This is a genomic window from Mycobacterium neumannii (assembly GCF_048452905.1).
Classification (GTDB): Bacteria; Actinomycetota; Actinomycetes; order Mycobacteriales; family Mycobacteriaceae; genus Mycobacterium; species Mycobacterium neumannii_B.
This window is the reverse complement of the sequence record NZ_JBCGVF010000006.1, coordinates 5,399-60,999: the sequence shown is the minus strand read 5'-3', so window position 1 is coordinate 60,999 and position 55,601 is coordinate 5,399. Positions and strand designations below refer to the sequence as shown.

Sequence of the window (55,601 nt, the reverse complement as noted above, 5' to 3'; positions counted from 1 at the left end):
CATCGCGACCCGCCGTTCCGGTGCCACCGCGAACACGACGTGGTGCAACTGCAGTGGTTCGGACGTCATTTCCGGACCAGTCCACGCGGGCGGACGAGGCCGAGGTCCAGGTGGGTCAGCCAACCGGGCGGGCCGTCGCAGACGTCGGGAATGGCGTTGATGGCACCCATCGCGGTCCACGTGTAGCCCGGGTGTGTCATGGTCCCGTCCGCTGCCACCAAACCGTGCATCGTGAGTTCGGTGGGTGGGTCACCCTCGATGACGATGCGATAGCGGGTCCTTCCCCAATCCCACGCGGGGTCGAGTTGATCGGGGCCGGCGGTCAGGTAGATGGCGTGGTACACGATCAACGGGTTGCCATCGACCCAGGCGGTCCACTCGTGGTGTTGTGCGGCAACCGTTCCCCGCGGGATCGCGCCTTCGTCGTGCGCGATGTCCTCGGTGGCGACGGCGGCCTTCACGTCCGCGGCGGTCACGTCGTCGATGGTCACCCCGAGGCCGTCGGCGACCATGTGCATCGACTGCGCGAAGAACGGCACACCCAGACCGAGAATCGTTGGCTCCGAGAGGAACTGGCCCTTGTCCTTGCCGAACCCCATCCAGTCGATGTGGTCCATGGGGGCATCGGTCAGCACATTGACGACTTCCCACACCTCGATCCTGTCGACCCTGCTGGCGACGCGGGCAAGCGTGAGCGGAAGTATGTCGCCCGCGTAACCGGGATGGATGCCACCGGCGTGGAACGATGTCCCGCCGTCCTGACATGCCGCCCGGATCCTGTCGCCGCCCTCGCGAAACCGTTCGGTCGGATGGAAGAAGCCACTGGTGGTGACGACGTTCTTGCCCGAGCGCAGGAGCCGGCACACGGTGTCGACGTCCATGATGATCGGCGTGTAGAACACACAGTCGGCGTCGAGTGCGACCATCGCCTCCACATCGTCGGTCGTGGCCACTCCGGTCGGTCCGATGCCTGCGATCTCACCGGCGTCCTTGCCGACTTTGTCCTTGCTGTGCACCAACACGCCGACGAGGTCGAATATCGGGCACTGCGTGAAATGTCGCACTCCGACTTGACCGACGTCGCCCGTCATCCACTGAATGACCCGGTACGTTTTGTCAGACATTGAGCACTCCCCTCGGAAGCAGAAGCGGCAGATCGTTGTACGTGGCGATGCCGGGAGGTGCGGCCACGACGGCAGGTATCGCGGTGATCGCCGGCATCGCGACAATCGACAGGCCCAGCATGATGTAGTCGTCCAACGTCTCGCCGACGAATCCCTCGGGTGGAAGGAAGCTCAGGGTGGTCTTGATCGTCGGCGTGCCCTGAACCTCCACGGTGTAGCCCATGTCGAGTTCCCAATCCGGTTGCAGGGTCTGCCCCTTGCGCCACCGACCGCGGATCTCGACGACCTCCTTGTCGCCGATGATGCCTTTCCAGGCGACGTCCACCCCGGCGACACAGCCTTTCGCGATCAGCCAGTCCCCGGGCAGGTGTAGGTCTTCGGTGGTCTGGGCGTAGGCGACGTCGCACCGGACCTCGTCGAGTTCGACGCCGAGCGCGTCGGCCACGAGAAGAACTCCGTCGCGGAAGATCGCCGAGCCCTTTTCGGTGATCGACTTCAGTTCCGGCAGATCGATGGGATACCCGAAGCCCATGAGCTTTTCGGTGGCGGGCGAGTTGTAGATGGTGGTGTCGATGGCCTCCACGACCGAAACCTTGTCCACACGTTCCGACAGCCCGGCCGAGATGACGGCGAACAGTTGGATGAACCCCGGGTTGATGCCGCTGCCGAAGATGGTCGAGCCGCCATCCCGACAGGCCCCGACGATGCGGTCGCGGTCATCGCCGAAGAAATGTCCGGTGATGAACTCGGACGTGGAGACGATGTTGATGCCGGCGCTCAGTATTCGCATCATGTCGTCGACATCGGCGAACATCGGGTTGTAGACAACGCAATCCGGCTCCAGCGCCAGCAGTGCATCGATGTCATCGGTCGCGGACACGCCGAGCGCGTCGATGCCGCACAGCTCCCCCACATCGCGGCCGACCTTGTCCTTCGACCACGCGTAGCACCCGACCAGCTCCAGGTGCGGGTTCAGTGCGACAGCGCGGACGGATCGCTTGCCGACATTTCCCGTCGTCCACTGAACGATCCGATACGTCATGCCGCGGACCGTTCGGCGGGGCTGAAGACGACGGGCACCGAACGAAACCCGCGCGTGACCGAACTTCCGTGAAAGTGTGGCGAAGCATCCGGGTCGATGGCGAGATCCGGCATCCGCGCCAGCACCTGCTCGATACCGACCTGCAACTCCAAGCGCGCGAGATTCGAGCCGAGGCATCGATGGACACCCGCACCGAATCCGAGATGGCGGTTCTCGCGACGATCGAGGATGCACCGGCCGGCGTCTCGGAACTCACGCTCGTCCCGGTTAGCGGAGGCGTAGTTGACGATGACCGACTCGCCGGGGCGGAACGTATGCCCTCCCAGCTCAACCTCTTTCGCGACCGTGCGGGGAATTCCGTGTATCGATCCCCCGAACCGGATGAACTCCTCGACGGCGCGGGGCAGCATCTCGCGGTCCCCGGCCAACTGGTCGCGTTCCGCCGGGTGAGTGGCCAGGTGATGAAAGGCGAATGACATTGCATTGGCGGTGGTCTCGAGGCCCGCTTGCACCAGTAACATCGCGTTGGAGACGACATCGGCGAACGGCAGCTTCTCACCGTCGATCTCGGCCGACAGCAGCACATCGATCATGTCATCGTGCTCCGGCTCGGTGCTGCGCGCTGCGACCGCGTCGTGGATGTGTTGATAGAGCCCGCCCCATGCCGCCATGCGCGAGTCCTCGGTCGCCCCGTTGAGAGCGGTGTCGGTCAGCTCGATGCACAGCGGGACATCGTCGATCGGCATGCCGAGTAGGTACTTGAAGAACACGACGCCGGGCTGCCGCCAAGCCACCTCGGCCAGATCTCCTGCGCCTTGCTCGATGAAGCCGTCGATGAGCCGGTCCGTCTCCTCACGTATCTGAGGTCGAAGCGCCTTCATCCGAGCCGGCGAGAAGTACGGGTTGAGCACCTTGCGGAACTTCTGCTGCCGCGGGGGATCCAACGTGATGACCAGGTCGCCGGCGAGGTGCTCGGAGGCCTCCGGTGTCGGATTGCTGGAGAAGTGCTGCCAATCCTGCAGGATCTTGTAGCACTGCTCGTAGCGCACCGCGACCCATGCGCCGCCGGGCGTCGCGCTCAGGAACGGCGAATCGGTATGGGCGAAGGGCGCGTTTCGGCGCATCACCGCGTACACGTCGTAGAGGAGCTCCTCATCGTTGAAGTCCTCGTGGCGCAGATCCCAGTTCTCCGCGTGCTGCTCCGGCGACCTTCGACTCACGGGGCCGAATCCTGCTGCTGTTGCGCCGCTTTGCGGGCTTCGCTCTCCTCGTGAATGCGCACCAGTTCGCGGAATCCGATCCGGTCGTACTTGGGAACCGGTTGGATGCCCCACTCGTCGCGCGCGGTGTCCTTGCCTTCGGCGCCTTCCGGGGGCCCGAGCATCGGGTACGGGACCTTGCACTCGAGCGTGTCGTCGGAATAGCGGACCTTGAGCAAACCGCTGCAGATCTCGGTCAAGCTCAGGGTCGGGTAGCCGTACCACACCGCCATGAACGGCAGTGTGAACGCTCCCTCGATGACAAGGGCGATGAGGCAGACGAGCACCGCGCGCTTGATGTACTTGTGCATGCGCGCGTAGTAGGGCGTGGTGCCCGGGGGCAGATCCTCTGCGGGGTCTTTTTCGTCGGTGGACGAGGACGGTGAAGGCGTCATGGTGTGCTCCTGGCGTTCAGTCGGAGAAGATTTCGCGGTTGACCGTGTGCAGATACGGGATCGCGAGGAACGGGGTGATGTAGAAGATGTCGTAGATCCACCAGCCGATGACGGGGAACAGCACACCGGCGTAGCGGGCGTCGGCGTACATCGTCATGTTGAACACGTAGGCACACCAGATCACCACGCCCATCCAGCAGGTGATGATCATCCACTGGTGACCCCACCGCTTCATCTGCAGAAAGCCGATCGCCGCCGCGCACCGCATGGCGAAGACGGTGAGGATCAGGCCCGCGACATACGCCTTCTCGCCGGGCACCGCGGATCCGCCGACCCAGGGTTCGTTGTAGTGCCAGAAGTACGCGGCGTCGAACATGTGGCCCCAGCCGATCATCAGCACGCGGTTGATCAGCGTGTGGTTGGCCACCAGATCCAGCGCCCAGCCCAGGCTGTTGAGCATGCCGTCGATCAACACCAGGTAGCCGATGAGGGTGACGATCATCGGCCGCACCGACAGTCCGGCGCGCGCGGCCTGGCGTTGCAGCCAGACTCCGCGCATGAAGATCGGGAACCCGATGAGGCCGGGCGCCCACATGCCCATCAGTGCGGCACCGATGATCATCCACTTGTCGGCCCGGCGTTGCGCGAGCCGGGATTCTTCGTGGTGGTCCTCGAGACTGACTGTCGCCGTGGTGGTCACAGCGACCACCATCCACGGTCGAAGGACATATAGAGCTGGATCAGGAACATCGCCAGCAGATAGCCGTAGATGACGATCTGCAGGATGATGAGCGCCTTCTTGCGCTGCTTCTCCTTCGGGTCCACGCGGGACTCCTTCCTAGCGTGTGGAATTCGGGTTGTCAGTCGTGGTCAGGCTGGCCACTGCCACTTCACGTAAGCCGTCGGTGACCGCGCCGTCGCTGGAGAGCGGCGCAAGGATGCACGCTTCGGCGGCATCCAATTCCGTTGCGCCGGCGGCGACCAACTGCGCGGCGGTGACGAGGACACGCGTTGACGGCGGCTCGAAGTGGAACGCCTCATCGGCGGTGCGGATCGCGGTGGCGCAGGCGACCAGTCGTCGAGCGGTCGCCAACTCGATGCCCGCCTCCGCGACGATCACCTCGGCCTCACGGTCCGCTGGAAGGTAGGTCATCGGAAGCGTGACAAAGCGCTGGCGGAACGACGGTTTGAGCTCTTTGAGCGAACTGCGGTAGGCCGGGTTGTAGGAGCACACCAGCATGAAGGTGTCGGGCGCTCGGACCACCTCGCCGGCGCGGTCGAGATAGAGGGCGCGGCGATGATCGGTCAGAGAGTGCAGGATGGCCAGCGAGTCGTGGCGGGCCTCCACCACCTCGTCGAGATAGCAGATCGCGCCGGCCTTCACACCCCTGGTGAGCGGCCCGTCGGTCCACACGACGTCGCCTCCGGTCACCATGAACCGGCCGACGAGGTCCGAGCTGGTCAGGTCGTCATGGCAGCTGATGGTGACGACGGGCCTGCGCAGCAGCGCCCCCATGTGTTCGACCAAGCGCGTCTTACCGCACCCGGTCGGACCGGTCAGCATCACCGGCAGCCGCTGGTGGAATGCCTGCTCGAACAGCTGAACCTCGTTGCCGTTCGAGTAGTAGGTGTCGGTTGTCACGATGGATGCAGCTCCTTCGGGTGGTGATGGTTCATGCGGCGACCAGTTCGCGGTGCACGTGTGCAAGGACGCGCGGGAGGTCCTCGACCCGTCGTATGCGTTGGGATCGCCGCGGTCCGAAGACCTCTGGCAGCGGGTCCACCCGGGTGGGCCCGACGCCGACGTAGTAGATGGACACTCCGGCTTCGGCGGCTTCTTCGACCGCGTGGGCGGCGTCGGCCCATGCGTAGCGGCCTTCGTAGCCCTCGTCGGAGATCAGGCCATCTCCTATGACGATGAGCAGTCGCCGCTCGGAGGGCTGCGCGAGCAACCGGCTCGTGAGGTGCCTCAGGGGTGCGCCGAGCCTGGTGTAGCCGCCGGCGGACAGTCCCAGCCGGCTCGGCGGCACGAACCGCCGGTCCTCGAAGTCCTTGAGGCAGTTCACCTCGACACGGTGGCGGGTGTTGCCGGTGAACATGAAGATGCCGTGACGCTCCCGCGCATGCGTCATCGCCCGCGACAGCGCGTCAGCACATGCCAGCTCCAGCTTGAAGACCCGGCCCCCGCGCACACCGAGCGACGAACTGCCGTCCAGCAGAAGCGCGGTCGTGACGTCGCGGCTGCTGGGCAGCAGTTCGCGGAAGATACGCGGTTCGACGGCCTCACCGGTGGTCAGGTCGATGTAGTGGCGCACGTACTGTTCGACGTCCAGATCGGAACCGTCCTCGAGACGGTTCGTCATCGCGCGATGGGTGTGCTCGGTGAACCACTTCCGCAGGTCCGCCGACGCCGCGCCCGGCTGGCGGTCCCGGCTGGGATGGGGGCGTTCCAGGACCGCCACGTGGTCTCGCATGAAGCTCTTGGTCCATGCGTTCCACTCTGGATACGGAATGCCGGGCCGGTGCTCGGGAGTGACGTCCATATCGTTGTCCTGCGGCCGACTCGGCGGGGGCAGGTTCGGGTTGCGCACACCGCCGTCGCCGCCGACGGGAACGGAGTACGGGCGCGGCAGGCGTTTCTGCGTCGTGGTCCACGGCATCCGGCCGAAGGTGCGTCGCATCTTGTCGGACAGGCTCTGCGGCACCGTGTAGGCCGACGGCAACCTGCCGACCACCGACGGCACCGACAGCGGATCACTCGTGCGCGCCAACGAGATTGCGCGGTTGAGCATGGACTCGACGGTGGTGTCCTGCGGCAGCGCTTCAACATTGGGCAACAGGCGCCGCATCTCTGCCAGCAGCCCCGGCCAGTTGGCGCCAACCCACCCGAGCGCGACGCCGGCCTCGACGAGCGTCAGTGCCCGGAGCTCGCGTGCGGACAATTCGTTGATCCGGAACTCGACGACCCGATCCTTGGACGGCGAACATTGCAGAGCCACACCGCAGGTCAGTGTTCTGCGCGTCCAGTCGCGGCCCAGTGACGGGTACGGCACCTGCACGTAGTCCAACGATCCGCTCAGGCTGAACTGGCGGTGCTCGCCGGTCACCAGGCGCACACCCTCGCGACGTTTGTCGCTCAGCGCGACGGCGGTCACGGCGCAGCTGCGTTCGATCGCCATCGCGTGCGCGTCGGACAGTTCGGTCATCGTGGCCCTAGAACGTGCCCAGACTCGAGAACATCCAGTACCAGAACCAGATGACAAGGGCGGCTCCGCCCCAGGCGCCGACGTATCGCAATATCTCCCAGATCCAGGCCCACACTGTGCACTCCTCTGTCGTGTCGTCGTTTGTGCGATCGGGTCATCGCACCTCCAGCCCATGAACGGCGGTCGCCACGAGCTTGGTGAGCATCGTGTCGCGCGTACCGGGGTTGTCCGTGGTGGTGAGCACCCCGTAGATGCCGAGCAGGAAGAACGTTGCGCTGTAGAACGCGTCGACCTCTAGATGCACCTCACCATCGCCGCGCGCCCGCTCCAGCTCGCGGACGAGCAAGACGATGACCGGGTGGTCGGTCCACTCGTCCTTGTGTGGACGGGTAGGTGAGAAGTGCAGCGCCAGTATCTCTTTGAACAGTATCGGGCCGAACCGCTGCTCCAGGCCGGTGACCAGATCCACCAGCTCGGTCAGGGTGGCGGCCAGATCATGACGCTGCTGCAGGAAACCGGCGAACTCGTCCGCGATCCGCGATTCCTCACGGCGCTCCAACTCCAGGAGCACATGTTCCTTGCTCGGGAAATGGAAGAAGAACGTCCCGTGTGCGACCTCTGCGACCCTCGCGATCGAGTTGACGTCCGCCCCGGCCATACCGGCACGCGTGAACTCGGTGATCGCCGCGGCGAGGATGCGCTCCCGCGTCTGCAGCCGCCGCGCTTCACGCGTCGACACGTTCGCCTGCGCCGTCATGATTCGCTATTTGTAACCTAGTTACTGACCTAAGTCAATGAGTGAAGTCAGTCGAGACGTCAATCGGAGAAGATCTCGCGGTTGACCGAGTGCAAGTAGGGAATGGCCAGGAATGGCGTGATGTAGAAGATGTCGTAGATCCACCAGCCGACCACCGGCAGGATCACCCCGGCGTAACGCACGTCGGCGTACATGGTCATGTTGAACACGTACACGCACCAGATCACCACACCCATCCAGCAGGTGATGATCATCCACTGGTGCCCCCACCGCTTCATCTGCAGGAAGCCGATCGCCGCGGCGATCCGCATGCAGAAGACGGTGAGGATGAGACCGACCTCGAGCGCCTTTTCGCCGGGACCCGCCGCACCGCCGAGCCACAGTTCGTTGTAGTGCCAGAAATACCCGGCGTCGAACATCGCGCCCCAGCCGTTCAACAGGACTCGGGCCAACAACGTGTGGTGGGCTACCAGATCCAGCGCCCATCCGAAGACGTTGATCGCGGCGTCGACGATGACGCAGTAGCCGAGCAGCGTCACCAACATCGGCCGAACGGTCAGGCCCTCCCGTGCCGCGTTACGCAGAATCCACACACCGCGTAAGAAGAGCGGCAGGCCGAACACGCCGAGTGCGGCCGTGCCGATGAGAATGCTGCCCGCGATCAGCCATTTGTCGGCCTGTCGTTGCACCTGGCGCGATCGCTCCATGTGCTCGTCGAGGCCGCTTGTGGTCCCGGCATTCACGGGCATGGTCAAAGGCCACCTCCTGCATCGCTCAGCGCATGAGCTTTGCAGTGTGGCTGACTTTAGTCAACCATCATCGGGCTTCGATGCCGCGCAACGTCCTTGCCACATAGTCGTCGAGCATCGAGCCCTGCGTCGGCCACTCATGCGTGGTGGTCAACAGCGCATAGAGACCGAGCAGGAAGAACACCGCGCTGTTCATCGGGCTGACGTCAGGTGCGACCCGACCCGCTTTCTGCGCACGTTCGATCTCCTGAGCGACCCTGACGATGACCGGGTGCTCATCGCTCTCGTCAGTGGGTCGCGTCTGGGAAAAATGCAGCGCCAAAAAGTCTTTGAACAGCGTCGCGCCCAGACGGCGCTCGAGTCCCAGCACCAGTCGGACGGCCTCCTGGAGCACAGCGGACAGGCTGCGAGCGGAATCGGCATACCGACCGAGCTGCTTGGCGATGCGCTCTTCTTCCCTGCGCTCCAACTCGAGCAGTACGTGCTGTTTGGTGGGAAAGTGGAAGAAGAAGGTGCCGTGCGCGACCCCGGCGGCGGCCACGATCGCTCCCACGCCGGCCTCGGCCATCCCCGACCGCTTGAACTCGGCGATGGCGGCTCCCATCAGCCGCTCGCGGGTTTGCAGGCGTTTCGCCTCGCGCGCTGAGGGTTTGTCCACCACGGCCATGACCCGACGATAGCAATACCGGTCGGGTATTGACATGTGTGATTGACTGCAGTCAATTTCGGAAGGAGTCTGCGATGGCGCTGGAACAGTTCAACCTCGCCGGGCAGGTCGCGATCGTCACCGGAGCCGGCAAGGGAGTCGGCGAGGGTATCGCGAGGGTGCTCGCGGAAGCGGGCGCCACGGTCGTCGGCACGGCACGTACCGAATCAGACATCGTGGAAACAATCAAGGGCATCGAGGATTCGGGTGGCAAGGGGCTGGCCCTGGTGGCCGACGCGATGAGCCGACCGGACGGTGAGCGCGTGGTGAACACGGCAATGAAAGAGTTCGGGCGCATCGACATCCTCATCAACAATGTGGGCGGTTCGACGTTCGGGTCGTTTCTCGACATCACCGACGAGGACTTCCGGCACACCTTCGACTGGTGTGTCACGTCAGCGTTCATCATGAGTCAACTCGCCGCCCGTCACATGATCGAGGCCGGCCACGGCAACATTGTCAACATCTCCTCGGGCTCAGCACGTTTCGGCATCCGCGCGCTTACCGCGTACTGCGTCGCGAAGGGTGGGCTCGAAGCGCTCACCCGGGCGATGGCCCAGGAGTTGGCGCCGAAGATCCGCGTCAATGCCATCGCACTCGGCTCGTTCGCCACCGAGGGACTGCAATCCGGCCTCGATATGATGCCGGGGGCATTGGACACGATGCTCTCGCTCACGCCGCTGCATCGACTCGGCGACGTCGAGGATCTCGGTCGGCTCTGTGTCTACCTATCGACCAAGGACTGCTACGCGACCAACGCCATCTTCCACGTCGACGGCGGAATCGACTCGAACAACCTGCCACTGCCCATACCCGACTACTGATAGAAACGGACGCGAGATGCGCAGAGTGGTCCAATTTTCCACCGGCAACGTCGGGCAGCACTCGTTGCGGGCGCTCATCGGGCGGCCCGATCTCGAGCTTGTCGGGGTGCACGCCGCCAACCCGGACAAGATCGGCCGCGACGCCGCCGAGTTGTGCGGACTGAGCGATCCCACCGGCGTCACCGCGACCGACGATATCGACGCGTTGATCGCGCTGAAGCCGGATTGCGTCGTCTACACCGCTTTGGGCGAGACGCGGCCGATGGAGGCGATCGAGGAGATGTCGCGCTTCCTGGCCGCCGGGATCAACGTGGTCGGCACATCGATGGTATGGCTGGTGACACCTCGGCAGATCGACGACTGGCTGCGGGTGCCACTGGAAGAGGCTTGCGCGGCGGGCAATTCGTCGCTCTACGTCAACGGCATCGATCCGGGATACTCCGGTGACACCGCGGTACTGGCCGCGTTGAGCCTGGTGACCCGCGCCGAATCGGTCACGGTGCAGGAAGTCTTCGACTACGGGAACTACGACGACTACGAGTACACCGGTACCGCAATGGGATTCGGCACCAGTGCCGACGACGAGCTCGCGATGGCATTCCAGCCCGGGGTCATCACCACGATGTTCGGTGGGCTGGTGCGCAATATCGCCCACCACTTCGGTGTCGAACTCGACGATGTCACGCAGCGATTCGAGCCCTGGTACGCCGACCGGCGCATCGAATGCAAGATGATGACCGTCGAACCCGGGGGGCTCGCCGGGGTGCGGTTCGCCGCCGAGGGAATCCGCGGCGGCGCGCCCCTGATCACCGTCGAGCACACCACCCGGCTCACACCAGCGGCCGCGCCGGACTGGGAGTACCCACCCGAGGGTCACTCCGGCGTCCACAAGGTGATCGTGGAAGGCGAGCCGCGCATCGAAGTGAATACGCTGCTGTCTCATCCGGTACTCGATGTCACCGAGGCCGGATGCGTCTCAACCGCGGCCCGCGTCGTCAACGTCATCGACTGGGTGTGCCGCGCCCCGCAGGGCATCATCGCCGTCGAGGACATCCCGCCGGCCGAAATGGTCCGCGGACTGGTGTGGTGAGCGCAGGGTCGCAGCCACCAGTGATGAACAGTCTCGTTCCGACCACCGTCCGCCAGGCCCGCTGGCTGATCCTCGGCGGAGTCGTCGCCATCGCGCTCGGCATCGTGCGCGGCTACACCTTCTTCGCGCACGGCGGCCTGATTTTCCTCGTGCTGGGTGTGCTTTTCCTGAGCATCGGCGTGGCATCGATTCTTGCCTCGGTGCAACGACTCCGGCTCGGAGACCCACCGCGTGGCGACGCGGCCGGCCGCCCCTGAGTGCGCGTCAGCCAACGACGCGCACGTCAGGTCTCACGCCCTGGCGAGCTGCTTTTGCTCGTAGAGCCGCGCCCACTCCTTGCGCGGCCGGATCGAGACGTCGACGTCGGTTGCCTTGGCGCGCAATGCACCCGCGGTCGCCTGCTCCTTGGGGGTGAGTTTGAACGGGTCCCAACTGAAGAACCGGCAGGAGTTCTCCCAGGTGATCTTGTTGATGTCGGAATCCGATGCCCCCACGGCGTCGAGCTCGGCCAGCACCTGCTCGGGCGCGTCGGGCCAGAAGCAGTCTGAGTGCGGGTAATCGCACTCCCACGCGATGATGTCGATACCGATCTCGTGACGCAGCTTCAGCGAGGTCTTGTCGGTGACGTAGCAGGCCAGCGAGTGCTCGCGGAACACGTCGGACGGCAGCTTGTCCCCGAAGTCGCGTCGCAGCCACTTCTGGTTGGTGTAGTGGCGGTCGCTGCGGTCCAGGTAGAACGGGATCCAGCCGATACCGCCTTCGGAGAAGGCGAATTTGAGGTCCGGGTAGTTGCGCATCGCCGGACCCCACAACAGGTCCTGTGCGCACATCGCCGAGACCTGGGTGGCCAGGATGATCAGGTTGTCGATCGGGGCGTTGGGCGCCATGCTGATCGCGCCGAAGCCGGTCCCGATGTGCAGGCACATCACCACGTTCTCTTCGGAGAGCGTGCGGAACACCGGGCCCCAGTACTCTTCGTCGTGATAGCTCGGAAGGCCTTCGAGGTGGGGCAGTTCCGGCATGGTCACCGCTCGACACCCCTTGGCCGCGACCCTGCGGATCTCGTTGCACATCCCCTCCGGCGTCCACGTCGGCAGGATCGCGATCGGGATGAAGCGGTCCGGATAGGACCCGGCCCACTCGTCGATGTGCCAGTCGTTGTAGGCCGACACCATCACCAGGGTGACGTCTTCGCGGGTCATGTTGAGATGGCGTGCGGAAAACCCGGTGAACGTCGGGAAGCACATCGAGGCCAGGATGCCGTTGCGGTTCATGTCGCGGACCCGCTCGTGCACGTCGTAGACACCCGGCCGCATCTCGGCGAACCCGGCCGGATCCCGGCCCCACTCCTCGGCCGGCCACGACACCACCGCGTTCAGCCCGCTGACACCCTGCGGGCGGCCCTGATACATCCACTGATCGACGCCCTTGTCGTCGGTCACCACGATCGGCGCCTCGTCCTTGTACTTCGCCGGCACATGTCGCAGGAACATGTCGGGCGGTTCCACGACGTGGTCATCGATGCTCACCAGGATCAGGTCGTCAACGTTCATACCCCAGTAGTACCGTCTAGCCCCATGACCGTCTCTGCGCTATCGGACAGAGGTTTTGCCCAACCGGCCAACATGGCAGCCGGCGCGAACCGACGCGTCATCGACCTGCGACGAGGCGGTCGAGCGCTGGGCGGCAGCTATCTATATGAGGGCGATGCGCTGATCACCGGTTGGCACTCGCACGACGTGCACCAGATCGAGTACGCGCTCGGCGGGGTCGTCGAGGTGGAAACCGACTCGGCGCACTACCTGCTGCCGCCGCAGCAGGCCGCATGGATTCCCGTCGGTCTCGACCATCAGGCGACCATGAACCCCGACGTCCGGACCGTCGCGGTGATGTTCGACCCGCAGTTGATCCCGCATGCCGGCGACCGGGCGCGCATCCTGGCGGTGTCCCCACTGATCCGCGAAATGATGATCTACGCGCTGCGCTGGCCCATCGACCGCGCCGAAGGCGACGAGATCTCCGACGCGTTCTTCCGCACGCTGGCCAATCTCGTGACCGAGGCACTCGACCACGAGGCGCCGTTGAGCCTGCCCACGTCCGAGCACCCGATCGTCGCCGCCGCCATGGCCTACACCAAGGAGCATCTCGACGGTGTCACCGCCGAAGAGGTGAGCCGGGCCGTTTCGGTGTCCGAACGCACGCTCCGGCGGCTGTTCCAGGATTCGGTCGGGTTGTCCTGGCGCACATACCTTCTGCACGCCCGCATGCTGAAGGCCATGGCATTGCTGGCCGCGCCGGGTCAGTCGGTGCAGGAGACGTCGTCGGCGGTCGGCTTCGACAGCCTCAGTTCCTTCACCCGGGCCTTCACTCAGTTCTGCGGGGAGACGCCGACGAGCTACCGCAAGCGGGTGGGCGGCACATCGCTGTAAAAGGGAGCGTCACGACTCGTCGCGCATCTGGCCACCGCGAAGCAGCGCGTTCACCGCGCTCCCCCATCGCTGAAGTTGGGCGGGGGTGTCGAACGGTTCGGTGAGGTGACGCTCGATGTGGTCGCGCAGGATCCAGGCGCCCAGGGCCAACACCAGCGGGTTGAGTGCACCCCACGTCGGGTCGAGGTCGGGGCGGGTCAGCCCGGCTTCCCTGCGCGCCTGCCAGCGCTGAGCGCCGACGGCGGCGAGCGAGTCGAACACCTGCGTGCCGAGCGAACTCCCGTCGGTCAGCGCCCGTACGACATATGCGACCACATCGGGTTCGTCGGCCACCAGGGACGTCACGCGGTCCCCCACGTCGGTGATGGAGTCCACCGTTGATTCGGGCATGCGCTGCATGAGTGCGGTATTCATCACCCCGAGCACGTGGTCGTCGACGGCCTTGATCAGGTTGGCTTTCGTTTCGAAGTGGTGCTGGACCAACCCCAGCGAGACGCCGGCTTCCGCCGCGACTGCGCGAAGCGACGTCGCCGACGTGCCGCGAGCCGCAAAGCACTGAAGCGCCGCATCGCGAATCCGTTCGACGCTCGAGCGCTGATGTTTCTCGGAGGCGTGTTGCCCCGTCGACGCCGCCGTCATCGATACCCGCAGGTCTGAGTGCTCACCCCCACACAGTAGCCAATACGCGTGTATTGTCGGAAACCGATACGCGTGTATTGTCACCCTCGTGGCGGAGGACCGTCCCGACCGAAAGGAAACGCAGATGCCCGTCGACGAGCGGCTGAATGGCCGGACGACGCGCCCCGTTGCGGTCAACGCGCCCCAGGACACGGCGCTCGGCGCCTGCACTCAGGACCCCGACCGGTGGGCCCTCGGGGCCGACGAGGGCGCCAAGGAGCTGTGCCGGACATGTCCTCGCCGTTGGCTCTGCGCCCAGGAGGCGTGTCAGACACCCGGAGCGGTCGGGGTGTGGGCCGGCATCTACATTCCGGACACCGGCCGGGCACGCCAGTTCGCGTTGCGGCAACTACAGTCGCTGGCCGAACGCAATGGATTCACCGTCCGAAAGGCGGGCTGAACCGCACTTTCAGGCCGCGGGTTTCACTGGCGTTGCCAGCGGGCAACCTCAGCGCAACCGATTCCGTGAGCCACCAGGAGACCCCGATGCGCGAGCGCGCTCTCGCCCCCGCCGACAACCCGACCGCCGAGGCGATCGCCACGACAGGCCTCTTTCTCATCTTCACCGCGATCATCGCGGTCGCGGTGAGCCTGTCGAGCTGGGGCGCCTCCGACGCACCGCTGGCCGCCGTCGCGGGAGCGGTCGCCGCAATCAGCTTCACCGCCAGCCTGGTCTGCTTCGGCAAGCAGAGCGCAGACGACTGACGCGCGCCGGTACAAGCCTGCGATGATGGCCAGTTATGGCCCGCTGGTATCCGCTGCTGTCCGCCGACGCTGACTTTCTGGTCTCGGCGCCTCATGTCTTCCGCTACGAGAAGCGCTACGCCGCGACGCCGGAGCAGGTATGGCAGTCGCTGACGTCGGACGAGTCGCTGGCGGCGTGGGGCCCGGCGGTCAAGAACGTCACCTGGACCTCACCGCGCCCGTTCGGAGTCGGGACCACCCGCGAAGTGACCGCTCCCGGCGGCGCCATCCTGCGCGAGCGCTTCTTCCGTTGGGATGAGGGCCATCAAAAGTCCTTCTACGTCTACGAGTCGACGCTGCCGCTGTTCAAACGCTTCGCCGAGGATTACATCGTCGACGCCGACGGCGGTCAGACACGGTTCACGTGGGTGGTCGCCGTTGAACCGAAGAACGCGATGAGCCTGCCGGTCGCGATCCTCGCGCCGCTGCTGAAAGCCGGATTCGGGCGCATACCGAGCGGCGGACAGAAGTACTTCGCCACGACGTGAGTTGGTGCGGGCGGTGGGACTCGAACCCACACGTTCTCTCGAACACCGGCACCTAAAGCCGGCGCGTCAGCCAATTGCGCCACGCCCGCGACGCGTGTCGATGCTACCCGCCGCCGGTCGGCCCGCCTCGATGAGTTCGTCGGGCCGAAGGACGTCGCGGTACCGTTGGAAGGTGTCCACTACGCAACGTAGGAGGCCGGCGCTCATCGCCTTGGTGATCGTCGGCGCCGTCGGCTGCCTTGCGCTGGCGTGGTGGCAGTGGACCCGTTTCGAGTCGGCCTCGGGCAGCTTCCAGAATCTCGGCTACGCGATGCAGTGGCCGCTGTTCGCCGGCTTCGTCGTGTACGCCTACTACAAGTTCGTGCGCTACGAGGAAGCACCACCCGAGCCGGCCAGAAGCGACATCACCGAGATCCCCGAGGACCTGCTTCCGCGAAAGCCCTCAGCCACAACCCCATCCGACGATGACGTCGACGACCCCGCACTGCGCGAGTACAACGCCTACCTGGCCGAGCTCGCCGAGAAGGACAAGGAACACCCGGCCACATGACCGAACCGCCGATCACCTCCGCCGACAACGTCCGCAAGGCACTTCTGGGCTACCGGGTGCTGGCCTGGACGACGGGCATCTGGCTCATCGCGCTCTGCTACGAGATGGTGATGAAGTACGTCTACCACGTCGAGGGCCTGAACTGGATCGCGGTCGTCCACGGCTGGGTGTATTTCGTGTACCTGCTCTTCACCGCCAACCTCGCGGTCAAGGTGCGCTGGCCGATCGGGAAGACGATCGGCGTACTGCTGGCAGGGACCATCCCGCTCGTCGGCATCATCGTCGAGCAGGTCCAGACCAGGGAGATCAAGGACCGCTACGGCCTGTAGTCAGCACCAGATCGGGTGCTGACTCGTTCACCGCGCCGACCTTCGGAATGGCCAGCGCGGTGAGCGCGGCGACGACGGCCGCACCTGCCGCAATGAGCAGCGCGACCCGCAAACCGGCCAACGACGGCACGTCGTGCCCAGCCACCGTCGTCGTCATCACCGTGAGCACCGCACCGATCACCGCGCTGGAAATCGATGTACCCAGCGAGCGCGCGAGCGCGTTGATTCCGTTGGCAGCGGCCGTTTCCGAGACCGGGACGGCCGCGTTGATCAACGCGGGTAACGACGAGAACGCGAAACCGACGCCGATGCTGACCATCACGTTGAACACGCACAGTTGCCACGCGCTGTTCATCAGGACCAGTCCCGACAGATAGCCGGCGGCCACCACCGTCGACCCGACGAACAGGGTGAACCGCGGACCGCGCACATCGGCGATCCGCGCCGCCACCGGAGACGTCAACATCATCGCCAGTCCGCCGGGCGCCATCCACAGACCCGTCTGCAACAGCGACTGGCCGAGGCCGTAACCCGAGCCGGCAGGCAGCTCGAGGATCTGCGGCGCGATCAACGACATCGCGAACAACGAGAAGCCCACCGCGATCGACGCCAGATTCGTCGTCAGCACCGGCCGTTTCAGTGTCGTGCGCAGATCGACGATGGGGGCGACGGTCCTGAACTGCCACAGCGCGAACAACCCGAAGATCACCAGCGAGGAGGTAAACATCGTCACGGTGATCGCACTGGACCAGCCCCAGCTTCCGCCCTTGGAGATGCCCAGCAAAAGCGTGACGAGCCCGCCCGCGAGACCGACTGCGCCCAGCGCGTCGAAGCGGTCGGCGGAAACCGTGGGCAACCGCGGTACCAGCGCCGCGAACGACACCGCCGACATCACCCCGAGTGCGGCGCCGAACCAGAACAACGCATGCCAGTCGAAGCGATCGGCGATGATCGCCGACAGTGGAAGCCCAAGCGCCCCACCGACACCCAGCGATGCGCTCATCAAACCCATCGCGGTGCCGACCCGATGGGCCGGCACCGATGCGCGCATCACGCTGATGCCCAGCGGGATGATCGGCATTCCGAAGCCCTGCAGCCCGCGGCCCACGATCACCGGGACCAGCGATGTCGTCGTCGCCGCGATCAACGATCCCACCGTGAGCAGTACGGCGCAGATGATCAGGATGGGCTTGGGCCCGTACATGTCGCCGAGCCTGCCGAACATCGGGGTCGCCACAGCCGCGGTGAGCAACGTCGCGGTGATCACCCACGATGCGTTGGACGCGCTGGTGTCCAGCAGTGTGGGAAGTTCGGGGATGAGCGGGATGACGAGCGTCTGCATCAGCGACACGCTGATGCCCGCCGCCGCGAGCACCGCCACGACGATCGCCGGGTGCCGCGTCCTACCGACGTCGGCTTGGGCGGAGGGGCGGCGCACCCCGGGGATGCTACCGCTTAGTTGAGCTATACAAAATTTCCTTGCCCAGCGTGAGCTTGTGATCGCAGGGCCGAATCTCGCGCACAAGATCAGGTTCGGGCGGCCAACTCCCGCAGCGCGGGCAGCAGTGCCCTCAGGGCACGGCCCCGGTGCGAGGCCGCATCCTTCTCGGCGGCGTCGAGTTCGGCCGCGGTCCGCGTCGACCCGGCGGGCAGGAACACCGGGTCGTAGCCGAACCCGCCGTCCCCGCGTGGGGCACGCACGATGCTGCCCGGCCATTCCCCACGCACCACGGTCTCGCCGGCCTCGTGCACCAAAGCGCAGGCCGACACGAACGCCCCGCTGCGCCGCTCGTCGGGTACGTCCGAAAGCTGCGCCAACAGCAGCGCCGTGTTTGCGGCATCGTCCCCATGCCGGCCCGCCCATCGCGCCGAGAGCACTCCGGGCATTCCGTTCAATGCCGCGACTTCCAGCCCGGAATCGTCGGCGACCGTCGCAAGACCCGTCGCACGGTGAGCATCGCGCGCTTTGGCCAACGCGTTCTCTTCGAATGTCGTCCCGGTTTCGGGGGCCTCGTCGAAGGTGGGCACGTCGTCGAGCGAGAGCAGCGTCAGCCCCGACACCCCCGCCGCCGCGAGCACCCGGTGCAACTCGGCCAGCTTCTTCGGGTTGCGGCTGGCCACCAGCAGCTCGGTCAGCTTCCGAACGCCTTCTTGGGCGGGTCCTTCGGTTCGGGCAGCACACCGGGATAGGGCAACTCCAACGCCTCACGCTGGATCTCGAAGATCTGCTCACACGCCGTCATCGCCGCGTCGAGCATCTTGTCCAGCGTGGAGCGCGGGAACGTCGCGCCCTCGCCGGTGCCCTGGATCTCGACGAGGGTGCCGGTGTCGGTGGCCACGACGTTCATGTCGACCTCGGCGCGCGAGTCCTCGGTGTACGGCAGGTCGACGCGGATGCGCCCGTCGACGACGCCGACGCTGACCGCGGCGATCGCGCACGACAGCGGCCGCGGATCGGAGAGCTTGCCCGCCGCCGACAGATAGGTCACCGCGTCGGCGAGCGCGACGTAGGCCCCGGTGATCGCGGCCGTTCGCGTGCCGCCGTCGGCCTGCAGCACGTCGCAGTCGATCGCGATCGTGTTCTCGCCCAGCGCGGCGAGGTCGATGCACGCCCGCAACGACCGGCCGACCAGCCTGCTGATCTCCTGGGTGCGGCCACCGACGCGGCCCTTGACCGACTCGCGATCGGACCGATCGTGCGTTGCGGCGGGCAGCATCGCGTATTCGGCTGTCAGCCAGCCTTTTCCGGAGCCCTTTCGCCAGCGCGGCACACCCTCGGTGACGCTCGCCGTGCACATGACGCGCGTCTCGCCGAACTCCACCAGCACAGAACCGGCGGGATGGGTGGTGAAACCGCGGGTGATGCGAACCGGCCTCAGCTCGTCGTCAAGCCGGCCGTCTTCTCTTCGGGACACGAGCCAACCCTATCGGCTGACTCCGACCCATCGCTTGAGACCATCAGGCCGCCGAGCGCTCGATGTCGAACGTCTCGTTGCAGACGACCGCGTGCACCGGACCGTCGAACTCGGCCTTGGCCTCGCTGATGACGTCCTCGCGGGACGTCCACGGCGGAATGTGGGTCAGCAGCAACTCGCCGACGCCCGCCTCGGCGGCGGCGCGGCCCGCTTCCGTGCCCGACAGATGCAGTCTCGGCGGCCGGTCCGGCGAGTGCGTCCAGGACGCCTCGCACAGGAACACGTCGGCGCCGCGGGCGAGGTCGATGAGTTGCTCGCAGTAGCCGGTGTCGCCGCTGTAGACGAGCGTCGCACCGTCCGGGTCGGTGATGCGCATGCCGTAGGACTCGGTCGGGTGGCAAACCAATTTCGGCGTCACGTTCAGCGAGCCGATGGTGACCGTTTCGTTGTCGACCCAGTGGCGGATCTCGAACACATCGGAGAAATCGTCGATCTCCCCGCCCTCGGGCGACGACGCCGCACCGAGCCGGGCCCAGGTGTTGGCCGGGCCGTACATGATTCCGCGTTCCTGCGCCGGCGACGGGTGGTAGCGCCGCCACACGAACAGGCCCGGCAGATCGAGGCAGTGGTCGGCATGCAGATGCGACAACAGCACGTGCACGTCGTTGGGATCGGCGTGGCGTTGCAGCGCACCGAGCACGCCACCGCCGAAGTCGAGCACCAACGGCGGGGTGTCGGGTGCGGTGACGAGATATCCGGACGCCGGCGAATCAGGCCCGACAACACTGCCGGAGCAACCGAGTACGGTGATTCGCACAGTCACTAGCTTGCCATGCCCGGCCCACGCGTGACGAAAACATGGCCGGTTTGAGCGACCGAAATCATCTCTGCACGCTGACGTGACGTTGAACAGGTCGAACGCCGTCGAGCGTCGGGCCGAGAAACCGTGCGGCAAGGGCGGTGAAGGCATCCGGGTCGCCCGTCGCCTCGAAGATCCGCTGCGGCGGCGCGGAGTCGTGCGGCCGCAGCAAATCGAGTTCGGTGAGCACCCTCAGCAAGTCCTTGGCGGTCTCCTCGGCGCTCGACACCAACGTGACGTTCTCGCCCATCGCCAACTGGATCAGTCCCGACAGCATCGGGTAATGGGTGCAGCCCAGCACGAGCGTGTCCACCTGGGCGCGCTGAAGCGGTTCGAGGTATCCCTCGGCGAGCCCGAGCACTTGGCGTCCACTGGTCACACCCCGCTCGACGAAGTCGACGAACCGCGGGCAGGCCACACCGATCACCTCGGTGTCGCGGGCCGCCGCGAACGCGTCCTGGTACGCACCGGACGCGATCGTCGCAACGGTGCCGATGACACCGATACGACCGTTGCGGGTGGTCGCGACCGCGCGGCGCACCGCGGGCAGGATCACCTCGATCACAGGCACCGGTGCATAGCGTTCGCGGGCGTCGCGCAGGCAGGCCGACGACGCCGTGTTGCAGGCGATGACAAGTGCCTTGATCCCGCGCGAGACGAGATCGTCGCCGATCGCCAGGGCGTGTGCACGCACCTGCGGGATGGACAGCGGCCCATACGGCCCGTTGGCGGTATCACCGACGTAGACGATGTTCTCGCCGGGCAACTGGTCGATGATCGCGCGGGCGACCGTGAGCCCACCGACGCCCGAGTCGAAGATGCCGACGGGTGCCTCGGCGGGCACGGCCGGGTTCACGACGGCAGGTACGGGTTCGACGCCACGCCTTTGCGCTTCTCGCGGGCCTTGCGCTCCGGACCGGACAGCAGATACGCCGCGATGATGCCCGCGACCGCCCCACTGAGGTGGCCCTGCCAGGACACCCCCGGGGTGCCGGGCAATACGCCGAGTAGAACGCTGCCGTAGACCAGCAGCACGATCACGCCGACGATGATCTCCCAAGCTTTGCGGGTGAAGAACCCGAACACGATCAGGAACGCCAGCCAACCGAAGATCAGCCCCGAAGCGCCGATGTGGTTGGCCTCGCACCGCACCCCCACGTAAGGGCAGTGCATGCCGACGTTGCCGATCAGCCACGTGCCCACACCGCCGAGGATCCACACGATCGCGGTCGCGAAGATGAATCGCGACATCCCCGCCAGCGTCATCAGGAAGCCCAGCACCAGGGCCGGAACGGTGTTGGCGATGAGGTGGTCCCAGTTCGAGTGCAGCAGCGGAGCGAACAGGATGCCCACCAGCCCGTCGGACTCCAGAGGCCGGATGCCGTTGTCGTCGAGGCGATGGTTCGACAACGAGTCGAACAGTTCGATGACCCACAGCAGCACGACGAAGCTGAAGACGGTGACGGCGCCGATCACCCAGGCGGGCCGCTTGCGCGGTTGCGACGGTGTGGTCCCCGGATACCCGGTCATGCCCATAGCTGCCCTTCAAGCGCGTCTTCGGCGTCATCAAGGCTACCGGCGTACGCACCGGTCGACAGATACTTCCAACCCGCGTCGGCGACGACGAACGCGATGTCGGCCTGCTCGCCGGCCTTGACCGCCTTGGCCGCCATGCCCAACGCCGCATGCAGCACCGCGCCGGTGGAGATGCCCGCGAAGATCCCCTCCACCTGAACCAGATCGCGGGTGCGCCTGATCGCGTCGTAGGAACCGACGGAGTACCGCGTGGTGAGCACGTCCGGGTCGTACAACTCGGGGATGAACCCCTCGTCGATGTTGCGCAGCGCGTAGACGCCCTCGCCGTAGCGCGGTTCGGCGGCGACGATCTTGACGTCGGGTTTGCGCTCGCGCAGGAACCGCCCGGTCCCCATCAGGGTGCCGGTGGTGCCGAGGCCCGCGACGAAATGGGTGATCTCCGGCAGGTCTGCGAGCAACTCGGGGCCGGTGCCCTCGTAGTGCGACAGCGAGTTGGCCTCGTTGCCGTACTGGTAGAGCATCACCCACGAAGGATTCTGCAGCGCAAGCTCTTTCGCATGGGCGACGGCGGTGTTCGAGCCGCCCTCGGCGGGCGAGTAGATGATCCGCGCACCGTACAACTCGAGCAGCTGACGGCGTTCGATCGAGGTGTTCTCCGGCATCACACAGATCATCTGGTAGCCCTTGAGCAGGGCCGCCATCGCCAGCGAGATGCCGGTGTTCCCGCTCGTCGGCTCCAGGATCGTCGCGCCGGGTTGCAGCAGGCCCTGCCGTTCGGCCTCCTCGATCATCCGCAGCGCCGGCCGGTCCTTGATGGAGCCCGTGGGGTTGCGGTCCTCGAGCTTGGCCCACAGCCGCACATGGGGCGCCTCGTCCCAGCGCGGTGAGAGCCGGCGCAGGCCCACCAACGGTGTACCGCCTAGCGCTTCGAGCAGCGAGTCGTATCGCGCCATCAGACGCCCGTTACCCTCCAGCCACTGCGGGCAGGATCGTCACCGAGTCGCCGTCGGCGACCGTGGTGTCGAGCCCACCCGAGAACCGCACGTCCTCGTCGTTGACGTAGATGTTGACGAACCGGTTCAGCTTCCCGGGGTTCTCCTTGTCCATCAGGCGCTCGGAGATGCCGGAGTAGTTGACCTCCAGGTCGCTGATCACGGCCGCGACGGTGTCGCCCGACGCGGTGACGCGCTTCTCCCCTCCGGTGTGGGTGCGCAGGATGGTCGGGATGGAAACGTTGACTGCCATTGGTGAAGCCTTCCTAGTACTGCTCGACGATCTTGACGGGTTCCTCGGTGACGACGCCATCGGCGATGCGGTAGCTCCGCAGTTCGTGCTCCTCGAGGTTGCGGGTCGACACCAGCACGTAGTGGGCCTCGGGTTCTTGGGCCAGTGCGATGTCAGTGCGGCTGGGATAGGCCTCGGTCCCGGTGTGCGAGTGGTAGATCACGACCGGGACCTCGTCGGCGTCGTCCATCTCCCGCCACACCCGCAGTTGCTCCATCGAATCGAACCGGTAGAACGTCGGCGACCGCTCGGCGTTGGTCATCGCGATGAAGCGCTCCGGACGGTCCGAGCCCTCGGGTCCCGCGATCACCCCGCAGGCCTCGTCGGGATGGTCGGCGCGGGCGTGGGCGACCATGGCGTCGACCAGATCCGCTCGGATCACCAACACAGCAGCTACCCCTTTCTGCACGAAACTGTATTCCAGCAGCGAAAAATCGAGTAAACGGCTGCTGGAGTGCAGTTTCGCGATTACCCGAACGCCCCAGGCAACATGTCCCGGTACGCCGGTATTCCGGCCACCGACTCGGCGGCCAATACCCCGATCATCACCGCGCGGGCCAGACAGTCCGCCGCGGCGGCGCCCACCTGCGTGATCAGCGGCATCTCAGGCGTCATCGACGCCGGGGTCGTGGGGTCCAGCGGCACCTCGACGGCACCGGTGGCCAGCGCGAACACCGTGTCCCCGTCATGCGGCGTGTGGCACGGCCGGATGGTGCGCGCCAAGCCGTCGTGTGCGGCGACGGCCACTCGTCGGCAGGCCGCGGGGCTCATCGCCGCGTCGGTGGCCACCACGGCGATCGTGGTGTTGAGCGGGCTGAACTCCTGGTGCCGGTCGGCGTAGGCGGCGATCTGGTCGGCGGGCGGCGGGACCAGCCCGAACTCTTCGATCTGGTACGCCAGCCAGGGCAGGCCGGTCGCTGTGTCGAAGACCTCGCCTGCGGAGTTGACGATCACCAGCGCGCCGACCGTGACGCCGCAATCCAGTTGCATCGACGCCGTGCCCACACCGCCCTTGAGCACACCGGCGCGCGCTCCCGTGCCCGCGCCCACGGTGCCGGTCGCCACCTCGGTGCCCGCGCTTGCGGCCGCTTGGTAGCCGAACTCCGCGGTCGGCCTGCATTGCCAACCGCCGACCGGGAGGTCGAACACCACCGCGGCGGGCACGATCGGGACCACGCCGCCGTCCAGCGCGACGCCGCGACCCTGCTCCTCGAGGTACCGCATCACCCCGTCGGCGGCCGCCAGCCCGTAGGCGCTGCCGCCGCTCAGGACCACGGCGTCGACGTGCTGAACGGAATTGATCGGGTCGAGCAGGTCGGTCTCTCGGGTGCCGGGCGCCCCTCCCCTGCCGTCGACGCCTCCCACGGTTCCGGGCGGCGTCAGCACGACGGAGGTGCCGCTGGCCCAACCCGAACCCAACGTCACGTCCGGATCGAGGCGATGATGTTGCCCCACCCGGATACCGGCCACGTCGGTGATCGAGCTCATCTCGACTTCCCCATCAGTCCCAGCACCAGATACTCCTGCAGCACGGTCAGCCACTGGTAGACGTCGAGGTGCCCGGCCATCGGATGGTCGGGTGGCAGTTCGTCGGGCCCCTCCGGTGAGATCGCGAGCATGGTGCCCAGCGCCAAGCGCATGTCGTTGACGGCGGCGGCCCACGCGTGCGCGTCGTCCTCGCTCAACTCGAACTTGCCGCCCTGCGCCGGCATGGTGTCCAGAAGTGTCTGCGCCGCTTCGCGTTTCGCATCGATGATATCGGGCTCATGCAAGCCGCGCAGTGCGCTGTTGAGGCTCTCGGCGGCAGTGGAACCGGCGGGGTGCTCGGTCTGCGGCCGGTAGAAGTCCGGCAGCAACCGTTTCATCGTTTCGTCTTCGGGTGGCGTCGAATTGCCGGTACGCATGCCCGTGATCGCTTCGAGTTCGTCTGCGGGCGCAGATGATTCGCGCTCCTCCAGCATGCCCACTACCGAGGTGGCCAGGCTTCGCAACAGGGCGGCCTCGTGCGGTGCGATGGCCGACCGGAAACGCGCTCCATCGGCAGTGTCCACCCGCTTCCACTTACGCACGTGTCTGTCAGCGGTCCTGCTGCATGGTGGCCCACAGCCCGGCGGCGTGGAGCTTGGTCACGTCGATCTCCATCGCCTCGCGGCTGCCCGCCGAGACCACGGCCTTGCCTTCGTTGTGCACCTGGAGCATCAACTTGGTCGCGTGCGCCTCGGGGTAGCCGAACAGCTTCTGCAAGACGTAGGTCACGTAGGTCATCAGGTTCACCGGGTCGTCCCACACGATGGTCACCCAGGGCGTGTCGACGGCGGCGTCTTCAGTCGCGACGGACTTGACGTTCCGCTCTTCGCGAGTCCCCGGTCGAGCCTTCGCCGGCGTAACCATGTCGTTCAGGATAGCCAACGTATATCCGGCACTTCGAGCTACTACGGTGACGGTGTGACCGCCGCATCCCCGGCCCTGCTCACCGACAAGTATGAGCTGACGATGCTCGCGGCCGCGTTGCGCGACGGCACCGCGCACCGACGCACCACCTTCGAGATCTTCGCGCGCCGACTGCCCGAAGGCCGCCGCTACGGCGTGGTGGCAGGCACCGCACGGTTCGTGGATGCCTTGGCGCAGTTCGAATTCGACGATGCGGCGCTGGCTTCGCTCGCGGACTTTCTCGACGCCGAGACGCTCGCGTACCTGGCCGAGTACCGATTCGGAGGCGATGTCGACGGATACGCCGAAGGCGAGCTCTACTTCCCGGGTTCACCGGTGCTCTCGGTGCACGGCACGTTCGGCGAATGTGTCGTCCTGGAGACATTGGCGTTGTCGATCTTCAACCACGACACCGCGATCGCATCCGCCGCGGCCCGCATGGTCAGCGCCGCCGAGGGCCGCCACCTGATCGAGATGGGCTCGCGGCGCACCCACGAGCACGCCGCCGTCGCCGCCGCTCGTGCGGCGTACCTGGCCGGCTTCTCCGGATCGTCCAATCTGCAGGCCCAGCGCGACTACGGGGTCCCGACGCTCGGCACCAGCGCGCACGCGTTCACACTGCTGTACACGACCGGTGACGGCCCCGACGAGCGTGCGGCGTTCCAGGCGCAGGTCGAGGCGCTCGGTGTGGACACGACGCTGCTGGTGGACACCTACGACATCACCGCGGGGGTGGCGACGGCCGTCGAGGTCGCCGGTCCGGAACTCGGTGCGGTGCGCATCGATTCCGGAGACCTCGGCGTGCTCGCGCGCCAGGTGCGCGCTCAGCTCGACGACCTCGGCGCCACCGAGACGAAGATCGTCGTCTCCGGCGATCTCGACGAATTCGCGATCGCGGCGTTGCGCGCCGAACCGGTCGACACCTACGGCGTCGGCACGTCGCTGGTCACCGGTTCCGGCGCCCCGACGGCCGGAATGGTCTACAAGCTGACCGAGGTGGACGGCCTTCCGGTGGAGAAGCGCAGCAGCCACAAGCAGTCTCACGGCGGGCGTAAACAGGCGATGCGGATGGCCAAGGCGACCGGCACGATCGTCGAAGAGGTCGTCTTCCCCTACGAGCGCCCGCCGGCTGACCCCGACGGCCTCACCGCGCGGGTTCTGACCGTTCCACTGATACGGCATGGCGAACCGATCGCCGATCTGGGCCTCGGCGCGGCCCGCGCCCGGGTCAGAGACGGCCTGACGAGCCTGCCGTGGGACGGGTTGAAACTGTCCCGCGGCGAACCCGCCGTGCCGACGCGGCTGATCCCTCCCGGCGCGTAGGTGGGCACCACGTCGGACATCACCCAGTTGCTGGCCACCGCCGTCGCAGCCCTCGGTGGACGCGAACGCGCGGGCCAGGTCGAGATGGCGAAGGCCGTCACCAATGCCTTCGACACCGGTGAGCACCTTGCCGTCCAGGCCGGGACGGGCACCGGGAAGTCGCTGGCCTACCTCGTGCCCGCGCTTGCACGTGCCGTCGACGCCGACGACCCCGTCGTGGTGTCCACGGCGACCATCGCGCTGCAACGTCAACTCGTCGACCGCGACCTTCCGCGGCTGGCGGAATCGTTGGCCGACATGCTGCCGCGCGCCCCCGAGTTCGCCCTGCTCAAGGGCCGCGGGAATTACCTGTGCCTGAACAAGATTCACAACGGAAGCTCGGCCGGCGGTGTCACCGAGCCCGAGGACCGGTCCCAGGAAGATCTGTTCGAACCGGTGGCGACCAGTGCCCTGGGTCGAGATGTGAAGCGGCTCATCGCCTGGTCGTCGGACACCGACACCGGCGACCGCGACGAGCTGACCCCGGGCGTTCCGGACCGGTCCTGGTCACAGGTCAGCGTGTCGGCGCGCGAATGCATCGGAGTGGCCCGGTGCCCGTTCGGCACCGACTGTTTCGCAGAAAAGGCACGGGAGAAAGCCGGCCGTGCCGATGTCGTCGTCACCAACCACGCTCTACTGGCCATCGACGCGATCTCCGATGCCGCCGTACTCCCCGAACACCACCTGCTCGTCGTCGATGAGGCGCACGAGTTGGTCGACCGCGTGACGTCGGTGGCCACCGGTGAGCTGTCCGCAACCTCGCTCGGCATCGCCCACCGCCGGGCCGCGCGCCTGGTCGACCAGGAACTGGCACAACGGCTGGAGGCGGCGACGGCGACGCTATCGTCGGCCATCCACGACACCGAGCCGGGCCGCATCGACGTCCTCGACGACGAATTGGCGACCTACCTGACCGCGGTGCGCGACGCCGCGTACCGGGCCCGGTCGACGATCGACACCGCGCCAAGCGACCCGGCGGCCGCGTCCGCGCGCACCGAAGCCGTCACGGCGTTGACCGATATCGGCGACACCGCCTCCCGCGTCCTCGACTCCTTCCTGCCCGCCATCCCCGACCGCACGGACGTGGTGTGGATCGAACGCGAGGACACGCGCGCAACGGTGCGGACCATACTGCGCGTCGCCCCGCTTTCGGTGTCGGGTCTGTTGCGCACCAGGCTCTTTGAGAACACCACGACCGTTCTGACATCGGCGACGCTGACGATCGGCGGCACGTTCGACGCGATGGCATCGGCGTGGGGGCTGACGGGCGCGGAGACCGAGTGGAAGGGCATCGACGTCGGATCCCCGTTCGAGCACGCGAAGTCCGGCATCCTCTACGTTGCAGCACATCTGCCGCCGCCGGGACGTGACGGCACCGGGTCCGCAGAACAACTCGACGAAATCGCCGCGCTGATCACCGCGGCGGGCGGCCGCACCCTCGGTCTGTTCTCCTCGATGCGTGCGGCCAAGGCGGCAGCCGAGATCATGCGGGAGCGACTGGACACTCCGGTGCTGTGCCAGGGCGAGGACACCACGTCGGCGTTGGTCAAGCGGTTCGCCGACGATCCCGAGACGTCGCTGTTCGGCACGCTGTCGCTGTGGCAGGGCGTCGACGTGCCCGGCCCGTCACTGTCGCTGGTGCTCATCGACCGGATCCCGTTCCCGCGCCCCGACGATCCGCTACTGACCGCGCGGCAACGGGCGGTGGCTGCCCGAGGGGGCAACGGTTTCATGGCCGTTGCCGCCAGCCACGCCGCGCTGCTGTTGGCCCAAGGTGCGGGTCGGCTGTTGCGCACCGTCGACGACCGCGGCGTGGTCGCCGTGCTGGACTCGCGGATGGCCACCGCCCGCTACGGCGGATTCCTGCGAGCCTCTCTGCCACCGTTCTGGGCGACGACCGACTCGAACCGCGTGCGTCAGGCGCTCGAACGTCTCCGCGCGCGGTGATTGTTTTCTATTCTGACAACGGTTCAGTGCGCGCCCTGCGGCCGCCTCGACGTGAAAGGCGGCGTCCATGAATCGACGACACGTGCGGGGCGCCGTGACCGCGATGTCGGCGGTGCTCGTCATCACCGGATGCACCACAACGCTTCGCGGCGAACCCGTGTCGGTGTTCAACGATCCGTTCCGTGTCGCGGGCATGCCTGCGACCGACGGCCCCACCGGTTTACGGCCGGACGCGCGCGATCCGACGCGAGTGGTGGTGGGCACCAACGGGAGTGACTCCGACGAGCTGGCCCGCCAGGCGATCAGCGACATCGAAGAGTTCTGGGAAGGCGCCTACGGCGCGGCGTTCGACGGCCGGTTCGAGCCGGTCGACCGCGTCTATTCCTGGGACGCCAACGGATTCGACAGCACCGGGTTCTGCGACACCGACACCTACGCCTTGGTCAACGCCGGCTACTGCACCACCGACAACACCATCGGATGGGATCGCGGCGAGCTCCTGCCCAGTCTGCGGCAGGAGTTCGGCGACATGGGAGTGACGATGGTGCTCGCCCACGAATACGGCCACGCCGTGCAGAGGCAGGCGGGCCTGGTCGACGACGACACCCCGACGCTGGTGTCCGAACAGCAGGCCGACTGTCTGGCGGGCGCCTACATGCGCTGGGTCGCAGAAGACGACTCGCCGCGATTCACGCTGTCGACCGGCGAAGGGCTCAACAACGTGTTGGCGTCCGTCATCGCGTTCCGGGATCCGTTGTTGAGCGAGTACGACCCCGAAGTCGGGGTCGACGAACACGGTTCGGCGTTCGAACGCCTGTCGGCCTTCCAGTTCGGCTTCACCGACGGCCCGTCGGCCTGCGCGGCCATCGACATGCGCGAGATCGGCCAACGCCGAGGCGATCTGCCGGTGCTCCTGCAAGAGGACGAGACCGGCGAATGGCCCGTCTCCGAAGAGTCGGTAGGGGCCGTCATGGACGCGATGGACATCCTCTTCACACCCGCCAACCCGCCGCAGCGCAGCTTCGACCCCCCGGCCTGCACGAACGCGCGACCGAGTCCGCCGGCGTCCTACTGCCCGGCGACCAACACCATCGCCGTCGACCTCGACGAGCTGGCGGTGATGGGCGCCCAGCCCGACATCGAGGACCCGGTCAGCTTGGCCACCGGCGACAACACCGCCTACTCGGTACTGGTGTCGCGGTACATGCAGGCGATCCAGAACGAGCACGGCGGCGTCGCACTGGACAACGCCGAGGCCGCGCTGCGCACGGCGTGCCTGACCGGTGTCGCCACCACCAAACTCTCGAAGAGCGTGACCACCCCCGACGGCAACACCGTCGCGCTGACCGCAGGCGACGTCGACGAGGCCGTGTCGGGCATCCTGATGAACGGCCTGGTGGCCAGCGACGTCAACGGCGAATCGGTGCCCTCGGGCTTCTCCCGCATCGACGCCTTCCGCGTCGGCGTCCTCGGGGACACCGAACGCTGCTTCAAGCGCTTCGGCTGATCAGATCTTTTTCGTCACGCCGTACCAGGCGACGATCGCCTCGGACTGGTCGGTGGAATGGCTGAGGTACGCATACGAGCGGATGAAGGACTCGCCGACGCAGCCGTCGATCTTGACCCGGAAATTGCTCACCATCACCCACGGCTCCGCGCCGGTGAACTTCTTCTTCGTCACCGGCACCACGTTGACCAGACCCGGTTTGAGGCCCACGGTGATACCGCCGCCGACATTGCCGCCGAGGCTCGGCAGGATTCCGAAGTCCTCGCCACCACCGACCACGGTGAGCCCCAGCAGCCCGATGGACGGGTTGATGCCTGCGGTGCCGGTCAGGGAGACGCCGTTCGAGGTGCTCATGTCGATGCCGCAGCCGATCTCGTAACCGACTTCAAGGCTGCCCTCCGGCGCTTCGCCTCCCCCCGGGCCGATCAGCCGACCCTTATAGGTGCCGCCGACGACGTATTCGCGCGACGACAGTGCGGTCGTCAGCGGAGGTGTCGGTGCCTGGGTCTCTTTCTCGGCGCTCATTTCCAGGCGCCAACCGTCGGGAGTCTCGGTCACCGCGGGCGGGGTGGATTCGACGGCGCCGTCCGGAGGCGGAGGGGGCGCCCCCTCGGCGGGCACTTCGGCCACGACAGGCTCGGCCTCCGGATCGGCCGACGCGGATGCGGCGCCCAAACTGCCGAGCACCCCCGCGACCGTGATCACGGTGAGGCCTCGCCGCAGCACAATCCCAATCGTCACTGGCCACCCTCCGTCGTTAGCAACGCTTGGGAACCTACCGCGCCCGATGTGCGACGCGTGCGGATGCTCCCAGAATCGTTCCGATTGCCCGGTCAGGTCGGCATTCGCAGGACGTGACCGGCTTCCAGTGCGACCCAGACGGCGCCATCGCGGTCCACCGCGAGCCCGTGCGGTTCACTGCCCGGCGGCAGGTCGATCGTGACGATGTCACCGTCGCCGCCGACGCGGGCGAGCTGGCTGGACCCCCACAGCGTCACCCACACGCCGTCGCTGGGATCGGCGATCACCGCATGCGGCTTGCCGGGCAGGTCGATTTCCTGGATGGCATCGTCGATCGGTATCCGGCCGAGGCGTTCGGCGACGATCTCGGTGAACCACAGCGCGTCGTCGTGGGTTGCCGCGATGCCGACGGGACCCGAGGCGGCCGTGGGTGTCTCGCGGATGGAAAGGTCACCGCCGAGGGTGAGGCGGCCGACGGCGCTGGCCTGATTCAGCGTGAACCACAGCGCGCCGTCGGGACCGGTGACGATCATCGCCGGCGCTCCGCCGACACGGTGAGCCTCCGAAACCTCACCGTCCGTCGACATCCGAGCGACCATTCCGGAGCCCATCGCCGTGAACCACACCGCCCCGTCGGGGCCCGTCGTGATGCCGTATGGAGCGCTTCCCGCAGGGAGTTCGAACGCGCCCACTTCGCCGGCGGTGGTGATGCGGCCGATGTGGTCGTCGCCGTTGCGGGTGAACCACAGCGCTCCGTCGGGGCCCGCGGTGATGATCGACGGCCGACAGCCCGGCGCTACGGGATACGTCGCGACCTCGCCGCTGTCGGTGACCCGCGCGATCGCGCCGTCGTGCACCAGCGTCACCCAGAGCGCCCCGTCCGGACCTGCCGCGATCCCGTAGGGCCCGCCGTCGAGCGCGACCTTGATCGCGTGTGTCACGCGAGCGTGACGAGGCCGAGCTCGTTGTCGCCCGCCAGCAGCGGGTGGTGCGGCAGGACGCGCACGGTGTAACCCACCGGCCCGGCGACGGGCAACGGAGCGGTCGCGGAGAACACTTCCCTGCCGGCGTCGGCGCTCCCTGTGTGCGCCATCGGCACCGTCACCGGTTCGACGAGTTGATCGCTCGCGTCGACGCGACCCAGCACCGCTTGCACGGCAACCTCTTCGGGGCGCAGGCCCGCCAGGTACACGGTGGCGGTCAACGTGAGCTCTGAACCCAGCAGCGGGGTGTCCGGCAGACCGTAGCTGTCGACGTCGGTGATCTGGATCTTGGGCCACGATTCCTGGGCACGCAGCCGGTAGCCGGCCAGATCCCTTGCGGCGCCGAATGGTTCACCATCATTGCCGGGTTCGACGGTCCGTCGCAGCGACTGCGCCGCCGGCGCGTAGTACTTCTCGGTGTAGTCGCGCACCATCCGCGACGCCAGCACCTTGGGACCCAACACGATCAGCGTGTGCCGCACCATCTCGACCCACCGCGCCGGGACGCCACGCTCGTCGCGGTCGTAGAACTTCGGCGCCACCGTCGTCTCCAGCAGGTCATACAGAGCGGCCGCCTCGAGGTCGTCACGCCGGTTCTCGTCGGCCAGACCGTCGGCGGTGGGGATTTCCCACCCGTTCTCGCCGTCGTACCACTCGTCCCACCACCCGTCGCGGATGGACAGGTTCAGCCCGCCGTTGAGCGCGCTCTTCATGCCCGACGTGCCGCACGCCTCCAACGGCCGCAGCGGATTGTTGAGCCACACGTCGCATCCCCAGTACAGCTGGCGGGCCATCGACATGTCGTAGTCGGGCAAAAAGGCGATCCGGTGCCGGACCTCGGGCCGGTCGGCGAACTTCACCACCTGCTGGATCAGGGCCTTGCCGCCGTCGTCGGCGGGGTGGGATTTCCCCGCGACGATGAGCTGGATCGGCCGCTCGTCGTTGAGCAACAGTCGCTCCAGCCGTTCGGGGTCGCGCAGCATCAACGTCAGACGCTTGTAGGTCGGCACCCGCCGCGCGAACCCGATCGTCAGGACGTTGGGATCGAAAGCCGTTGCGATCCAGCCCAGTTCGGCTTCCGCCGCGCCGCGTTCCAGATAGGAACGGCGCAGCCTCGCGCGCACGTCCTCGACGAGCTGCTCACGCAGCTGCGAGCGGATCCACCACAGGTGGCCGGTGTCGACCTGCTGCAGGCGGCCCCACACCGCGGGTTCGCGCGCACTGGTGAGGTCCTCGCTGCCGAGCAGCTCGCGGCCGAGTTCCATCCACTGCGGCGCCGCCCAGGTCGGCGCGTGCACACCGTTGGTGATCGACCCGATCGGCACCTCGCCGGGATCGAAACCCGGCCACAGCTCGTTGAACATGTGCCTGCTGACGTTGCCGTGCAGCATCGAGACACCGTTGGCGCGCTGCGCCAGCCGCACACCCATGTGGGCCATGTTGAACTTGGTCGGGTCGTCCTCCTCGCCGAACGCGATGATGCGATCGAGCGGAAGGCCCGGCAGCAGCCGCGACATCGCACCCGACGGGCCGTCGGTCGAACCGCCGAAGTATCGCCGCACCATCTCCACCGGAAACCGGTCGATCCCCGCGGGCACCGGGGTGTGCGTGGTGAACACCGTCGAGGACCGCACCACCGTCAGCGCGGTGTCGAAGTCGAGCCCGGCGTCGATGAGTTCCCGGATGCGCTCGACACCGAGGAAGCCGGCATGTCCCTCGTTCATGTGGAACACCTCGGGCGAGGGCCGGCCTTCCAGCTCGATGAACGCGCGGATCGCCCGCACCCCGCCCACACCGGCGAGGATCTCCTGTTTGATCCGGTGCTCCTGATCGCCGCCGTAGAGCCGGTCGGTCACGCCACGCAGGTCGTGGTCGTTCTCCGGGACGTCGGAATCCAGCAGCAGCAACGGAATTCGGCCCACCTGGGCGATCCACACCCGCGCCTGCAGCTGACCGTCGTACCCGTTCTCGCTGGGCATCGCCACGGCGACGAGGACCCGTTGCCCGTCGCGGTCGGTGAGCAGCCGAAGCGGCAGCCCCTGCGGGTCCAGGGCCGGATAGCTCTCGTGCTGCCAGCCATCGGCGGTCAGTGACTGGCGGAAGTAACCCGAACGGTAGAGCAGCCCGACCGCGATCAGCGGCAGGCCCAGATCCGACGCGGCTTTGAGGTGGTCGCCGGCGAGGATGCCCAGGCCCCCCGAATAGTTCGGGAGGGACTCGGCCACCCCGAACTCCATCGAGAAGTACGCGATGCCGTTGGGCAGTTGGGCACCGTGTTCGAGCTCCTGCTGGTACCACAGCGGCCGGTTGAGGTAGTCGTCGAGATCGGCGGCGAGCCCGTCGAGACGGCGCAAGAACTCCTCGTCGCCGGCGAGCGTGTCCAGGCGCTGCGGGCTGACCTGCCCCAACAGGCCGACCGGATCGCAGCCGACCCGCTTCCACAGCTCGGGGTCGATCGTCTCGAACAAATCCTGGGTCGGTCGGTCCCAGGACCAGCGCAGGTTGATCGACAACCGTTCGAGCGCAGCCAGCCGGTCGGGCAGATGCGTTCGGACGGTGAACCTTCTCAGCGCTTTCATCGGGCTATCACGCGGAACAACATTACTGACAATCCGGCGGCTCGCAGAGCGCCCGGTCGGACTGCTTGGCCCGCTTCGGGTTGGGCTGCGCACTAACGTGGGTATAGGGCGCGACGAGGCTTATTCATCTTGACTGTGAACGCGACCAAGACGACACAGCGGCCACGCCGGCGGTGCCGGCAGAGCACTTCGGCGGCCGCGCCAGAAGGAGGAGTGATAGGTGGCCGGTCGAATCGAGATCGATGACGTCGCGCCTGTCGTCTCCGAGGGGCGGTACCCCGCGAAGGCGGTCGTCGGCGAAATCGTTCCGGTCGCGGCCACCGTCTGGCGCGAGGGCCACGACGCCGTCGCGGCCACCCTGGTGGTGCGCTACCACGGCACGGCATATCCCCAGCTCGCCGACGATCCGCCGGGGCTGGTGACCGCCGAAGCGGTGCCGATTGAGACCGTGCTCGGCGCTACGCCGCGCAAGAAGCCGCAGCATCTGCCGATGACGACGGGGCGGACTCCCGACGTCTTTCATGGTGCGTTCACCCCCGACTGCGCCGGGCTGTGGACGTTCCGGGTGGACGGCTGGGGTGATCCGGTCGCGACCTGGCGCAAGAGCGTCACGGCCAAGCTCGACGCGGGCCAGAGCGAATCGGAGCTGTCGAACGACCTATTGGTCGGCGCCCAGCTGCTGGAACGCGCCTCGACCGGTGTGCCGCGTCAGCATCGCTATCCGCTGATCGAGGCTGCGGCACGGCTGCGCCAGCCGGGCGATCCGTTCACCCGTGCCGGCGCCGCGCTGGCACCGGAGGTCACCCGTCTGCTCGACGAATATCCGCTGCGCGAGTTGGTGACCCGCGGCGAGCAGTACGGCGTCTGGGTCGACCGCGCCGAGGCGCGGTTCACCGCGTGGTACGAGTTCTTCCCCCGCTCGACCGGCGGCTGGGACGCCAAGGGCAACCCGGTGCACGGCACCTTCGCCACCGCCACCAAGGCGCTGCCCCGGATCGCCCGGATGGGCTTCGACGTGGTCTACCTCCCGCCGATCCACCCGATCGGCAAGGTGCACCGCAAGGGCCGCAACAACAGCGTCACCGCCGCGCCCAACGACGTCGGCTCGCCGTGGGCCATCGGAAGCGACGAGGGCGGCCACGACGCGGTCCATCCGGACCTGGGCACGATCGACGACTTCGACGACTTCGTCGCCGCGGCTCGCGACGACGGCATGGAGGTGGCGCTCGACCTCGCGCTGCAGTGCGCCCCCGACCATCCCTGGGCCAAGGAACACCCCGAGTGGTTCACCGTGCTGCCGGACGGCACCATCGCCTACGCGGAGAACCCCCCGAAGAAGTACCAGGACATCTACCCGCTGAACTTCGACAACGACCCCGCCGGGCTCTACGAAGAGGTGCTGCGGGTGGTACGGCACTGGATCGACCACGGCGTCAAGATCTTCCGGGTCGACAACCCCCACACCAAGCCGCCGAACTTCTGGGCCTGGCTGATCGGCCAGGTGAAGAACGAGCACCCCGATGTGCTGTTCCTCTCCGAGGCGTTCACCCGTCCCGCACGGCTGTACGGATTGGCCAAACTGGGGTTCACACAGTCGTATTCGTACTTCACCTGGCGCACCGCCAAGTGGGAGCTCACTGAGTTCGGCCAACAGATCGCCGAGCACGCCGACTACGCGTGCCCGAACCTGTTCGTCAACACGCCCGACATCCTGCACGAAAGCCTGCAGCACGGAGGCCCCGGGATGTTCGCTATCCGCGCGGTGCTGGCGTCGACGATGAGTTCGGCGTGGGGGATGTACTCGGGATTCGAACTGTACGAACACCGCGCCGTCCGGGAAGGCAGCGAGGAGTACCTCAACTCCGAGAAGTACGAGCTGCGACCCCGCGACTTCGACGCAGCGCTCGCCGACGGCGAATCGCTGGAGCCGTTCATCACCCGGCTCAACGAGATCCGTCGGCTGCATCCCGCTCTACATCAGTTGCGCACCATCACGTTCCACCACGCCGACAACGACGCACTGCTGGCCTACAGCAAGTTCGATCCCGCCACCGGAGATCAGGTGCTGGTGGTGGTCACGCTCAACCCATTCGGACCCGAAGAGGCTACGCTGTGGCTGGACATGCCGGCACTCGGGATGGAGCCCTACGACCGGTTCTGGGTCCGCGACGAGATCACCGGCGACGAATACCAATGGGGGCAGTCCAATTACGTGCGCCTCGACCCGGTGCGCGCGGTGGCACACGTGTTGAACATGCCGCAGGTGCCCGCCGACCAACGACTCAATCTGCTGCGTAGGGAGTGACGACATGACGCAGATCAAACAAGCGAGCAGCCCACATCTGCGGCCGCACACCGCCGACCTCAACCGGCTGCTGGCCGGCGAGCACCACGACCCGCATTCGGTGCTCGGCGCGCACGAGTACGACGACCACACCGTGATCCGCGCTTACCGACCCCATGCCGTCGAGGTGGTCGCGGTTGTAGGCGGTGAGCGGTATGCGTTCCAGCACATCGAATCCGGGCTGTTCGCGGTGGCGCTACCGTTCACCGGGCTGGCCGACTATCGGCTCGAGGTGCACTACCCCGGCGGTGACGGCTCGACCCAGGTGCACACGGTGGCCGACGCGTACCGGTTCCTGCCCACGCTCGGCGAGGTCGACTTGCACCTGTTCTCCGAGGGCCGCCACGAGCGGTTATGGGAGATCCTCGGCGCACACCCCCGCAGCTACACCACCCCCGACGGCGTCGTCGACGGTGTCTCGTTCGCGGTGTGGGCTCCGAACGCCAAGGGCGTCAGCCTGATCGGCGAGTTCAACCACTGGGACGGCAACGAAGCCCAGCTGCGTGTGCTCGGGTCGACCGGCGTGTGGGAGGTGTTCTGGCCGGGCTTCGAGATCGGCGGGTTGTACAAGTTCCGCATCCACGGCGCCGACGGTTCGGTCAGCGAGCGCGCCGACCCGATGGCGTTCGCGACCGAGGTGCCGCCCAAGACCGCCTCGAAGGTGACCCGCAGCGACTACACGTGGGCCGACGACGAGTGGATGACGCGCCGCGCGGCCCAGAACCCGGTGTTCGAGCCGATGAGCACCCTCGAGGTGCACCTGATGTCGTGGCGTCCTGGCCTGAGCTATCGCGAACTGGCCACCCAGCTCACCCAATACGTTGTCGAGAACGGGTTCACCCACGTCGAGCTGATGCCCGTGGCCGAGCATCCGTTCGGCGGCTCGTGGGGTTATCAGGTCACCTCGTATTACGCGCCGACGTCGCGGCTGGGCACCCCCGACGGGTTCCGCCACCTCGTCGACACGCTGCATCAGGCCGGCATCGGCGTGATCATGGACTGGGTGCCCGCCCACTTCCCGAAGGACGCCTGGGCGCTCGGCCGTTTCGACGGCACCGCGCTCTACGAGCACTCCGATCCTCGCCGTGGCGAGCAATTGGATTGGGGCACTTACGTCTTCGATTTCGGCCGTGCCGAGGTGCGCAACTTCCTAGTGGCCAACGCGTTGTACTGGCTGCAGGAGTACCACATCGACGGCCTGCGGGTAGATGCTGTCGCCTCGATGCTCTACCTCGACTACTCGCGCCCCGAAGGCGGATGGACCCCGAACATCTACGGCGGTCGCGAGAACCTCGAAGCCGTGCAGTTTCTTCAGGAGATGAACGCGACCGTGCACAAGGCCGCCCCCGGCATTGTGACGGTCGCCGAAGAGTCCACCTCGTGGCCCGGAGTGACCAGGCCGACGAACCTTGGCGGCCTTGGCTTCTCGATGAAGTGGAACATGGGCTGGATGAACGACACGCTGGAGTTCATCAAACGCGATCCGATCCACCGCAGCTACCACCATCACGAGATCACCTTCTCGATGCTCTACGCGTTCAGCGAGAACTATGTGCTGCCGATCAGCCATGACGAGGTCGTGCACGGCAAGGGCACGCTCTGGGGCAGGATGCCGGGCAACGACCACAACAAGGCCGCCGGGCTGCGCAGCCTGCTGGCGTATCAGTGGGCGCATCCAGGCAAGCAGCTGCTGTTCATGGGCCAGGAGTTCGGTCAGCGCGCCGAGTGGTCCGAGGAGCGCGGCGTCGACTGGTATCAGCTCGACGAGAACAGCTTCTCGACCGGCATCCAGCGCATGGTGCACGACATGAACACCGTCTACCGAACCCGGCGGGCGCTATGGTCCCAAGACACCCGACCCGAGGGCTACAGCTGGATCGACGCCAACGATTCGGCCAACAACGTGCTGAGCTTCCTGCGCTACGGCGACGACGGCTCCGTGCTGGCATGCGTGTTCAACTTCTCCGGCGCCGAGCACTCCCGCTATCGCCTGGGGTTACCGCACGCAGGCACCTGGCGCGAGGTGCTCAACACCGACGCCGACATCTACAACGGGTCGGGCATCGGTAACTACGGCGCGGTGGAAGCGACCGACGAGCCGTGGCACGGGCGTCCGGCGTCGGCGGTCATGGTGCTGCCCCCGCTATCCGCGCTGTGGTTCGAATACGTCGCCGAGTAGGCGAGTCGCCGAGCCGCCAAGCTGCGCCGAAACCGACGAAATGGCGGGAAAACACAGCGAGAAACCGCCGATTCGTCGGCTTCGACGCAAGGAGTGGAAGGTCAGTACAGCGCGTTGGCCAGCTTGCGCCGACCGGCGATGACCTCGGGATCGGCCGGATCAAACAGGTCGAACAGCTCGATGAGTCGGGTGCGCACCGTGGTGCGGTCGTCGCCCGAGGTCCGCTTGACGAGGTCGATGAGCCGGTCGAAGGCCGCCGCCATGTTCTGCTGGAGGACCTCGACGTCGGCGGCGGCGAACGCCAGCTCGATGTCGCCGCGGTCCGCGTCGGCGGCGGCGATCGCGTCGGGCGTCCGGGTAGTGGCCCGCTGCAGGAAATCGATCTGGCGGACGGCGCCCTTGGCTTCGGCGTGACCGGGGTTGGCGTCGAGAATCGCCTGATACGCGGTGCGCGCGGCGTCGAAGTCACCGGCGTCCAGGTGCGAACGGGCTTGCGCGAGTTCGGGATCGACCTCTTCGGCCTCTCCCTCCTCAACTCCGCCGGGCAACTTGCCCGCGACCGCGTTCAGCAGCGAGTCGATCCACCGGCGCAACTGCTCGGGAGGCTGCATGCCCTGGAAACTCGACAGGGGTTGTCCGGCGGCCAGCGCGACCACGGTCGGGATCGCCTGCACACCGAACATCTGCGCCACGCGGGGAACGACGTCGACGTTGACCGTCGCCAACGACCATTTCCCGCCGTCGGCTGTGGCCAGTTGACCGAGAGCATCACCCAATTGGACGCTGGCATCGCTACGCGGTGACCACAGCAGCACCACGACGGGAACTTGATTGGACCGGACCAGCACCTCGGCTTCGAGGTTCGCCTCGGTGACTTCCACTCCACCGGCGGGCGCCGACGGTTCGCCGTCACCCGTCGAGGGCCGCTGCTTGAGGGCGGACAGATCAACCGCACCGGCCATCGAGGCCGCGATAGAAGGGCGGGGACGACTCACGCCCATAAGTTTGTCACGTCGTTTCACCGACCGGCTGCCCCGGTCGCGCGATCGACGCGACGACGGACTCCGCACCCAGCCGGCCGGTGCGCTCCACCCATATGAGGAAGACCACACTGGCGAGCGGCACGATGCTCGCGACGATCCCCAGCAACCACGTACCGGTCGCCCATTTGAACATCACGGCCGCGAGCAGCCCGAGCGCGACGAACGCCACGAAGACGGCTCCGTGGGCGGGGCCGAACACCTTGACGCCGATCTCGGTGCGCGGGCTGCCGAGGTACTTGAAGTACATGCCGATCAGCAGTCCGACCCAGCTCACCGCCTCGAGCAGCGCGACGAAACGAAACCATCCCGCGACGGTGCGCTGGTTCAGCAGGCGAGTCATGGCCGCCATTGTGCCCGAAACACGTGTCGATTACTACACGACGTCGTAGGCCCTCAGCGTGCGCGGAGGATCAGCGCATCGCCCTGACCGCCGGCCCCGCACAGCGCGGCCACGGCGTAACCAGAACCCTGGTCCTTCCCGTCGCCCCGGCGATGGGCCAGCTCAAGCGCGGCATGCAACGTGATGCGGGCGCCCGACATCCCGATCGGATGTCCGATGGCGATCGCACCGCCGTTGACGTTGACCTTGTCGGGATCGACTCCGAGTTCCTTTGTTGAGGCCAGCGCGACCGCGGAGAACGCCTCGTTGATCTCGATGACGTCGAGCTGGTCGACCGAGATGCCCTCGCGCGCAACCGCCTTCTTGATGGCGTTGGCCGGCTGCGACTGCAGCGTGGAGTCGGGGCCTGCGACGACACCGTGCGCACCGATCTCACACAGCCACGACAGCCCCAGTTCCTCGGCCTTGGCTTTATTCATCACGACGACGGCACACGCACCGTCGGAGATCTGCGAGGCCGACCCGGCGGTGATGGTCCCGTCCTTGCGGAATGCCGGCTTCAAACCGGCCAGCGACTCCACCGTGGTGTTGGCGCGGATGCCCTCGTCCTCGGAGAACTCCAGCGGGTCGCCCTTGCGCTGCGGGATCTGCACCGGCACCACCTCGTCGGCGTAGACACCGTCTTTCCAAGCGGCAGCGGCTTTCTGGTGGGAACGGGCGGCGAACTCGTCCTGTTCGGCGCGGGTGAACTGGTCGACATCGTTGCGCTGCTCGGTGAGCGCGCCCATCGGCTGATCGGTGAACACGTCGTGCAGACCGTCGTAGGCCATGTGGTCGAGCACGGTGACGTCGCCGTACTTGTAGCCCGACCGACTGTTCATCAGCAGGTGCGGCGCCTGGGTCATCGATTCCTGGCCGCCGGCCACGACGACGTCGAACTCGCCGGCACGGATCAACTGGTCGGCCAGCGCGATCGAATCGATACCCGACAGGCACATCTTGTTGATGGTCAGCGAGGGCACATCCCAACCGATACCCGCCCCGACGGCGGCCTGCCGGGCCGGCATCTGCCCGGCGCCCGCGGTGAGGACCTGGCCCATGATCACGTACTCGACGGCGGCCGCGTCGACGTTGCCCTTCTCTAGCGCCGCCTTGATCGCGATCCCGCCGAGGTCGCTGCCGGAGAAGTCCTTCAGCGAGCCCATCAGCTTGCCGACCGGTGTGCGTGCCCCGGAAACGATCACCGACGTGGTCATTTACTACCTCCAAAAAGTGGGTATAGCGATCTGTGTTCCATGACACATTCCACAAACATCTGTCTCAAGGTTACCGTTACGTTATGACCACCGAACACGTAGACGCACGTCCAGCGCTCGCCAGCGCACTCGTGACGGCGATCGATCACGTGGGGATCGCCGTTCCGGACCTCGACGCCGCGATCAAGTGGTACCACGACCATCTCGGCATGATCGTTCTTCACGAGGAGATCAACGAGGACCAGGGCGTGCGCGAGGCGATGCTCTCGGTGCGCGCCGCCCCCGTCGGCAGCGCGCAGATCCAGTTGATGGCGCCGCTGGACGAGACCTCGACGATCGCCAAATTCATCGACAAGCGCGGCCCCGGTCTTCAGCAACTGGCCTACCGCGTCAGCGACATCGACGCACTCAGCGAGCGCCTGCGCGCCGACGGCGTGCGGTTGCTCTACGACGCCCCGCGCCGCGGCACCGCGAACTCGAGGATCAACTTCATCCACCCGAAGGACGCCGGCGGCGTCCTCGTCGAGCTCGTCGAGCCCGCTGCGGACAGCGACCACTAAGACCACTTGCGGGTCGGGCCACGCGTCGCGCGGTGCGTCCAGCACGGCGTGTGCCAGTGCCGACGGTCGTCGGCCCGCTCGCCCATATCGGCCGGAAGTACCACGACATGTGCTGTGCCAGGCCGGATTTCGTGATCACACCCCGGACACCGGTACGTCTTGGTGGCCCGCGCGGCGGCGATCGGACGCACCTCGTACTCGTAGCCGTCCGGCCCGGTCTCGACGCGTCGTGGCGCAGGCAGCGGCGGTGGCGGCCGCCCGGAACGCCGACGAGACCGCTTGCGGGCCATCAGAACAGCCGGAACTCGTCGCTGTCCATGCCGCGCATCTTGTCGTAGTCCAACGTCACGCAGCGGATGCCGCGGTCGGTGGCGAGCGTGCGGGCCTGCGGCTTGATCTGCTGGGCGGCGAAGACGCCGGCGACCGGGGCCAGCAGGCTGTCGCGGTTGAGAAGCTCGAGATAACGGGTGAGCTGCTCCACCCCGTCGATCTCGCCGCGGCGCTTGATCTCCACCGCGACCGACCCGCCGTTGGCGTCGCGACACAACAGGTCGACCGGGCCGATCGCGGTCATGTACTCGCGCCGGACCAGCGTGTAACCCGCCCCGAGCAATTCGACGTGCTCGGCCAACAGCTCCTGCAGATGCGCCTCGACGCCGTCCTTGACCAGGCCGGGATCGACGCCGAGTTCGTGGCTGGAGTCGTGTTCGATGGCTTCGACGGTGATTCGCAGCTGCTCACCGGCCTTGTTCTCGACCACCCACACGGGCGTCGGGCCGGAGGTGTCCTCGGTGAGGCGACACGGCGGGGTCATCCAGTTCAACGGTTTGTAGGCACGGTCGTCGGCGTGCACGCTCACCGAACCATCCGCCTTGATCAGCAGCAGCCGCCGCGCCGAAGGCAGGTGAGCGGTCAGGCGTCCGACATAGTCGACAGTGCACTGGGCGATCACGAGACGCACCCGACCACCTTAGGTCGCCCCCCGGCAATTTAGGCTAAGGGGACGATGACCGCCAACAGGAGCGTCGCACATCGGCTGGGTCGCGTCCTGGAGACGGTGACCCGCCAGAGTGGGCGGTTGACCGACACACCGGACTACGGGTCATGGCTGCTGGGCAAGGAATCCGAGAGTCAGCATCGGCGGCGGATCAGAATTCAGATCATCTTGACCACGATCGTGGTCATCGCCAACCTGATCGGCATCGGTGTCGCGGTCCTCGTCGTCACCGTGACGTTCCCGGTGCCCAGCGTCTTCGACCCCGACGTCCGCTGGATCACCGCGATCGTGACGCCCGCCTACATCCTGACCGCCCTGGTGATCGGGATCATCTGGGCGACGCGGCGCGTGATGAACAACGTTCGCTGGGCCATCGAGGAGCGCCCACCCACCGTGCGGGATCAGCGCAACACGTTCTATGCGCCGTGGCGGCTGACGCGGGTGCTGCTCGCGCTGTGGGGGGTCGGCACGGCGCTGATCACCACCCTTTACGGACTGGTCGACCCGAACTTCATCCCGAAGGTCGCGCTGGGCATCAGCTTTCCCGGCATCGTCGTGTCGGCAAGTTGTTACCTCTTCACCGAGTTCGCGTTGCGGCCGGTGGCCGCACAGGCACTCGAGGCGGGCCGGCCGCCACGGCGATTCGCCGCCGGCATCATGGGCCGCACGATGTTGGTGTGGGCCTTGGGGTCCGGGGTTCCCGTGCTCGGCATCCTGCTCGCAGCCATCATCACCCTGGCGCTGCGCAATGTGACGCCGACGCAGTTCACCGTCGCCGTGATCATCCTCGCGCTGTTCGCGCTCGCCTTCGGTTTCGTGCTGATATGGATCCTGTCGTGGCTGACCGCGACGCCGCTGCGGACCGTGCGCGCCGCGCTCAAACACGTCGAACGCGGCGACATGGATTGCGATCTGGTCGTCTTCGACGGCACCGAACTCGGCGAGCTGCAGCGCGGATTCAACTCGATGGTGCAGGGTCTCAAGGAACGGGAACGCTTGCGCGACATCTTCGGTCGCCACGTCGGGCGCGAGGTCGCCGCCGAGGCGGAGAAGCAGCGGCCCAAGCTCGGCGGCGAGGAGCGCCACGTCGCGGTGATCTTCGTCGACATCATCGGATCGACGAAGCTGGTCACTTCCAAGCGCGCCACCGAGGTCGTCGACCTCCTCAACCGGTTCTTCAAGGTGGTCGTGGAGGAGGTCGATCGCCACCACGGCTTCGTCAACAAATTCGAAGGCGACGGTGCGCTCGCGGTGTTCGGCGCTCCGGTCCGCCTTGAGAACCCGGAGGATTCGGCGCTGGCCGCCGCGCGGGCGATCGCGCGGCGCATCCACGAGGAGGTTCCCGAATTCGACGCCGGCATCGGGGTCGCCGCCGGCGACGCGGTGGCGGGCAACGTGGGCGCCCGGGAACGCTTCGAGTACACCGTGATCGGCGAACCCGTCAACGAGGCGGCCCGGCTGTGTGAACTGGCCAAGGAGACCCCCGCGCACGTTCTCGCCAGCGCCGGCGCGCTCTCCCGTGCCGGCGAAACCGAGTGCGCCCATTGGCGATTGGGCGACGAGGTGACGTTACGGGGCCACGACGAGCCGACCAGATTGGCCCTACCCGCCTGAGTCGCCGGTGCGTAGGTTCGCCGTGGCGCTCAGCGCGTCCTCGAGCGTGCTGTACACCCTGGCGTCGAAACCTTCGGTATGGCTCGCGGTCAGCAACCGGTCGGGGTCGACCACGTAGCCCTCCTTGCCCGCGGCCACGAGCGATTCGCGCATGCCCGCGAACATGCGGCGCGCCGGGTCGTCGACGTCGTCGACCCGTGACAATTCGAGGATCGCGACGTCGAATGCTTCGCGCTCGGAGTACACCCTGCGCAGAACCTGCTCGGCGCCGGCGAACAGCAGGTCGCCGTGCAGTTCGAATACCCGCACACCCGGTCTGACGTCGTACGCGTTGCGGATCGTCGACCGCGACTCGCGGGTGTGCGCGAGGAAGTGCAGGCCGAGATCCGCCGACAGGCTGCGACACACCTCGGTCCCACGCACGCTGTTGCCCTTGGCATCCAGCCGAGGTGAGTAGACGCCGATTCCGAGCTGGCCGGGCAGCACCGCCGCAATCCCACCGCCGACGCCGCTCTTGGCGGGCATGCCGACGGCGCTGGCCCAATCCCCCGCCGCGTCGTACATCCCGCACGTGACCATCACGCTCAGCGTGCGTTGCACGACCGCCGCGCTGGCCACGCGCCGTCCCGCCACGGGCTCGACGCCGCCTCGGGCGAGCGTGGCGGCCATTGTGGCCAGATCCGTGGTGGTCACCTTGATCGAGCACTGCCGGAAGTAGACGTCGAGCGTCTCATCGGGATCGCCGTCGAGCACGCCGAAACTCTGCAGCATGTAGGCGATCGCGCGGTTACGGCTGCCGGTCGCCTGCTCTGAGCCGTAGACGTCGTGATCGATTGCGAGTTCGCGGCCCGCGAACGCCGAATAGAACTCGTGAATCTGGTTGAACCGCTCGTCGGCGTTGGCGCCGGGTATCAGGGATGCCGCGGCGATCGCGCCTGCGTTGATCATCGGGTTCTTCGGCGTCTTGGTGGTTTCGTCGACGCTGATCTGGTTGAACGCCTCGCCGGAGGGCTCCACGCCGATCTTGGCGTCGACGGGTTCCACGCCGATACGCTCGAGCGCGAGCGCGTAGGTGAACGGCTTCGATATCGATTGGATGGTGAATTCGATTGCCGCGTCGCCGGATTCGTAGACATGGCCATCGGCCATGGACAACGACAGGCCGAAGCCGTTGGGGTCGACCGATCTCAGTTCGGGGATGTAGTCGGCCAGCGCACCTTCGTCATTGTCGGCGTGCTGCTTCCGAATCTGGTCCAGGAACCGCTGCACCAGTTCGGCCATGAAGTGAATCCTAGGCCGGTACCCAGTTTCCGTGGAACCCCGCGGGCACGCGGTGCGGCAGCCGGATGGTTGCGACGTCTTCGAGGGTCTGCGCGTCGAGCAGCGCCAGCTCGCTGCGGTCGGTGCGGCGGTCGTAGATATAGCCCATCAGCACGCCGTCGTCCTCGGCAGCATCGGGTGATGACGGCTCGAAAACGAACTCCCCGAGCGCTTTCCCTTCGCCGAAGGACCGCGACTGGGTTGCACCACCGACGAAGTCGTGCTTGAGCAGGACGTCGGCGGCCTCACCACCGCGGACACTCGGCGCATATCCGTAGCGGTGGCGCCTACCGACGCGGCGTTCATCGACACGGGGAAACTCCTGACCGCGATCGTCGATGCGCGATTCGCGGATCTTCCCGTCGGCGAGATCGACCGTCCAGCGGTCGAGCGTCGGGGGTCCCTCGTCGGGGCCAAGCTGGTTGGTGTCGAACATCTTCGGGTGACGAACGACGTCGAGCACGATGGTGTCGCCGTCGTCGTAGGCGTTCATCGGATGGAACACATAGCAGGGCTCGACGTCGAACCAACGCACATCGGCGTTACCGCCCTCGCGTGGCATCACGCCTACGCGTGCCGGATACCGCGGGTTCCACGAGTACGGGAAGCGGCGATCGGTCGTCTGGCCCCGCGGTTGCCGCGCGCTGATCGGGTCGGGGATGCGCACCCGGCCGATGAGGGCCGACAACACCAGCCGGGAGACGAACCGAAGACCGCGCGGAACCGTCATCTCCACTGCCATACCGGCGTCGAACGACACCGGCAGGTCGTAGAACACGACGTGGTTCTCGGTCAGCGAGAAGTCGTGCATCATCGGGCTTCCCGCGACCTCGACGTCGACCGTGCGTCGCGCGCGCCCGCCGGTGTCGATCACCGAGTACTGCACCGTGTTGCCGCGATACATGCTGTACGAGACCGCGTGCAGCTCACCGGTGTCCGGGTCGCGCTTGGGGTGCGCGGTGTAACCGCCGGTCAGCGTCCCGTCGAAATCGCACACGCCGACGGTGTCGAGTTCGTCGGTCAGTTCGACGTTCGTCACACCGGATTCGATCAGCGCGATTGTCTTGCCGGCATGTCCGATGACGTTGGTGTTGGCGCCGATTCCCGAGATCGGGAAGTGTCCCTTCGGGGGCCGCTCTCCCAGGGCCCGCGCGGTCTGCGGACCGCGGACCCACCGGTTGCGATACCACTCCGCCCTGCCGTCGCGGATCCGGATGCCGTGCACCATCCCGTCTCCGATGAACCAGTGGTACAGCTCGGGATCGAGTTCCCCGATCGGATTCGGGCCGTTGCGCAGATAGCGACCGTCGAGGTGGTCGGGAATCGTCCCGGTGACCTCGAGGTCGGTCAGCGTGTGCTCGTCGTGAATCGGCGCGAAGGCGCCTTCGAGGTAACGGTTCGTCATCGGAACATCCCTATAACAGCGTTATGACGTCCTCTGTATAACACCGTTATGGCACCATGGCAAGGGTGAGCGGCGCTCGAGAGCACCTGGTCGAGGCCGGCATCCGCATCCTCGAGCGCGACGGCCTGGCTGCCCTCAGCGCGCGCAAGTTGGCCGCCGAAACCGGAACCTCCACGATGGCGGTGTACACCCACTTCGGGGGCATGGCGGGTTTGGTCGACGCGATCGCCGGAGAGTCGTTCGCCCGCTTCACGCGGGCCCTGACCGAGGTGACACCGACCGAGGACCCGGTCGCGGACTTCTTCGTGATGGGCGCTCGCTACCGGGAATTCGCACTGCAGAACCCGCAGCGCTACCAGATGATGTTCGGCACCGCGGCCGAGTCGTTGAACCGGTACCACGCCGACCTCACGGTCACCGGCAGCGCCAGCGCCCGAAGCGAGTGGGCGGTGTCGTTCGATGCACTGCTCACCGGCGTGCGCCGGATGATCGAGGCCGGGCGCATCCGCGACGACGGGGAAGCGGCCGTCGCGGGGCGGCTGTGGAGCATCAGCCACGGTGCGGTGCTGCTGGAGATCGCCGGGTTCTTCGGGCACGAGGGGCACGGCCTGACTCAGATCCTCGGTCCGTTGACCGTCGACACGCTGGTCGGACTTGGTGACGAGCGGGACCGCACGATGGCTTCGCTAACGACCGCTATGACGACCCTGCTCGGGCCGTAGCCATCACGCGGGGCCGGCTGCCGTGCACGACCGAAATCTCAAGCGAGCGTTTCGAGCTCGATCGGCAGCGAGTCGGCGGGCGTGGGCCCGGTCCCCCACGTGAGCGGGACGCAGTAACCGTCGGGCACACTCCAGTGGAAGCGGCGCAACAGCTTGTGCATCACCGTCTTGACCGTCATATCGGCGAACTGCTGGCCGATGCACTTGTGGGCGCCACCCCCGAAGGGCGCGAACGCATACCGGTTGACCGCCGCGCGGTTGGTCGCGTCGGTGAACCGCGAAGGGTCGAACGTGTCGGGCGCGGGCCACCAGTCGGCCAGCCGCATCGAGGCGTGCACGCTAATGGCGATCTGGGCCTTGCGCGGTATGTAGTGCCCGCAGATCTCCGTGTCGCGAATCGCCTGGCGGAACAGCGATCCCGCCGGGGCATACATGCGCAGCACTTCCTTGAACGCGGCATCCAGCAAGGGGAACTGTTCCAGGTCGTCGAGGGTGGGTGAAAGAATCGGATGGGCGACGGCCTCGTCACGAAGGATGTTCTGCCAGCGGATGTTTCGCCCCAGCTCGTAGACGAGCATGGCCAGGGCGATGGCCGTGGTGTCGTGAGCGGCCATCAAAAGGAAGATCATGTGGTTGACGATGTCGGCGTCGGTGAAACGTTGCCCGTCGTCGGATTCGCTGCGACACAGCATCGAGAACAGATCGGCGCCCTCGCGGCGACGGCGGTCCGCGATCTGCCTGCCGAAGTGGCGCTCGAGGCGTTCTCGCGCCCGCAGTCCTCGCGCCCAGGTCCCGCCGGGCACATCGGCGCGGACGATGGCCTGACCGCCGTGCACGGTGTCGTGGAAGTCGCGGATGAGTTGGTCGGACTCCACGCCGATTTCAGTGCCGACGAACACCTCGGCGGCCTGTTGCAGCAGCATCTGCTTGATCGATGGATACATCGGAAAACGGGCTGCCGGCCGCCAAGTTGCCAACGCGCGGTCGATGCCGTCGGCGGTGTCGGTGAGATACGTGTTGAGTGCAGTGCGCGTGAACGCCCGCTGCATGATGCGCCGGTGGTCGCGGTGTTCCTCGAAATCAAGCAGCATGATGCCGCGATGGAAGAAGGGCCCGATCACCGGTGCCCATCCCCGGGTGCTCGACAGCGCCTTGTCCCGGTTGACCCATGCCGCCTCGAGCGCTTCGGGTCCCAGTAACACGACGACCCGGAATCCGACCCCGCCGGCCCACGACACCGGGCCGTACTTCGCGTACCGACGCCGGGCGAACTCCAACGGATCGACCAGGGTGGGCAGGACGTGGCCGAGGAACGGCATGCCGTAATTGCCCATCACCGGCGCGAGCCCGGACCCGGCAGGCGGTGGCGCCAACGGGCAGTCGCGACTCGGCCACCGGTCGCTGACCGACGCGCCGACCTCCTGGAGCCGCCCCTGGAGCCGTTGTCGCGCATCGAGCAGGGAGGCCGGCGGGTCCATGAGGTTGATCATCGGCCGAACCCTTCGTCGAATATCTGGTACGTAACCGTGCCAGTTTTGTCCTAGCGTTGTCAACGGTGCGACGATCTGAGTCATGGCCTCGTCGTCACCGCGCAGCTACGGAGGTGTCTCCGGCGCGCAACGTCAGCAGCAGCGCCGGTCGCGACTGCTCGAGGCCGCCCTGGAGGCGATGAGCCGCGACGAGTGGCGCGATGTGACCGTCGAGCGCTTGTGCGCAGGCGCGGGCCTCAACAAGCGCTACTTCTACGAGAGTTTCACCGAGGTCGATGCAGTGGCCGGCGCCGTGATCGATGACATCGCCACGGCCGTTCGCGATGCAACCGTGGGCGCTGCGGTCCAAACACAGACGAAACCCGTTGACGAGCAGGCTCTTGCGTGCGTCACGGCGCTGGTGCACAGCTTGGTCGACGATCCGCGCCGGGCGCGGGTCCTGCTGGGCGGAGTGGCCGCGACCCCGGGTCTGCGTGCGCACCGCGTTGCGGTGATGCGCAGCCTCACCGAGGTGCTGATCGAGCACGCGCGCACGGTGCACGGCGTCGAACTCGCCCGCGACCCGCTGGCGAAGGTCGCGCCGGCATTTCTGGTCGGCGGCACCGCCGATGCGGTTCTGGCCTTCGTCGACGGCACCGCGGCGATCACCGTCGACGAGCTGATCTCTCAGTTGACCACGCTGTGGCTGATCACCGGCGACGGCGCCGCCGCAGTCGCGCGAGGACGCCTGGGAGGTGATCACGAAGCCGGAGCCGCCCCGTCGAGCCGGGTGTCCGATGTCGCCGACTGAGAGGCTGCGGTCCCTTCAGCTCTCGTCGTGCCCCACTTCTGCGGGCAGCGGTGGTGGCAGCGGCTTCTGCGATGTCGTGGGTGCCGAACTCGCCGCGGGCGGCGACGCCCCCGGGTTCGAGGCCGGCGGCGACGTCCCTGGACTCGACGCGGAGACCTCGTGGAAATCCAGCATCGCCTCGTCGCGGATGACGCGCGACCCCGCCGCGAGGATCAGCGATTCCTCGGACACGGTGTAGGTGATTCCGTCGTTGTCAACCGTGAACGTGTTGCCTGATTTCTCGGCGGTCTTGATCAGTTTGGCGCCGTCGCGCAACCGCACTCCGCGGTATTCATAGCTGCCGTTGGGTGTCTCGCAGATCGCCACGCGCGACGTGGCGGTGCTGCCGAACACCACCGCCGAGTAGGGCGCCGCACAACGCGCGGTCGAGTCGACGTAGCCGCGGGTGTCGGATGCCGGCGCGGCGACGGCCGAGGGCACGGTGAACGCAGCCGCGGCCGAGCACGCGGCCACGGCACCGACAAGAACCCACCCTCGATTCGACATTGCTTCCACGACACCACGACATCGGCATCTGCGCACCTGACAATGGCAGACGGGTTCGAATCGTTAGCGCGCCGAAACCGGCCCGTTAGCTGGATCAAACCGTCTCGATCGTCGACTCATGAGCCTCCGACGACGATGTCGGTTTTCCGCCAGTCCTGTCGGGGGCCGCGTGTAATGGTGAGAGGCATGTACGACGATTTCGACCGCTGCTACCGGACCGTCCGGTCCAAGGACGCCCGGTTCGACGGTTGGTTCGTCACCGCGGTGCTGACCACCGGGATCTACTGCCGGCCGAGCTGTCCGGTCCGGCCCCCATACGCCCGCAATATGCGTTTCTATCCGACCGCTGCGGCTGCCCAGAAGGCCGGATTTCGCGCCTGTAAGCGGTGCCGACCCGACGCCTCGCCGGGTTCACCGGAATGGAATGTCCGTGGCGACGTGGTTGCGCGAGCCATGCGGCTGATCGCCGACGGCATCGTCGACCGCGAAGGTGTCCCCGGGCTGGCCGCCAAGCTCGGCTACACCACCCGCCAGGTCGAGCGGCTCCTGCAGGCGGAAGTCGGCGCCAATCCGCTCGCGCTGGCGCGGGCGCAGCGTTCGCAGACGGCGCGTGTGCTTATCGAGACCACCGAATTGCCGTTCAGCGACGTCGCATTCGCATCAGGCTTCTCAAGTATCCGCCAGTTCAACGACACCGTCCGAACGGTGTACGACCTACCTCCAACCGCATTGCGCCATCGCGCGCGAACGCGCATGGGCCGAAGCGAGGACGGTGCCGGCGCCATATCCCTACGGCTGCCGGTCCGCACCCCGTTCGCGTATGAGGGGTTGTTCGGGCACCTGGCAGCCAGTGCGGTGCCGGGCGTCGAAGAGGTGCGCGACGGCGCCTATCGCCGCACCATGCGCCTGCCCAACGGGAACGGGATCGTCTGTCTCACACCGCAGCCGGACCATGTGCAGTGCCGCGTCGCGCTCGACGACTTCCGCGACCTCGCCACGGCCATCGCCCGCTGCCGACGGCTGCTCGACCTCGATGCCGACCCCGAGGCGGTCGTCGACGCGCTCGGCGCCGACGCCGACCTGAATGCCTTGGTCGCCAAGGCTCCCGGGCAGCGCATCCCACGCACCGTCGACGAGCAGGAACTGGCCCTACGAGCGGTGCTCGGCCAACAGGTGTCAGTGAAGGCTGCGCGCACGCATGCCGGCCGGCTCGCGTCGGCTTACGGTCAACCGATCACCGATGTGAACGGTGGTCTGACGCATGTCTTTCCGACCGTCGAGCATCTCGCGGAGATCGACCCCGCCCATTTGGCATTCCCGAAGTCCAGACAACGGTCCGTGACGTCGCTGATCCGCGCATTGGCCGACGGCGACGTGGTGCTGGATGCCGGCTGCGATTGGAACAGCGCGCGTGGGCAGCTGCAGGCATTGCCCGGAATCGGCCCGTGGACGGCGGAGATCATCGCCATGCGGGGGTTGGGAGACCCCGACGCGTTCCCGGTCACCGACCTTGGCGTGCGGATGGCGGCCGAAAAACTGGGTCTGCCCGCCGATGCGCGGGCGCTCACCGAGCACAGCACCCGGTGGCGACCGTGGCGGTCCTACGTGACGCAGCACCTGTGGACCGCCCTCGATCATGCGGTCAACGACTGGCCTCCGAAAGCGAGCGGCTCGGTCTAGCTCCGCGCGAGACGGTCGAGCCACTCTCGCAGCAGTGCGGCTTCGGTGGGGCTGAGGGTTTTCGTATCAGCCGACTCCAGCACGGATTTCAGGGCGATTGCGCGCGTGGCGATACGGGTGTCGCCGAACGGGTCGTCGGAGCCTTCGGTCGTGATGGCCGCCAGGATGGCTTCTCGCGTCGCATGCGACAGCCCGGGGTCACGGTCCTCGGGTAGTTGCGAGATCAGCGTGAACGCGACACCGCGACAGGCCGAATGCACCATCTCCGCGGCACGGTCGACGTCGACGCGAAGGCGGCCGGCTTCGGCGATGCGCTGCATCAGATAGCGCAGGATCGCGTCGCCCTCGACCACGGCCTTGGGTCTGGCGTTGGGCCGCGGGTCTCCATACAGCACTGCGTAGACGTGTGGATTTCGCACGCCGAAGTCGATATGTGAATCCCACCCGCCTCGTAGGTCTTCGATCGGATCGTCGGTCAGGCGTCGACTTCGCTTCTCGGTGAGGTACTCGACCATGCCGAGGCTGGCGGCATCGCCGATCAATTGCCGCATATCACCGAAGTGCCGATAAATCGTGGGCGGCTGCACCGCCGCGGCAGCACTGACGCTGCGCGTCGTGACCGCATCGCGCCCCTCCCTCGTCAGAAGGTCGGCGGCCGCGCGAAGGATGCGCTCTCGCGGCTCGAGTTCGGTTCTCTGCACGTTATCGACGATAGCACTTTTGAAGTTCTGCTGATAACATCAGCGATAGCACTAATTCGATACCATCGATAACAGATCGGAGCGCCGGGCTATGGAACCGACCGACACCGGACGAGACACCGGAAGCGAAGGCAAAGGCGCCGCGACTCGACTGGCACGACGGTCGATGCTTTCCGCGGTGGCGGCCGCGGCGGTTCTGCTCTCGGCGGTCGGCCTGGCCGGCGTCGCGCAGTCCGCGCCGTCGGGTCCCGGCACCGCCATTGACACCATCCGTAACCTCGAGAGCAAGGGTAAGAGGGTGATCGTCAACCGCGTGGGCACAGCGCCGCTGTCACAGTGCAACGTGAGCAGCGTGGCCGAAGGACACGACGTCACGGTGCGTGATCCCGTCGGTACCACCGGTTCTCAGGAGCGTATCCGCTACAGCACGGTCTACGTCACGGTTCGGTGTTGACCGCCTCTCGCGGCTGAGACAACCTACAGCTCGCTCATCGTGCGACCGCAGGCCATTAGCCGTGTCCGATCAGTCGTGCTTGGCTTCGTAACGCAGCAGGACCGTGCCGCACTCGAAGGTGCGGTTCTCCAACAGCCGCAACGAGATCCAGGACGGCAGTGTCGGGAAGAACGGGGTGCCGCCGCCCACCGCGGTGGGCGCCAACAGGATTCGATACTCGTCCACCAGGCCGGCCTGCACGATCGGGGCGGCCAGCGTCGCACCGGCGACCTCCAAATTGCCGTCGGTTTCGTCTTTCACCTTTGTCACCACCTCAACGGGGTCGCCGCGCTCCAGGCGCGAGTTCCAGTCGACGGACTCGAGGGTGCGAGAGAACACGACCTTGGGCATATCCCGCCAGACCTGAGCGAAATCGACGATCAAAGGAGTCGCGTCCGGTGCCTCGTCGGCGGTCGGCCAGTACGCAGCCATCAGTTCGTAGAGCCGCCGCCCATAGAACGACAAGGCGGTCTGCCGCTCGAAGTCGTTCCAGTACTGGTGCAGTTCTTCGCTCGGATCGGACCAGTCGATGCTGCCGTGCGCGTCCGCGATGTACCCGTCCACCGACACGTTGAAGCCATAAATGAGTCTGCCCACGACGATCAGACTGCACCGGAGGGCAGAAGTCATCGCGATGCCACACCGTGTCGTCCCGGTGCCAAGAGTGCTCCCGACGACGATGTCGAATTTCCGCCAGCTCGATCCATGGACGCGTGCCATCGTGGGATGGTGCACAAGACCCGCAGTGAGCTGACCACGACGGAGCTGGCCGCTTCGGCGACAATTGGTGGCCAGCATCGGCGGTCGCATGCCAGACGGACGGCGGCTGCCAAAGGAGAAGCGATGCAAGCCATACACTTTCGCGTTGTCGACAGCCCGGTCGGTCCGCTTACCCTTGCGGGCAAGGACACGCGGCTGAGGCACCTGCGAATGGTCGACCAGACGTATGAGCCCAGTCGGGAAGGCTGGGTTCCTGACGATGGCGCCTTTCCCGAGGCTGTCGCACAGCTCGAGGCCTATTTCGCCGGTGAGCTCACCGAATTCAACTTGGAGCTCGACATGGTCGGTACGGTGTTTCAACGAAAGGTGTGGGCAGCGCTGCTGACCATTCCCTATGGTGAGACGCGCTCGTACGGTGAGATCGCCCGCCAGATCGGAGCAGCGGGTGCGTTCCGTGCGGTCGGTCTGGCCAACGGGCACAACCCGATCGGCATCATCGTGCCGTGCCATCGGGTCATCGGCGCGAATGGCAGCCTCACCGGATACGGCGGCGGCCTCGACAGGAAAAGAGCGCTGCTCGACATGGAGAAGAGTCGTGTCTCGCCGGCGTTGACGTTGTTCGACTGAATCGGCCTACACGGCCACGACAATCATTACGGCGATTAAAGCGCGAGGCGCCACTCCGAATTCAGAGGGCGCCGATGAAGATATGTGCCGTACAATTGCCTGTGGCCCCCAATCGAATTGGGGGCCACAGGGCTTAATTTGTGTTCGGCGGTGTCCTACTTTTCCGCCCGGGTGGGGCAGTATCATTGGCGCTGGCAGGCTTAGCTTCCGGGTTCGGGATGGGTCCGGGCGTTTCCCTGCCGCTATTGACCGCCGTAACTC

General features: G+C 66.7%; 61 protein-coding genes, 1 tRNA gene and 1 rRNA gene (1 of these 63 cut by a window edge). 21 read left to right on the top strand and 42 right to left on the bottom strand.

All coding sequences use genetic code 11. The annotated features are described in order from the left end of the window. The 12 genes from AAHH99_RS18050 to AAHH99_RS17995 form a co-directional block, all read right to left on the bottom strand. Positions 1–69: the 5' portion of a hypothetical protein gene (locus AAHH99_RS18050; RefSeq protein ID WP_064346483.1), read on the bottom strand. Its footprint begins 351 nt before the window's first position; the window shows 69 of its 420 coding nt (coding positions 1–69); its start codon is at positions 67–69; its stop codon lies off the left edge, out of view. Then, on the bottom strand, positions 66–1,124 hold the full coding sequence (locus AAHH99_RS18045) for a dihydrodipicolinate reductase (RefSeq protein ID WP_418769953.1): 1,059 nt from the start codon (positions 1,122–1,124) through the stop codon (positions 66–68). Before AAHH99_RS18045 ends, AAHH99_RS18050 begins: the two co-directional genes overlap by 4 nt. Continuing rightward, positions 1,117–2,166, bottom strand: a complete 1,050-nt coding sequence (locus AAHH99_RS18040; protein ID WP_418769952.1) for a dihydrodipicolinate reductase — start codon at positions 2,164–2,166, stop codon at positions 1,117–1,119. The genes AAHH99_RS18045 and AAHH99_RS18040 overlap by 8 nt, the downstream gene beginning before the upstream one ends. After that, positions 2,163–3,386, bottom strand: a complete 1,224-nt coding sequence (locus AAHH99_RS18035) for a cytochrome P450 (protein WP_418769951.1) — start codon at positions 3,384–3,386, stop codon at positions 2,163–2,165. The genes AAHH99_RS18040 and AAHH99_RS18035 overlap by 4 nt, the downstream gene beginning before the upstream one ends. Then, a complete protein-coding gene (locus tag AAHH99_RS18030; protein WP_064412886.1) occupies positions 3,383–3,820 on the bottom strand; it encodes a hypothetical protein in 438 nt (145 codons plus the stop codon). Before AAHH99_RS18030 ends, AAHH99_RS18035 begins: the two co-directional genes overlap by 4 nt. Positions 3,821–3,836: 16 nt before the next feature. Continuing rightward, positions 3,837–4,520, bottom strand: coding sequence for a hypothetical protein (locus AAHH99_RS18025; RefSeq protein WP_418769950.1), 684 nt, complete (start codon positions 4,518–4,520; stop codon positions 3,837–3,839). Continuing rightward, complete coding sequence (locus AAHH99_RS18020; protein ID WP_255361544.1) at positions 4,517–4,645, bottom strand: hypothetical protein; 129 nt, start codon at positions 4,643–4,645, stop codon at positions 4,517–4,519. Before AAHH99_RS18020 ends, AAHH99_RS18025 begins: the two co-directional genes overlap by 4 nt. Positions 4,646–4,658: 13 nt before the next feature. Beyond that, positions 4,659–5,462: a CbbQ/NirQ/NorQ/GpvN family protein gene (locus tag AAHH99_RS18015; RefSeq protein ID WP_418769949.1), complete on the bottom strand. Its 804-nt coding sequence runs from the start codon at positions 5,460–5,462 to the stop codon at positions 4,659–4,661. Positions 5,463–5,493: 31 nt separating this feature from the next. Beyond that, complete coding sequence (locus tag AAHH99_RS18010; RefSeq protein ID WP_418769948.1) at positions 5,494–7,026, bottom strand: nitric oxide reductase activation protein NorD; 1,533 nt, start codon at positions 7,024–7,026, stop codon at positions 5,494–5,496. 154 nt (positions 7,027–7,180) lie between these two features. Continuing rightward, positions 7,181–7,783 (bottom strand): TetR family transcriptional regulator, encoded by a 603-nt coding sequence (locus tag AAHH99_RS18005; protein WP_418769947.1) that lies wholly within the window; start codon positions 7,781–7,783, stop codon positions 7,181–7,183. Between the two features lie 59 nt (positions 7,784–7,842). Then, entirely contained in the window at positions 7,843–8,490 is a 648-nt protein-coding gene (locus tag AAHH99_RS18000; RefSeq protein WP_231745160.1) for a hypothetical protein, read from the bottom strand. Between the two features lie 109 nt (positions 8,491–8,599). After that, positions 8,600–9,199 carry a TetR family transcriptional regulator gene (locus AAHH99_RS17995; protein ID WP_418769946.1) on the bottom strand — a complete coding sequence of 200 codons (600 nt, stop codon included), beginning with the start codon at positions 9,197–9,199 and terminating at the stop codon, positions 8,600–8,602. A gap of 74 nt (positions 9,200–9,273) precedes the next feature. Here AAHH99_RS17995 and AAHH99_RS17990 point away from each other — a divergent pair, with 74 nt between their 5' ends. Genes AAHH99_RS17990 through AAHH99_RS17980 form a run of 3 tightly spaced genes read left to right on the top strand, consistent with a single transcriptional unit; the run spans position 9,274 to position 11,409 of the window. Beyond that, positions 9,274–10,062 (top strand): SDR family NAD(P)-dependent oxidoreductase, encoded by a 789-nt coding sequence (locus AAHH99_RS17990; RefSeq protein WP_064405471.1) that lies wholly within the window; start codon positions 9,274–9,276, stop codon positions 10,060–10,062. Positions 10,063–10,078: 16 nt separating this feature from the next. Beyond that, positions 10,079–11,152, top strand: coding sequence for a dihydrodipicolinate reductase (locus AAHH99_RS17985; RefSeq protein ID WP_418769945.1), 1,074 nt, complete (start codon positions 10,079–10,081; stop codon positions 11,150–11,152). Between the two features lie 23 nt (positions 11,153–11,175). Next, positions 11,176–11,409, top strand: coding sequence for a hypothetical protein (locus tag AAHH99_RS17980; protein WP_064412883.1), 234 nt, complete (start codon positions 11,176–11,178; stop codon positions 11,407–11,409). Between the two features lie 33 nt (positions 11,410–11,442). On the opposite strand, the gene AAHH99_RS17975 is transcribed toward AAHH99_RS17980, so the two are convergent. Further along, entirely contained in the window at positions 11,443–12,705 is a 1,263-nt protein-coding gene (locus AAHH99_RS17975; RefSeq protein WP_418769944.1) for an amidohydrolase family protein, read from the bottom strand. A 24-nt stretch (positions 12,706–12,729) separates the two neighbouring features. On the opposite strand from AAHH99_RS17975, the gene AAHH99_RS17970 reads away from it, so the two are divergent. After that, positions 12,730–13,581 carry an AraC family transcriptional regulator gene (locus AAHH99_RS17970; RefSeq protein WP_064346468.1) on the top strand — a complete coding sequence of 284 codons (852 nt, stop codon included), beginning with the start codon at positions 12,730–12,732 and terminating at the stop codon, positions 13,579–13,581. A gap of 9 nt (positions 13,582–13,590) precedes the next feature. Here AAHH99_RS17970 and AAHH99_RS17965 read toward each other — a convergent pair whose 3' ends face one another. Continuing rightward, positions 13,591–14,220: a TetR/AcrR family transcriptional regulator gene (locus AAHH99_RS17965; protein ID WP_418769943.1), complete on the bottom strand. Its 630-nt coding sequence runs from the start codon at positions 14,218–14,220 to the stop codon at positions 13,591–13,593. A 124-nt stretch (positions 14,221–14,344) separates the two neighbouring features. Here AAHH99_RS17965 and AAHH99_RS17960 point away from each other — a divergent pair, with 124 nt between their 5' ends. The 3 genes from AAHH99_RS17960 to AAHH99_RS17950 all read left to right on the top strand — a co-directional run bounded on the left by AAHH99_RS17960 (position 14,345) and on the right by AAHH99_RS17950 (position 15,491). After that, positions 14,345–14,659: a WhiB family transcriptional regulator gene (locus AAHH99_RS17960; protein ID WP_418770260.1), complete on the top strand. Its 315-nt coding sequence runs from the start codon at positions 14,345–14,347 to the stop codon at positions 14,657–14,659. 86 nt (positions 14,660–14,745) lie between these two features. Continuing rightward, positions 14,746–14,964 carry a hypothetical protein gene (locus tag AAHH99_RS17955; protein ID WP_418769942.1) on the top strand — a complete coding sequence of 73 codons (219 nt, stop codon included), beginning with the start codon at positions 14,746–14,748 and terminating at the stop codon, positions 14,962–14,964. A 35-nt stretch (positions 14,965–14,999) separates the two neighbouring features. After that, positions 15,000–15,491, top strand: coding sequence for an SRPBCC family protein (locus AAHH99_RS17950; RefSeq protein WP_418769941.1), 492 nt, complete (start codon positions 15,000–15,002; stop codon positions 15,489–15,491). A gap of 2 nt (positions 15,492–15,493) precedes the next feature. Here the strand turns inward: AAHH99_RS17950 and AAHH99_RS17945 are convergent. Continuing rightward, positions 15,494–15,580, bottom strand: a tRNA-Leu gene (locus AAHH99_RS17945). Positions 15,581–15,663: 83 nt separating this feature from the next. Here AAHH99_RS17945 and AAHH99_RS17940 point away from each other — a divergent pair. Both AAHH99_RS17940 and AAHH99_RS17935 read left to right on the top strand, forming a co-directional pair. After that, positions 15,664–16,041: a hypothetical protein gene (locus tag AAHH99_RS17940; RefSeq protein WP_068201145.1), complete on the top strand. Its 378-nt coding sequence runs from the start codon at positions 15,664–15,666 to the stop codon at positions 16,039–16,041. Continuing rightward, entirely contained in the window at positions 16,038–16,370 is a 333-nt protein-coding gene (locus AAHH99_RS17935; protein ID WP_064397303.1) for a DUF3817 domain-containing protein, read from the top strand. Before AAHH99_RS17940 ends, AAHH99_RS17935 begins: the two co-directional genes overlap by 4 nt. On the opposite strand, the gene AAHH99_RS17930 is transcribed toward AAHH99_RS17935, so the two are convergent. From AAHH99_RS17930 to clpS, 12 genes are all read right to left on the bottom strand, one after another. Beyond that, positions 16,348–17,808, bottom strand: coding sequence for an MFS transporter (locus AAHH99_RS17930; RefSeq protein ID WP_418769940.1), 1,461 nt, complete (start codon positions 17,806–17,808; stop codon positions 16,348–16,350). The two genes, AAHH99_RS17935 and AAHH99_RS17930, sit on opposite strands and share 23 nt — an antisense overlap. A gap of 89 nt (positions 17,809–17,897) precedes the next feature. Beyond that, entirely contained in the window at positions 17,898–18,506 is a 609-nt protein-coding gene (rdgB, locus tag AAHH99_RS17925) for an RdgB/HAM1 family non-canonical purine NTP pyrophosphatase (protein WP_418770259.1), read from the bottom strand. Next, the gene (gene rph, locus AAHH99_RS17920) at positions 18,503–19,285 is read right to left on the bottom strand and encodes a ribonuclease PH (RefSeq protein ID WP_064397309.1); all 783 of its coding nucleotides are present in this window, start codon (positions 19,283–19,285) and stop codon (positions 18,503–18,505) included. The genes rdgB and rph overlap by 4 nt, the downstream gene beginning before the upstream one ends. Positions 19,286–19,328: 43 nt before the next feature. Next, positions 19,329–20,108, bottom strand: a complete 780-nt coding sequence (locus AAHH99_RS17915; RefSeq protein ID WP_418769939.1) for a cyclic nucleotide-degrading phosphodiesterase — start codon at positions 20,106–20,108, stop codon at positions 19,329–19,331. A 58-nt stretch (positions 20,109–20,166) separates the two neighbouring features. Further along, on the bottom strand, positions 20,167–20,988 hold the full coding sequence (gene murI / locus AAHH99_RS17910) for a glutamate racemase (RefSeq protein ID WP_418770258.1): 822 nt from the start codon (positions 20,986–20,988) through the stop codon (positions 20,167–20,169). Positions 20,989–20,996: 8 nt separating this feature from the next. Next, positions 20,997–21,680 (bottom strand): rhomboid family intramembrane serine protease, encoded by a 684-nt coding sequence (locus AAHH99_RS17905; protein ID WP_418769938.1) that lies wholly within the window; start codon positions 21,678–21,680, stop codon positions 20,997–20,999. Further along, on the bottom strand, positions 21,671–22,633 hold the full coding sequence (locus AAHH99_RS17900) for a cysteine synthase (RefSeq protein ID WP_418769937.1): 963 nt from the start codon (positions 22,631–22,633) through the stop codon (positions 21,671–21,673). Before AAHH99_RS17900 ends, AAHH99_RS17905 begins: the two co-directional genes overlap by 10 nt. A gap of 10 nt (positions 22,634–22,643) precedes the next feature. Further along, on the bottom strand, positions 22,644–22,925 hold the full coding sequence (locus AAHH99_RS17895; protein WP_418769936.1) for a MoaD/ThiS family protein: 282 nt from the start codon (positions 22,923–22,925) through the stop codon (positions 22,644–22,646). Between the two features lie 13 nt (positions 22,926–22,938). Then, entirely contained in the window at positions 22,939–23,373 is a 435-nt protein-coding gene (locus AAHH99_RS17890) for a Mov34/MPN/PAD-1 family protein (protein WP_418769935.1), read from the bottom strand. Between the two features lie 59 nt (positions 23,374–23,432). After that, positions 23,433–24,452, bottom strand: coding sequence for a P1 family peptidase (locus tag AAHH99_RS17885; protein ID WP_418769934.1), 1,020 nt, complete (start codon positions 24,450–24,452; stop codon positions 23,433–23,435). Further along, positions 24,449–25,033 carry a DUF2017 domain-containing protein gene (locus AAHH99_RS17880; RefSeq protein WP_418769933.1) on the bottom strand — a complete coding sequence of 195 codons (585 nt, stop codon included), beginning with the start codon at positions 25,031–25,033 and terminating at the stop codon, positions 24,449–24,451. The genes AAHH99_RS17885 and AAHH99_RS17880 overlap by 4 nt, the downstream gene beginning before the upstream one ends. Positions 25,034–25,040: 7 nt before the next feature. Continuing rightward, positions 25,041–25,355: an ATP-dependent Clp protease adapter ClpS gene (clpS, locus tag AAHH99_RS17875; protein WP_064397324.1), complete on the bottom strand. Its 315-nt coding sequence runs from the start codon at positions 25,353–25,355 to the stop codon at positions 25,041–25,043. 102 nt (positions 25,356–25,457) lie between these two features. Between clpS and AAHH99_RS17870 the strand changes: the two genes are divergently transcribed. The 3 genes from AAHH99_RS17870 to AAHH99_RS17860 all read left to right on the top strand — a co-directional run bounded on the left by AAHH99_RS17870 (position 25,458) and on the right by AAHH99_RS17860 (position 30,210). Then, positions 25,458–26,717 carry a nicotinate phosphoribosyltransferase gene (locus AAHH99_RS17870; RefSeq protein ID WP_418770257.1) on the top strand — a complete coding sequence of 420 codons (1,260 nt, stop codon included), beginning with the start codon at positions 25,458–25,460 and terminating at the stop codon, positions 26,715–26,717. Next, a complete protein-coding gene (locus AAHH99_RS17865) occupies positions 26,718–28,703 on the top strand; it encodes an ATP-dependent DNA helicase (RefSeq protein WP_418769932.1) in 1,986 nt (661 codons plus the stop codon). Between the two features lie 67 nt (positions 28,704–28,770). Next, positions 28,771–30,210 (top strand): neutral zinc metallopeptidase, encoded by a 1,440-nt coding sequence (locus AAHH99_RS17860; RefSeq protein ID WP_418769931.1) that lies wholly within the window; start codon positions 28,771–28,773, stop codon positions 30,208–30,210. On the opposite strand, the gene AAHH99_RS17855 is transcribed toward AAHH99_RS17860, so the two are convergent. The 3 genes from AAHH99_RS17855 to AAHH99_RS17845 form a co-directional block, all read right to left on the bottom strand. Then, entirely contained in the window at positions 30,211–30,939 is a 729-nt protein-coding gene (locus tag AAHH99_RS17855) for an MspA family porin (RefSeq protein WP_418770256.1), read from the bottom strand. It lies immediately after the preceding gene. Positions 30,940–31,043: 104 nt separating this feature from the next. After that, positions 31,044–31,892, bottom strand: a complete 849-nt coding sequence (locus AAHH99_RS17850) for a virginiamycin B lyase (RefSeq protein ID WP_418769930.1) — start codon at positions 31,890–31,892, stop codon at positions 31,044–31,046. Continuing rightward, entirely contained in the window at positions 31,889–34,513 is a 2,625-nt protein-coding gene (locus AAHH99_RS17845; RefSeq protein ID WP_418769929.1) for a glycosyltransferase family 1 protein, read from the bottom strand. Before AAHH99_RS17845 ends, AAHH99_RS17850 begins: the two co-directional genes overlap by 4 nt. A 220-nt stretch (positions 34,514–34,733) precedes the next feature. On the opposite strand from AAHH99_RS17845, the gene AAHH99_RS17840 reads away from it, so the two are divergent. Together AAHH99_RS17840 and glgB are read left to right on the top strand one after the other, a co-directional pair. Then, entirely contained in the window at positions 34,734–36,818 is a 2,085-nt protein-coding gene (locus tag AAHH99_RS17840) for an alpha-1,4-glucan--maltose-1-phosphate maltosyltransferase (RefSeq protein ID WP_418769928.1), read from the top strand. Between the two features lie 4 nt (positions 36,819–36,822). Then, the gene (glgB, locus tag AAHH99_RS17835; RefSeq protein WP_418769927.1) at positions 36,823–39,036 is read left to right on the top strand and encodes a 1,4-alpha-glucan branching protein GlgB; all 2,214 of its coding nucleotides are present in this window, start codon (positions 36,823–36,825) and stop codon (positions 39,034–39,036) included. Positions 39,037–39,137: 101 nt separating this feature from the next. On the opposite strand, the gene AAHH99_RS17830 is transcribed toward glgB, so the two are convergent. Genes AAHH99_RS17830 through AAHH99_RS17820 form a run of 3 tightly spaced genes read right to left on the bottom strand, consistent with a single transcriptional unit; the run spans position 39,138 to position 41,675 of the window. Next, a complete protein-coding gene (locus tag AAHH99_RS17830; RefSeq protein ID WP_418769926.1) occupies positions 39,138–40,031 on the bottom strand; it encodes a co-chaperone YbbN in 894 nt (297 codons plus the stop codon). Positions 40,032–40,044: 13 nt separating this feature from the next. Beyond that, a complete protein-coding gene (locus AAHH99_RS17825) occupies positions 40,045–40,428 on the bottom strand; it encodes a DUF3817 domain-containing protein (RefSeq protein ID WP_418769925.1) in 384 nt (127 codons plus the stop codon). A 44-nt stretch (positions 40,429–40,472) separates the two neighbouring features. Then, positions 40,473–41,675: an acetyl-CoA C-acetyltransferase gene (locus AAHH99_RS17820; protein ID WP_418769924.1), complete on the bottom strand. Its 1,203-nt coding sequence runs from the start codon at positions 41,673–41,675 to the stop codon at positions 40,473–40,475. 83 nt (positions 41,676–41,758) lie between these two features. Here AAHH99_RS17820 and mce point away from each other — a divergent pair, with 83 nt between their 5' ends. Continuing rightward, the gene (mce, locus tag AAHH99_RS17815) at positions 41,759–42,235 is read left to right on the top strand and encodes a methylmalonyl-CoA epimerase (protein ID WP_418769923.1); all 477 of its coding nucleotides are present in this window, start codon (positions 41,759–41,761) and stop codon (positions 42,233–42,235) included. On the opposite strand, the gene AAHH99_RS17810 is transcribed toward mce, so the two are convergent. Together AAHH99_RS17810 and nucS are read right to left on the bottom strand one after the other, a co-directional pair. Further along, entirely contained in the window at positions 42,232–42,525 is a 294-nt protein-coding gene (locus AAHH99_RS17810) for a hypothetical protein (protein WP_418769922.1), read from the bottom strand. The genes mce and AAHH99_RS17810 overlap by 4 nt on opposite strands. Then, entirely contained in the window at positions 42,525–43,196 is a 672-nt protein-coding gene (nucS, locus tag AAHH99_RS17805; RefSeq protein WP_064397347.1) for an endonuclease NucS, read from the bottom strand. The genes AAHH99_RS17810 and nucS overlap by 1 nt, the downstream gene beginning before the upstream one ends. A 45-nt stretch (positions 43,197–43,241) precedes the next feature. Between nucS and AAHH99_RS17800 the strand changes: the two genes are divergently transcribed. Further along, on the top strand, positions 43,242–44,846 hold the full coding sequence (locus AAHH99_RS17800) for an adenylate/guanylate cyclase domain-containing protein (protein ID WP_418769921.1): 1,605 nt from the start codon (positions 43,242–43,244) through the stop codon (positions 44,844–44,846). Here the strand turns inward: AAHH99_RS17800 and glsA are convergent. Together glsA and AAHH99_RS17790 are read right to left on the bottom strand one after the other, a co-directional pair. Beyond that, positions 44,835–46,127 (bottom strand): glutaminase A, encoded by a 1,293-nt coding sequence (glsA, locus tag AAHH99_RS17795; protein ID WP_418769920.1) that lies wholly within the window; start codon positions 46,125–46,127, stop codon positions 44,835–44,837. The two genes, AAHH99_RS17800 and glsA, sit on opposite strands and share 12 nt — an antisense overlap. Positions 46,128–46,137: 10 nt before the next feature. Beyond that, the gene (locus AAHH99_RS17790) at positions 46,138–47,571 is read right to left on the bottom strand and encodes a carotenoid oxygenase family protein (RefSeq protein ID WP_418769919.1); all 1,434 of its coding nucleotides are present in this window, start codon (positions 47,569–47,571) and stop codon (positions 46,138–46,140) included. Positions 47,572–47,636: 65 nt separating this feature from the next. On the opposite strand from AAHH99_RS17790, the gene AAHH99_RS17785 reads away from it, so the two are divergent. Continuing rightward, positions 47,637–48,293, top strand: coding sequence for a TetR/AcrR family transcriptional regulator (locus AAHH99_RS17785; RefSeq protein ID WP_418769918.1), 657 nt, complete (start codon positions 47,637–47,639; stop codon positions 48,291–48,293). Between the two features lie 38 nt (positions 48,294–48,331). Here the strand turns inward: AAHH99_RS17785 and AAHH99_RS17780 are convergent, their stop codons facing one another. Next, positions 48,332–49,783 carry a cytochrome P450 gene (locus AAHH99_RS17780; RefSeq protein WP_418769917.1) on the bottom strand — a complete coding sequence of 484 codons (1,452 nt, stop codon included), beginning with the start codon at positions 49,781–49,783 and terminating at the stop codon, positions 48,332–48,334. 82 nt (positions 49,784–49,865) lie between these two features. Between AAHH99_RS17780 and AAHH99_RS17775 the strand changes: the two genes are divergently transcribed. Next, entirely contained in the window at positions 49,866–50,573 is a 708-nt protein-coding gene (locus AAHH99_RS17775; RefSeq protein ID WP_418769916.1) for a TetR/AcrR family transcriptional regulator, read from the top strand. A 15-nt stretch (positions 50,574–50,588) separates the two neighbouring features. Here the strand turns inward: AAHH99_RS17775 and AAHH99_RS17770 are convergent, their stop codons facing one another. After that, a complete protein-coding gene (locus AAHH99_RS17770) occupies positions 50,589–51,119 on the bottom strand; it encodes a hypothetical protein (protein WP_064397358.1) in 531 nt (176 codons plus the stop codon). Positions 51,120–51,305: 186 nt separating this feature from the next. Here AAHH99_RS17770 and AAHH99_RS17765 point away from each other — a divergent pair, with 186 nt between their 5' ends. Beyond that, entirely contained in the window at positions 51,306–52,799 is a 1,494-nt protein-coding gene (locus tag AAHH99_RS17765; protein WP_418769915.1) for an AlkA N-terminal domain-containing protein, read from the top strand. Here AAHH99_RS17765 and AAHH99_RS17760 read toward each other — a convergent pair. Then, positions 52,796–53,500, bottom strand: a complete 705-nt coding sequence (locus tag AAHH99_RS17760) for a TetR/AcrR family transcriptional regulator (RefSeq protein ID WP_418769914.1) — start codon at positions 53,498–53,500, stop codon at positions 52,796–52,798. The genes AAHH99_RS17765 and AAHH99_RS17760 overlap by 4 nt on opposite strands. A gap of 91 nt (positions 53,501–53,591) precedes the next feature. Between AAHH99_RS17760 and AAHH99_RS17755 the strand changes: the two genes are divergently transcribed. Beyond that, complete coding sequence (locus AAHH99_RS17755; RefSeq protein ID WP_418769913.1) at positions 53,592–53,954, top strand: hypothetical protein; 363 nt, start codon at positions 53,592–53,594, stop codon at positions 53,952–53,954. Positions 53,955–54,023: 69 nt separating this feature from the next. Here AAHH99_RS17755 and AAHH99_RS17750 read toward each other — a convergent pair whose 3' ends face one another. After that, positions 54,024–54,590 carry a dihydrofolate reductase family protein gene (locus AAHH99_RS17750; protein WP_418769912.1) on the bottom strand — a complete coding sequence of 189 codons (567 nt, stop codon included), beginning with the start codon at positions 54,588–54,590 and terminating at the stop codon, positions 54,024–54,026. Between the two features lie 246 nt (positions 54,591–54,836). On the opposite strand from AAHH99_RS17750, the gene AAHH99_RS17745 reads away from it, so the two are divergent. After that, positions 54,837–55,340, top strand: coding sequence for a methylated-DNA--[protein]-cysteine S-methyltransferase (locus AAHH99_RS17745; RefSeq protein ID WP_418769911.1), 504 nt, complete (start codon positions 54,837–54,839; stop codon positions 55,338–55,340). 142 nt (positions 55,341–55,482) lie between these two features. Here the strand turns inward: AAHH99_RS17745 and rrf are convergent. Beyond that, positions 55,483–55,597 (bottom strand): 5S ribosomal RNA (rrf, locus tag AAHH99_RS17740). Positions 55,598–55,601 lie beyond the last annotated feature (4 nt).

Coding starts and splice junctions, on each gene's coding strand:
- AAHH99_RS18045 (WP_418769953.1), bottom strand. CDS start 1,124: ATGTCTGACAAAACGTACCGGGTCATTCAGTGGATGACGGGCGACGTC.
- AAHH99_RS18040 (WP_418769952.1), bottom strand. CDS start 2,166: ATGACGTATCGGATCGTTCAGTGGACGACGGGAAATGTCGGCAAGCGA.
- AAHH99_RS18030 (WP_064412886.1), bottom strand. CDS start 3,820: ATGACGCCTTCACCGTCCTCGTCCACCGACGAAAAAGACCCCGCAGAG.
- AAHH99_RS18010 (WP_418769948.1), bottom strand. CDS start 7,026: ATGACCGAACTGTCCGACGCGCACGCGATGGCGATCGAACGCAGCTGC.
- AAHH99_RS18005 (WP_418769947.1), bottom strand. CDS start 7,783: ATGACGGCGCAGGCGAACGTGTCGACGCGTGAAGCGCGGCGGCTGCAG.
- AAHH99_RS18000 (WP_231745160.1), bottom strand. CDS start 8,490: ATGGAGCGATCGCGCCAGGTGCAACGACAGGCCGACAAATGGCTGATC.
- AAHH99_RS17995 (WP_418769946.1), bottom strand. CDS start 9,199: ATGGCCGTGGTGGACAAACCCTCAGCGCGCGAGGCGAAACGCCTGCAA.
- AAHH99_RS17990 (WP_064405471.1), top strand. CDS start 9,274: ATGGCGCTGGAACAGTTCAACCTCGCCGGGCAGGTCGCGATCGTCACC.
- AAHH99_RS17985 (WP_418769945.1), top strand. CDS start 10,079: ATGCGCAGAGTGGTCCAATTTTCCACCGGCAACGTCGGGCAGCACTCG.
- AAHH99_RS17980 (WP_064412883.1), top strand. CDS start 11,176: ATGAACAGTCTCGTTCCGACCACCGTCCGCCAGGCCCGCTGGCTGATC.
- AAHH99_RS17975 (WP_418769944.1), bottom strand. CDS start 12,705: ATGAACGTTGACGACCTGATCCTGGTGAGCATCGATGACCACGTCGTG.
- AAHH99_RS17970 (WP_064346468.1), top strand. CDS start 12,730: ATGACCGTCTCTGCGCTATCGGACAGAGGTTTTGCCCAACCGGCCAAC.
- AAHH99_RS17965 (WP_418769943.1), bottom strand. CDS start 14,220: ATGACGGCGGCGTCGACGGGGCAACACGCCTCCGAGAAACATCAGCGC.
- AAHH99_RS17960 (WP_418770260.1), top strand. CDS start 14,345: ATGCCCGTCGACGAGCGGCTGAATGGCCGGACGACGCGCCCCGTTGCG.
- AAHH99_RS17955 (WP_418769942.1), top strand. CDS start 14,746: ATGCGCGAGCGCGCTCTCGCCCCCGCCGACAACCCGACCGCCGAGGCG.
- AAHH99_RS17950 (WP_418769941.1), top strand. CDS start 15,000: ATGGCCCGCTGGTATCCGCTGCTGTCCGCCGACGCTGACTTTCTGGTC.
- AAHH99_RS17935 (WP_064397303.1), top strand. CDS start 16,038: ATGACCGAACCGCCGATCACCTCCGCCGACAACGTCCGCAAGGCACTT.
- AAHH99_RS17905 (WP_418769938.1), bottom strand. CDS start 21,680: ATGGGCATGACCGGGTATCCGGGGACCACACCGTCGCAACCGCGCAAG.
- AAHH99_RS17900 (WP_418769937.1), bottom strand. CDS start 22,633: ATGGCGCGATACGACTCGCTGCTCGAAGCGCTAGGCGGTACACCGTTG.
- AAHH99_RS17895 (WP_418769936.1), bottom strand. CDS start 22,925: ATGGCAGTCAACGTTTCCATCCCGACCATCCTGCGCACCCACACCGGA.
- AAHH99_RS17885 (WP_418769934.1), bottom strand. CDS start 24,452: ATGAGCTCGATCACCGACGTGGCCGGTATCCGGGTGGGGCAACATCAT.
- clpS (WP_064397324.1), bottom strand. CDS start 25,355: ATGGTTACGCCGGCGAAGGCTCGACCGGGGACTCGCGAAGAGCGGAAC.
- AAHH99_RS17870 (WP_418770257.1), top strand. CDS start 25,458: ATGCTCGCGGCCGCGTTGCGCGACGGCACCGCGCACCGACGCACCACC.
- AAHH99_RS17860 (WP_418769931.1), top strand. CDS start 28,771: ATGAATCGACGACACGTGCGGGGCGCCGTGACCGCGATGTCGGCGGTG.
- AAHH99_RS17845 (WP_418769929.1), bottom strand. CDS start 34,513: ATGAAAGCGCTGAGAAGGTTCACCGTCCGAACGCATCTGCCCGACCGG.
- glgB (WP_418769927.1), top strand. CDS start 36,823: ATGACGCAGATCAAACAAGCGAGCAGCCCACATCTGCGGCCGCACACC.
- AAHH99_RS17825 (WP_418769925.1), bottom strand. CDS start 40,428: ATGGCGGCCATGACTCGCCTGCTGAACCAGCGCACCGTCGCGGGATGG.
- AAHH99_RS17820 (WP_418769924.1), bottom strand. CDS start 41,675: ATGACCACGTCGGTGATCGTTTCCGGGGCACGCACACCGGTCGGCAAG.
- mce (WP_418769923.1), top strand. CDS start 41,759: ATGACCACCGAACACGTAGACGCACGTCCAGCGCTCGCCAGCGCACTC.
- AAHH99_RS17810 (WP_418769922.1), bottom strand. CDS start 42,525: ATGGCCCGCAAGCGGTCTCGTCGGCGTTCCGGGCGGCCGCCACCGCCG.
- AAHH99_RS17800 (WP_418769921.1), top strand. CDS start 43,242: ATGACCGCCAACAGGAGCGTCGCACATCGGCTGGGTCGCGTCCTGGAG.
- glsA (WP_418769920.1), bottom strand. CDS start 46,127: ATGGCCGAACTGGTGCAGCGGTTCCTGGACCAGATTCGGAAGCAGCAC.
- AAHH99_RS17790 (WP_418769919.1), bottom strand. CDS start 47,571: ATGACGAACCGTTACCTCGAAGGCGCCTTCGCGCCGATTCACGACGAG.
- AAHH99_RS17780 (WP_418769917.1), bottom strand. CDS start 49,783: ATGATCAACCTCATGGACCCGCCGGCCTCCCTGCTCGATGCGCGACAA.
- AAHH99_RS17775 (WP_418769916.1), top strand. CDS start 49,866: ATGGCCTCGTCGTCACCGCGCAGCTACGGAGGTGTCTCCGGCGCGCAA.
- AAHH99_RS17770 (WP_064397358.1), bottom strand. CDS start 51,119: ATGTCGAATCGAGGGTGGGTTCTTGTCGGTGCCGTGGCCGCGTGCTCG.
- AAHH99_RS17765 (WP_418769915.1), top strand. CDS start 51,306: ATGTACGACGATTTCGACCGCTGCTACCGGACCGTCCGGTCCAAGGAC.
- AAHH99_RS17755 (WP_418769913.1), top strand. CDS start 53,592: ATGGAACCGACCGACACCGGACGAGACACCGGAAGCGAAGGCAAAGGC.
- AAHH99_RS17745 (WP_418769911.1), top strand. CDS start 54,837: ATGCAAGCCATACACTTTCGCGTTGTCGACAGCCCGGTCGGTCCGCTT.